The sequence below is a fragment of the Gordonia sp. NPDC003376 genome (genome assembly GCF_053589235.1).
This window is the reverse complement of sequence record NZ_JBSFRM010000036.1, coordinates 1-47,953: the sequence shown is the minus strand read 5'-3', so window position 1 is coordinate 47,953 and position 47,953 is coordinate 1. Positions and strand designations below refer to the sequence as shown.

The following is a 47,953-nucleotide window of genomic DNA, read 5'->3' as shown; positions in this document are numbered from 1 at the left end:
AACGCACGAGCCTTGACCTCGGGATCAATGTTCTTCGGCATGTGCTCATCCTTCCTGACTCAAAAGGAAGCGGCACGAAACCCCGGGGGATTCACGGCCACCCCAACCCATCAACACTCACGGCCACCCCAACCCATCAACACTGAAGGCCACCCCAACCCATCACCGGTGAGGAGCTCCCCACCCGACCATCAACCACCGATGGCTGAGCCGACGAAAGCACGCCGACGAGACGAGTCGACCCCCCGCCGAGACTTCGACACGGGTCCACGCGATGCGCGGTCCCGGTTCGATCAGCACAGTCCGTGGTTGAGGTGTCACGGGTGTGATGGACGATCATGTTCTGTGCGGAACCGTGATCGGCACGGCGCACGCTAGCCTGGGACCGTGGTGAATGTCCTGGCCGTCGCGGATGAGGTGGTGGACTCGCTCACGCTCGGGCGTGGGCCGGCCGGACGCCCCGACCTCGTCCTGGGCGCCGGTGACCTGCCGTTCGACTACCTCGAGACCCTGTCCACCGTGTTCGATGCACCCTGTGTCTTCGTGCCCGGCAACCACGACCGGGACCTGAGCGGATACCGCCGCGGTCGGACCGGTTGGACGCGAGCCGGGATGCCCGCCACCTCCCCCGGCCCAGCCGGTGCGGTCAATGCCGATGGCCGGACCGTGTCGGTGGCGGGATTGCGGATCAGTGGACTCGGGGGCTGCCCGCGATACAGCGACGGCCCCAATCAGTACACCGAGCCACGACAACGGATGCGGTCCTGGGGGTTGCGGCTGCGCCGGCGCACCGGACATCCGCACATCCTGCTGACCCATGCCCCGGCCCGAGGAGTGGGCGACGCCGACGACCGGCCGCACCGCGGGTTCGCCTGCTATCACGGCCTCGTCGACCATCTGCGGCCGACGCTGCTGATCCACGGTCACGTCCACCCGTACGGCGCGCATCCCGCCGATCGGACCATCGGCCCCGGCACGGTGTCGATGAACGTCGTCGGATACTGCCAGTTCGAGATCGACCCCACCACCGGTGACGTCGAGGTGATGAGGCGCAGACATGGTGCGTGACACCGGCTTTCCCGACGCAGATGCCGAGAACGACTTCCAGCGCATGCGGCGGCATGCAGAACTCGCCCGCCTCACACAGTGGTTCACCCGCCAGCCCGCCGACGTCAACACCATCCTGCCCTTCGACGAGGTGGTGGCCGCGCTCGGCCGCACCGGCGAGACCGCCCTGGGGCTACAACCGGTCGAGGTGAACTCGATTGTCGGAAGCGTCGACCGCACAAAAGATTTCGACCGCTATTTCCGACCGACCTCGTCCCGTATCCGTGAGCGATGGCAACGTCTGGCCGCGGCCCAGCGGCGAGGTGAGTCCATGCCGCCGGTGCGGCTCTACCGGATCGGGACCATGCACTTCGTGATCGACGGGCACCACCGGATCTCGATCGCCATCGCGCGGCATCTGCACACCATCGACGCCTACGTCACCGAGATCCACACGCGTATCTCACCGGAGGGCATCCATGTCGCCGGCGACCTGATCCTCAAGGATCACCGCCGACTGTTCCTCACCCGGGTGCCGTTGCCGGCCGCGCAGGCGGAGGTGATCCGGTTCCGCGATCCGTTCGACTACGCCGAACTCGCCGAATGCGTGGAGGCCTGGGGGTTCCGCGCCGCCCAGGAGATCGGTGAGTTCATCAGCCGCACCGACGTGGCCCGCCGCTGGTTCGGCGAGGAGTTCCTCCCGGTGGTGCGCATGGCCCGTCGCGCGAACGTCCGCCCCGACGTCACCAGCGACGCCGAGCTGTACCTGTGGTTGGCCTGCGAACGCTATCGACTGGTGCGCAAACACATCTGGGACGACGACATCATCGACGAACTGCGCGACCATCCGCCCCGGCGACGCTGAGTGCTGCGGCACCGGGGCCGACGCTCACCGCAGACTCAGGCCCGACTCCTGGTCGAAGACCGCGACCTTGGCCGGATCGAACCACAGTTCGGCCCGCGTCCCCCGTCGCACCTGCGATTCCGGTGACAGTCGCGCGATCATCTGTCCCCCACCGAGATCGGCACCCGACTCCGCCGACAGCTCGGCCAGCGCATCGTTCGCCGAGCGGGCCGACCCGATCGTGAAATAGGCGTAGTTGTCCGAACCCATCGACTCGAGGACCTCGATATCGGCGTCGAAGGTCTCTCCACGCGAAACGGTGTCGGCGTCGAGGAGCGCCGCATCCTCGAGATGTTCGGGACGGATGCCGATCAGTACGTGGCCACTGCTGCGCACCGCCGACGCCTTCCCGGTCACCATCTGGTGGTCATGCAACGGGATGGTGCCGATCGGGGTCGAGATCCCCTGCGCCCCCAACGTTCCGGGCAGGAAGTTCATTGCCGGCGAGCCGATGAACCCCGCCACGAAGACATTCGCCGGCTGGTTGTAGAGCTCCTGCGGCGTCCCGATCTGCTGCACGTACCCCGAACGCATCACCACGACCCGATCACCCAAGGTCATCGCCTCGGTCTGGTCGTGGGTGACATACACCGTCGTGGTACCGAGACGTGCCTGTAGGCGCGCGATCTCGGAGCGCATCTGTACACGGAGCTTGGCATCGAGGTTCGACAGCGGCTCGTCCATCAGGAATGCCTTGGGCGAGCGGACGATCGCCCGGCCCATCGCCACCCGCTGGCGCTGACCACCGGACAGGTTGGCGGGCTTGCGATCCAGATACGGCCCGAGGTCGAGGATGCGCGCGGCCTCGTCGACCTTGGCCCGGACCTCGTCCTTGGGCATCTTGGCGAGGGTGAGCGGAAAGGCGATGTTGTCGCGCACCGTCATGTGCGGGTAGAGGGCGTAGCTCTGGAACACCATCGCGATGTCACGATCCTTGGGAGCCCGCTCGTTGACCCGTTCCCCACCGATGCGCAGCTCGCCGTCGGTGATGTCCTCCAGACCCGCGATCATGTTGAGCGTGGTGGACTTTCCGCAACCGGAGGGTCCGACCAGGATGATGAACTCACCGTCGGCGATCTCGACGTTCACCCCGTGTACCGCGGTCGAACCGTCGGGGTACTGCTTGGTGACATTGTCCAGCACGATCTCTGCCATTGGGGTTATCCCTTCACCGCACCGGAGGTCAGGCCGGCGACGATTCGACGTTGGAAGAAGAGCACGAAGATGATGATCGGAATGGTGATGACGACGGCAGCCGCCGCGATCGACCCGGTCGGTTCCTCGAATTGGGTACTGCCGGTGAAGTTCGCGATCGCCACCGGGGCGGTGATGGCCCGCTCGGTCGACGTCAGGGACAAGGCGAGCAGCAGGTCGTTCCAGGCGAAGATGAACACCAGGATCGCCGCGGTCACCACACCCGGTGCCGCGAGTGGCGCGATCACCTTGCGGAACGCCTGCCACGGCGTGGCCCCGTCCATCTTCGCGGCTTTCTCCAGCTCCCACGGGATCTCGCGGAAGAACGCCGACAGTGTGTAGATCGCCAGCGGCAACGCGAACGTGATGTACGGCAGGATCAGACCGGCCCACGTGTCGAACAACCCGATCCGGCGCTCGATGTTGAACAGCGGGGTGACCAGGGAGATCTGCGGGAACATCGCGATCAACAGGGCCGCGCCGATCAGCAGCCGCTTGCCCGGGAAGTTCAGGCGCGCAACCGCGTAGGCGGCCATGGTGCCGAGGATCACCGCGATCACGGTGGTGATCAACCCGATGCCGATCGAATTGATCAAGGCGCTGGTGAAGGCACTCGTGGAGAAGATGCCGGAGTAGTTCTCCAGGGTCCAGTCACGCGGGAAGAAGCTGCCGTCGGTGACGCTCGACGCCGGCTTGAACGACAGACTGAGGATCCACAGGAGCGGGATGATCGCGTACAGGACGACCAGGATGTTGGCTATCGCCCACCAGAACTTGGACTTCGCGCTGTGTGTCACCGGGCCCTACCTCCCCTCGGAATCGGAACCCGGCGCGGCGGTGCCGAATACCTTGATGAAGATGAACGCGATGATCGCGACGCAGATGAAGATCAGGATCGAGATCGCCGATCCCACACCGAGATTGAACGCCTTGAACAGGTTGTCGTAGCCGAGCATCGAGACCGAATACGTGTTGTTGGAGCCTCGGGTCAGCACGTAGATGTTGTCGAACACGCGGAACGCATCAAGGGTGCGGAACAACAGTGCCACCAGGATCGCCGGCTTCATCAGCGGGAGGATGATCCGCCACAGGCGGGTCCACGCCCCGGCACCGTCGACCTGTGCGGCCTTGAGCAGATCGTCGGGCACCAGTGCCAGGCCCGCCAGCAACAGCAGCGCCATGAACGGGGTGGTCTTCCACACCTCGGCCAGCACGATGATCGCCAGAGACGGCCACTGATGTGTGAGCGGCGCGCTGCCGTCGGGCAGCAGGTTCGCCAGATATCCGGTGCCGGGGGTCCAGGCGTAGTACCAGGAGAACGCCGCGGCGACGGTCACGATGCCGTACGGGATCAGCACCACGGTGCGGATCGTGCCGCGGCCGAACAGGGTTCGGTGCATGACGAGTGCGATCGCCATGCCCAGGACGAACTCGATGATCACCGATACCACCGTGATACCCACGGTGACAGCGAACGCCGTCCACCAGTAGCCGTCGCTCAGCACGGTGCCGTAGTTGGAGAACCAGACGAATTCGCGTTCGCCGGGCGCCGACAGGCTCGCCTTGTTCAGCGACAGCCACACCGCGTAGACGATCGGGTAGCCGGTCACCAGCGCCATCATCAGCACGGCCGGCAGGACCAGCCAGAAGGCCAGTCGCCGTTCGGCTTTCTTGCCCTCGCTCAGCCTCGCCGGCTTCGCCTTCGGCTCGGGCCGCGTGGCGACCACGGTGGCGGCTCCCGCGGGAACCCGTGCTACCGCGCGCGGATCACCCCCGCCCGGATCGCCCACCGGGACGATCGGCGCGGGCCGGGTCACCTTTCCCAGATCCGCCATGGGATCCCCTGTGCCCCGATCTGTCGAGCCCGAATCCCCGGCGTCATCGGGGTCCTTCCAGACCTCCGAGTGAACGGTGGGCCCGAAGGTGTGCGGTTGGGTCACGTCCAGACCGTGGTCGTCCGACGGCCGGCGCCCGGTCCCGGCGTCGGGCATGGAATGCCGTCCGCGGCGCGGGTTGTCGTCGGCCGTGGAATTGTCGCCGGCCGTGGAATTGTCGCCGGTCGTGGGATTGTCACCGGTCATGGGATGAGCCCCTCCCCATTGATCGCCTTGCGGACGGCGTCGGCCAGTTGATCGACGAGCACCTCGGGATCCCAGGCGCCGACAGGCGACAGCTTCGCCTGCACCAGCGTCGAGATCGCCTGGTAGTCGGGTGACTTCGGGCGCGACACCGCGTGGCCGGCCTCCAGTTGCTGCTTGATCAGGTCGCTCATCGGATAGGTCGCCCTGAACTCCTGGTCGTCGTAGAGCGCCCGGTTGACCGGTGGTGTTCCGGCGTTGATCGCGTAGTACTTCTGCGCGGTCTGGCTGGTGATGCACGCCGCCGCCTCGAATGCGAGGTCACGCTGCTTGGATGTGCCGGCCACCGCGATGTTCAGACCGCCGATCGTGCTGCGGGCCTGCATCGTCGGGCTCACCCCGGGATATGCGGCGAAGTCGAACCTCTCCCGGATCTTGGCGTTGATCGGGGCGAGTTGCCGCAGCTGATCAGCGGTCGGCGGGTTGTCCAGACCCGACAGGAAGTCCTGGTACTGACCGAGATCGGTCAGGAAGGGCACGCTGCCCGCGGCGCCGTTCTCGCGGATACCGCTGAACACGAACGGCCAGTTGACCTCATAGATCGCCTTGCCGCTCTCCATGCCGAGTCGCGCCGCTCCCTCGTCGGAGTTGGTGAGCGACGGATCGGCGCCGGGTGCGGTGGCGACCTGCTTCATCACCGTGAGCGCCTTGACCGTCGCGGCGCGGTGTTCGGGAGTGTCGTTGAGCGTCACCTTGTTCGGGTCCCGGGGATCGACGACCTGGCCGCCGGCGCTGGCCAGCACCGAGTTGAACCACACCATCAGACCCTCGTACTGGCGGCCCTGCACCATGATCCAGGTCGGTCCGCCCTTGGCGCCGCTCTTCGCGGCGTCGACCAGCATGCCGTCCCAGGTGGATGCCGGCGCCCGCTGTCCGAGGTCACGCACGATGTCCTTGCGGTACCAGAGCAACTGGGTGTTTGTCCAGATCGGGATCGCATACAGCCGTTGGTGATCGTCGGAGGGCGTGCGCCACAGCGCGGTGTCGAGGGGACCGCCCAGGGTGGACCGGGTGACCTCGGCGGCGCGATCCTCGGGGACCGGCACCAGCCAGCCCGCATCGGCGAACTCGGCGGTCCACACCACGTCCATGCCCATCAGATCCAGACTCTGGTCGTTGCCCGCCAACCGTCGCGCGAGCTGCAGGCGCTGATCGTCGGCACCCTTGGGCAGGGACGTGGTGACGATCCGGTACTCGCCGTTGGACTCGGCGGAACACTTGTCGGCCTGCGCCGCGATCGAATCCGCCCCGTCTGCAGGCGGATACAGATGCAGGACCCCCGCCTCGTAGCCCGAACCACAGGCCGAGACCACCGGAATCGCCACCGCCAGCGCCGCTGCGGCGACGAGTGCCTTTCTCTTCAGCCCCCGAACCGGTTGCCGACTCCGACCAGCAATGCCCGTCCTTCGCCGCACGCAGCCTCCTCGATGTCGTGGACCTCGGGGGCCTGCGTCGAACACACGCCCCCGCGATCGTCTGGAGGTTACGCTAGCCCTACGCGCGTGTGACGATCAACACAATCGGGATGGTCGTGCCATTTCCGACTCCGATCGTGACGTGTCCGTGTTGTTGCATTCGGGGTCGTCGTATCGGGTCGTCGCATCGGGTCGTCGTATCGGGTCGTCGTATCGGGTCGTCGCCGGTCGTGGTGCGGCGGTGGCGTTCTGATCGGGTTCGGGTGTGATCCGGGACCCGCGTCTTCCGGGACCGTTTCCGGCCCCGGTGATCTACGCCCCGGACCTCCCGCGGTCGGGGCTGTCGGGGATGTCGCTGTCAGGGATTGAGACGGGCGAGCATGTCGCGGGCCTTCTCCGCGCTCTTCGGGTCACAGAGCACGTCATAGCGTCCGGCGACGAGCTGCATGGTGGACGCGAAGTCACGCTGACCGCGGGTCGCCGCGTACGGGATGGTGGCCGAGATCAGCCCGAACACGATGCCGCCGACCAGGCCGAAGAGGATGGGCACCAACGGGTTTCCGGTGACGACGAGCGAGACCAGCAGGCCGAAGAACAACCCCAGCCAGGCACCCGAGACGATGCCGCCACCGACCACCTTGCCCCAGGTGAGACGGCCGATCACACGCTCCACCTGCATCAGGTCGACGCCGACGATGGTGACATCCTCGACGGTGAAGTGCTCGTCGGACAGATAGTCCACTGCACGTTGGGCCTCGGCGTAGGTCGTGTACGAACCGATCGGCCAACCCTTCGGTGGGGTCGGCAGACCAGGCGTCTGACGCGACGGCTGCATCGGGTTGCTCACTGTTCGGTCCTCCCGGTCACTACCCTTGCTCTCATGTCTGCGGTGAGCAAGGTGTTCGTGGCCAGGTTAGTCGGATTGGCCGTCCTTGGTCCCGACGGTGAGTCGATCGGTCGTGTCCGCGATGCGGTGATCGCCGTGCGCATGCCCGGCCAGCAACCCCGTGCACTGGGCCTGGCCGTCGAGATGACCACCCGGCGACGCATCTTCGTACCGATGCTGCGGGTCACCTCCATCGAGCCGAGCGCGGTCACGCTCAACACCGGCACGGTCAGTCTGCGCCGTCTACACCTGCGGCCGGGGGAAGCGCTGGCGATCGGTCAGCTGCTCGACACCCGGGTCCGGATCGACGATCCCGACCTCGCCGACCTGGGGAACGTCGACGTGACCGTGGTGGACCTCGGGCTCGAACGCACCCGCACCCGTGACTGGGTGGTGTCGCGTGTCGCCATCCGCCCGGTCCGGCGCGGATTGCGGCGCGGTGAGACGCACGTCGTGGACTGGCGACATGTCCACGGCCTCAACCAGGCTGCGCTCGATCTCCCCGGACAGGGTGTGGCGCTGGCGTTGCTGCAGTTCGAGGGGATGCGTGCCGCCGATGTCGCGAACGCGCTGCGGGAACTGCCCACCAAGAGACGCGACGAGATCGCCGCGGCCCTCGACGACGAACGCCTGGCCGACATCCTGCAGGAGCTGCCGCCCGACGACCAGACCGATCTGCTCGCCCACCTCCACATCGATCGGGCCGTCGACATCCTCGAGGCGATGGACCCCGACGACGCCGCCGACCTCCTCGGCGAACTGCCCGACACCGAGGCCGAGTCGTTCCTGAGCCGGATGGACCCCGAGGAATCCGAGCCGGTGCGTCGGCTGCTGACCCACTCCCCCGACACCGCGGGTGGTCTGATGACCTCCGAGCCGATCATCGTCGACCCGTCGACGACGGTCGCCGAGGCCCTGGCCCGGGTGCGCGACCCCGACATGACCCCGGCCGCGGCCAGCCTGGTGTTCGTCGTGCGGCCGCCGACGTCCACCCCGACCGGCAAGTACCTCGGTTGTGTGCACATGCAGGCGTTGCTACGGGAACCCCCCGCCAACATCGTCGGCGGCATCCTCGACACCGACCTCGCCCATCTGAGCCCGGAGGACTCCCTGGAGACGGTGACCCGCTACTTCGCCACCTACAACCTCGTGTGTGGCCCGGTGGTCGATGACCAGCGACATCTGCTCGGCGCGGTCAGTGTCGACGACCTCCTCGACGAACTGCTGCCGCGTGACTGGCGCGAGACCGAACCCACCGACGAGGTGACACCGTGACCGAATCACGAGGCCGCCGTCTCGACACCCCCCGCGAATCGCGACGACCACGGTTCAACCTCGACTCCGACATCGTCGGCGTCTACAGCGAGCGGATCGCCCGATTCCTGGGCACCGGACGGTATCTGGCCATCCAGACGGTGATCGTGATCGTCTGGATCGCGCTGAACCTGTGGGCGATCGCGATCCGCTGGGACCCGTACCCGTTCATCCTGCTCAACCTGGCGTTCTCCACCCAGGCCGCCTACGCCGCCCCGCTGATCCTGCTGGCCCAGAACCGGCAGGAGAACCGCGACAAGGTGTCGCTGGAGGAAGACCGCATGCGTGCCGCCCAGACCAAGGCCGACACCGAGTTCCTGGCCCGCGAGCTGGCCGCGGTACGACTGGCCGTCGGCGACACCGTGACCCGCGACTATCTGCGCAAAGAGCTCGACGACCTGCTCGACGAGCTGACCGATCGGCTCGCCGCCCGCGCCGAGGGCCTCGATCGACCCGCCGACGGGCACCACCACCACGGTGATGACCGGGAGGGCCGGGCCGATCGGGACCGGACCGAGCGGGGCAGCCGAACCGACCGGGGCAGCCAGATCGAGCAGGGCAGCCAGATCGAGCAGGGCAGCCAGATCGAGCAGGGCAGCGGCGCGCAGCCCAGTACCGGCCAGCGAGATGCAGATGGTGAATCCGGGGTTCCGATCCGCGACAATCGGAGCTGATTGTATGGTGGTCCCCATCGGCCGAGGGTGAGTTGCGCCACGTCGCACCGACCCGCTCGGACCGAGATCGCTCTCACCGGGGGCGGGGGAATCGTGCGATGAAACGTGATGGGGTGTGACGACGTGACAGGGCTGTCTGCAGCGCGAGGGGATGTTGCGGCGCGTGAAGGTCTTGCCGCGCCGGAAGTGTCGGTATCCGGGAATCGGGCCGCCCGATGAGGGCGCCGCGTCTGTTCCGTCGTTCCCGAGGTCCACGCCGCACCGGCCCGGTGTCGCGGCGTGTGGTCACCGTCGGCGCCGGTGGTGCGCTGGTCGCCGCGATGCTGCTCGGGGCCGCCACCTCCAGCGCCCACGAGGCCGTGGTCCCGCTCGCGACCGACGACGCCCCGCGTGCGGTGGCCGATGCCGCCGCCGCCGCCCCGGTCGCCCTACTCGGCTTCGCCCCGCCGGCCGCGCGGCCCGCGCCCGCCACCGCCACGCCACAGCTGCGGCTGGCCGCCGACCTGCCCACGGGCCCGCTCGGCATCCCGGGCGTGGTCCTGCAGGCCTACAAGCTGGCCGCGAACCGGGTGGCCGCCGAGTCACCGACCTGCAAACTCCCCTGGTTCCTGCTCGCCGGTATCGGCCGGATCGAGTCCAATCACGCGAGCAACGGGTCGGTGGACCAGTTCGGCACCACCATCAACCCGATCGCCGGGCCGGTCCTGGACGGGTCGCTGGCCGGCAACGAGGTGATCCACGACACCGACGGTGGCGCCGTCGACGGCGACCCGAAGCACGACCGCGCGATGGGGCCGATGCAGTTCATCCCCAGCACCTGGAAGGCGTGGGGCACCGACGCCAACGGGGACGGCAAGGCCGACCCGAACAACATCTTCGATGCCACCTACTCCGCGGGCCGGTACCTGTGTGCCGGGGTCTCCGACATCATGAGCGACGACCACAAGGTGTCCGCGGTGATGCGCTACAACCATTCACTCGAGTACGCGCGCAACGTGTTGTCGTGGGCGGCGGCCTATGCGACCGGAGTGATGCCGACCAACCCGATCCCCGAGCCGAAACATCCGTCGACGTCGACGTCGACGAGCCCGTCGCGGCCGTCGTCGCGGCCGAGCGGTCCGTCGTCGGCTCCGCCGGTGCCCGGTTCGTCGAGTCCGAGCACTCCGACCCAGCAGTGTTTCGGCCCGGTCTGTCTGCCGCCGGGGATCACCGTGCCGGGGCAGCCTGCGCCCGCGCCGGCACCGTCGCCCAAGCGGATCACACCCACCACCACACCGGCCCGGTGAGCGGGTGCACCGTCTCGCTGTCCGGTCCTGTGACCGCGGATCGGAGCCGTCGTGACCGGCGGCTAGGCTGGTGGGGATGACTACCGGAGTGACCCCCAGTGAATCCGCGGTCCGCGCAGCCCTGTCGAAGGTGTCGGACCCCGAGATCGGCAAGCCCATCACCGATCTGGGCATGGTGAAGTCGATCGACGTCAACGATGACGCCAGCGTCGACGTGACGGTGTACCTGACCACCTCCGGTTGTCCGATGCGGACCGAGATCAGCGGGCGGGTCGAGCGGGCCGTCGCCGACGTCCCCGGGGTCGGAGCCGTGCGCGTGACCCTCGACGTGATGGACGACGCCCAGCGATCCGAGCTCCGCAAGAAGCTGCGCGGCGATTCCGCCGAGCCGGTGATCCCGTTCGCCCAGCCCGGTTCGCTGACCCGCGTGTACGCCGTCGCCTCCGGCAAGGGCGGTGTGGGCAAGTCGTCGGTGACGGTGAACCTGGCGTGCGCCCTCGCCGAGCGCGGCCTGTCGGTGGGTGTGCTCGACGCCGACATCTACGGCCACTCGGTCCCGCGCATGCTGGGCAGCGACGCCAAGCCGACGCAGGTCGAGAAGATGATCATGCCGCCCATCTCGCACGAGGTGAAGTTCATCTCGATCGGCCAGTTCACCAGCGGGAACACACCGGTCACCTGGCGTGGTCCGATGCTGCACCGGGCGCTGCAACAGTTCCTCGCCGACGTCTACTGGGGCGATCTCGATGTGCTGCTGCTCGACCTGCCACCGGGTACCGGTGACGTCGCCATCTCGATCGCACAGCTGATCCCGGGCGCCGAGATCCTGGTGGTCACCACGCCACAGCAGGCGGCAGCCGAGGTGGCCGAGCGGGCCGGCGCGATCGCCCTGCAGACCCGACAGAAGATCCTCGGCGTGGTCGAGAACATGTCCTGGATGGAACTTCCCGACGGCACCCGGATGGAACCGTTCGGGTCCGGCGGCGGCGCGACCGTCGCCGACCGGCTCACCCGGATGGTCGGCGCGAACGTCGATCTCCTCGGCCAGATCCCACTCGAGACGGCGCTACGCGAGGGCGGTGATGCCGGGCAGCCGGTGGTGCTGTCGGCGCCGGAGTCCGCGTCGGGGTCGGCATTGCGGGCGATCGCCGAGAAGCTCGCCGTGCGGCGTCGCGGACTGGCCGGCATGAGCCTGGGCATCGACACCACACGCCACGCCTGATGCCGCGTGGCCGTACACCGTGGTGATTCCAGGACGGTGTTCGGTCACACGTCGATCAGATCAGCTCACCGACGACGGGCGACCGACCTCAGGTCGCGTCCCAGTCGGTGATGTGGTGACTCCCCTTCGCCGGGGTGTGCGCAGGATCGGCGACCGCCGGTGACGACACCGGCGGCACCACGTCGGTGCGCTTCGTGAGCGACGGTCCGGTGTCGGCGGCCGGCTCGGGCGGGGTCGGCACCGGGGATGACACGGGTTTGACCGGTGGGATCTCGGTGGCCGACCTCAGCGACGACGCGGCGTCGCTGAAGGTGTTGAGCACCGAGTCGTCACCGTTCAACAGATGTTTGGTGACCAGCGCCGTGGGGGTCATTCCGCGCAGTTCGTTGAGGTCCGACAGCGGCTTGCGAAGGTCGTCGAACTCCGGTCCCAGCTCGTTCTTGAGCTGGTCGCTCGCGCCGGTGGCGTAGTCACGGACCTTGCGGATCGACTGCATGGTCCAGCTGATCGCTCCGGGGAGTCGTTCGGGTCCCAGGATGATGAGACCGGCGGCGATCAGCACGACGATCTCGCCCCAGCCGATACTGCTGAACATTCCGCGTTTCCTGACTCAGTCGCTGGCCGGGGTGATCGAGCCGTCGAAGGTGCGACCGTCCCGCCAATAGGTGAACGTGACCGGCTCACCGATCTTCGCGGTCCGCACGGCCACCGTCAATTCGTCGGCGCTCTCGATGGACCGTCCGCCGAACGAGGTGATCACGTCGTTCTCGCGGAGCCCGGCCTTCGCCCCCGGACCGCCGTCGACGACGTTGCGGATCTGCGCGCCGAGCACGCGGTCGTTGCGGACCGAGCTGGCGTTGACGCCGATCTGCGGGTGGTTGACCTTCCCGTCCTTGATCAGTGCCTGTGCGATCGGGACGGCCTGGTCGATCGGGATGGCGAATCCGAGGCCGATCGATCCCCCGCCGGGCACCAGGCCTGCGGTGTTGATCCCGACCACCTTGGCATCGCTGTCGACCAGCGGCCCACCGGAGTTGCCCGGGTTGATCGCGGCGTCGGTCTGGATGGCGTCGATCACCGCGTCGGTGTCGGACTCGGAGTCGGGTCGCAGCGGCACCGCGCGATGCAGGGCGCTGACGATCCCGCTGGTGACGGTGCGGTCGAGGCCCAGCGGTGAGCCGAACGCGATGACCTCCTCACCGATCTGCAGGTCATCGGAGTTGCCGAGGTTCGCCACGGTGAGGTTGGCGACGTTGTCGACCTTGAGTACTGCGAGGTCGGTGCGCGGGTCACGGCCGGCGATGCGTGCGGTCACCCGGTTGCGGTCGAAGAAGACCACCTCGAGTTTGGCGTTGCGGTCGTTCGCGGCCATCGAGATGACGTGGTTGTTGGTCAGGATGTAGCCCTCGCGGTCGATCACGAAACCCGACCCGGTGGCGTAGGCACTGCTCGTGCGGACGTCGATCGCGACGACCGATCGTTCGACGGCCTGGGCGACACGCGCGACCGAGGAGCGTGCGGTGGTGTCGTCGTTCTTGCCCGGGGTCGACAGTTCGACGGTGTCGCTGTTGAGCGGCGCGGCCACCTCCGCGGTGAATCGACCCATCAGGCCGCCGACCACCCCGATCAGCAGGGCGATCACCACAAGGGTGGCCAGCGCGTGCCAGGCGATGCGATTGCCGAACAGGACGTCACGGATCCCCAGCTTGGGTCCGGGGGTGGTGGGTGCGACGGTCCCGGTCGACATCGCCGGCCTGGTCAGCGACGCCATGCTCTCCGGGTCGCGCCATGGGTCGGCGGGTGGTTCGGGCTCGTCGATCTCCCCGTAGGTCGCGAGCGGGTCACGCTGCAGCGTCTCGTCGCTGCCCTCGGGACGTCCGAAGGCCTCGGCGAGTACCGGATCGGGGGCCGCGATCTGCGGTTGCGGGGCGTCGGCGCCGCGGGCATCCGGTGCGAAGGAGCCGGAGACCCCGGTGGGCCGGCCGAAGACCTGGGCGGTGCCGGGCGACACCGGTGCGTGGCGCGCCGCGGGACCGGGAGCCGGGGTTGCCGGCGCAGTTGTGACCGGCGCAGTTGTGACCGGCGCAGTTGTGACCGGCGCAGTTGTGACCGGCGCAGTTGTGACCGGCGCAGTGGTCGCCGGAGCAGGGGCGGCCGGACCGGCCGGGACCGAATCCGCGGTGGGGACACCCGCCCGGGGGGTGCGGTGCTCGACGGTGGGCTGGTCCTGCACCGCATGCCCGGACGTCGTACGCCGACCGGGCGTGGCCGGGGTGGCCGGGTATTCTGCGGTCACGTCATCGACGCCGTCGGGCGCAGGGGTCGACGGAGTGGTCGGCGGCTGGGCCGTGCGATCGAAATCCACGTCTCAGCGGCCCCGCCACCGATTCATCCGCCCCCGGGTGACCGGCGGCGTGCCGGGCAGGTCCGTGGGGCCGTCGGCACGACGGCCCTCGCCCGCACGACCGCGGACGGCCTCGTCCGGGAGAGCGGGGTCACCGTGGGCGCCGGCCTGGCCACGAGCACGTGCGGCCTGATCGCGCATGTCTCGGGCGGCCTGCTCCCGCATGTCGAACTCGCGGGTCGGGATCTGGCTGAGCTGGCCGAGCAGACCGGTGGGGATCGACACCGTCCCCGACGACCGCAGACGCGCACGTGCGGCGGTCTGGGCGTCGACGGCGGCGACACACTCCGGACACAGCGCGAGATGGTGGGTGGCCCGCATGTGGGCCGTCATGCCGAGTTCGCCGTCGACGAAGGCCGCGACCGCCTCCGGGGCGAGGTGCTCGGTGGGGGCGAACCGACGATCGCCGGGACCGGCGGGTCGTCGGATCGGAGCGAAGGAGGATCGTGCGGGACTCCAGGAGGAGGTGTTCCACACCGATCGGCGGCGGCGCATGCTCTCCGCGGACTCCTGGTGGTCGGTCATGTCACCGGCATCGGGTTGCCGTCGTGGGCCGTCCATCATCGTTTCGCCTTCACCCCTTTCGACACATACCGATCCGCTGCGCGTGTGTGCCGTTCGGGCCTGGGCCCTGACAGCGGCATCGCTGCGACCACGGTACGCGTGTTCCGCGTCGTCGTGGTCGACGCTTCAGCCTATCCGACATCCTCAACGACCGGTGGCGCTGTGGGGTTCCCGTCTCCGGGACATCCCCGTATCCGATCGCATCCGGTATCGGGGTGGCCGCTGCCTCGGTCGCCCACAGACTCAGGGCCCGCCGACAGACTCAGCGCCCGACCGCGACCGAGCGCCGGTCGGTGTGACCGTTCGCCTGGAGATGGTCACGGATGGTCTGTCGCCCACGGTGGATGCGGCTCCGCACGGTGCCGAGCTTGACCCCGAGCGTGGTGGCGATCTCCTCGTAGGACAGGCCCTCGATGTCACACAAGACGACGGCGGCACGGAACTCCGGGCTGAGCGAGTCGAGTGCGGCCTGGAGATCGGCGTCGAGGTTCGCGTCGGCGTAGGCCTGCTCGGGATCGGGGGTGTCGCCGGGGACCCGGTCGTACTCCTCGGGCAACGCCTCCATGCGGATCTTGTTGCGACGACGGACCATGTCGAGGAACAGGTTGGTGGTGATGCGGTGCAGCCACCCCTCGAAGGTTCCGGGACGGTAGTTCGACAGCGAGCGGAACACGCGGATGAAGGTCTCCTGGGTGAGATCCTCGGCGTCGTGCTGATTGCCCGACAGGCGGTACGCGAGCCGGTACACACGATCGGCATGCTCACGAACCAGTTCATCCCAGGAGGGCATGAACATCTCGTTTCCGGTGGCGTCGAATCCCGCCGTCCCGGTGGGGACCGTCTCGGTGGACGCCTCGAGCTCTGTCATCGTCGGTGGCCGGTTCCTTCCTCGCAACCCGTCATCACGCTGGCTCGCGTTCAGTATGTCGAACCTCATCCGCGTCGTCGATATTCCGACAGTCGCGGACCTCGTCGGCGTTCACCTTTCCGTATCGCCGTGTGGTCGCCGTATGAGACACCTGAGCTTTGTCTGAGGAACCCGGCGCCGACTCACGGGCGTGCCGGTCACCGGCGCAGACGGGTGTCGGCATAACCTCAGTGGATGACCGACGAACGGCCGACAGATCCCGGCACGGCAGACCCCCGCACCGCACTGATCGACTACGCCGAGTCCGCCATCGTCGAGGACGACGCGCTGCTCACCGCCCGTGACCGGGCCGCCGAACTCGGCACCGACCCGGTCTCCCCCGCCGTCGGCGCGCTGCTGGCGCTGCTGGCCCGCTCGACCCGGGCGCGCGCGGTCGCCGAGATCGGCACCGGGACCGGGGTGAGTGGTCTGTGGCTGCTCGCCGGGATGGCCGCCGACGGCGTGCTCACCACGATCGACCCGGAACCCGAGCATCACCGTGCGGCCCGGATGTCGTTCTCCGGCGCCGACATCGCGCCCGGCCGCACCCGGCTGATCAACGGCACCCCGCACGAGGTTCTGCCACGGCTTTCCGACGAGTCCTACGACATCGTCTTCATCGACGGACCGCGGTTGGACATGCCCGCCTTCGTCGCCGAGGGCATCCGCATGTTGCGGGCCGGTGGGGTCCTGGTGATCCACCACGCGGCCGCGTCCGGCGCCGTCGCCGATCCGTCGCGTACCGACCCGATCACCGCGGCGGCCCGGGAGGCGGCGCTGCTGGTCGCCGACGACGACCGGCTGCTGCCGGTGGTGATCCCGCTGGGCACCGGGGTGCTCGCGGCCGCGAAGGCCCGCTGACCGGCACCCGACGGACATACGTGGGCGGCAACACCCGCGTACGGCACCTCGACCAATCCGCCCACCGACCGGTATCACCGGACCGTGGGCGGATGTCGGGCGGGCAGCCGGCGGCTTGCCGGAGAGCGGCCGCCGGAGAATGACCTCCGGAAAATGACCTCCGTCAGACGTCGGTGGAGAACCGCAGTCCACCGTCGGGGATCTGGACGCCGGGCCACACCCGCGCGCCGCGGAGCAGCTCGCAGCGGGCGCCCACCTCGGCACCGTCCCCGATGACCGTGTCGCGGATCAGGGCGCGCGGACCGATCCGGGCACCGGAACCGATGATGGACCGCTCCACCACAGCGCCTGCCTCGACCACCGCGCCGTCGAAGATCACCGCACCGTCCAGACGTGCCCGCGGACCGATCTCGGCGCCGCGACCGACGACGGTGCCGCCGATCAGCACCGCACCGGGCGCGACCCCGGCGCCCTCGTGCACCAGCGACTCGCCGTGCCGGTCACCGAGGGCCGGCGACGGCGCGATCCCGCGGACCAGGTCGGCCGAACCGCGGACGAAGTCCTCGGGGGTGCCCATGTCACGCCAGTACGCCTGGTCGACGTAGGCCTGCACGTGGCGGCCCTCGGCGAGCAGCCGCGGGAACACCTCACGCTCCACCGACACCTCGCGACCCGCCGGGATCTCCTCGATCACCGCGCGGTCGAACACATAGGTTCCGGCGTTGATCTGGTCCGTCGGCGGGTCCTGGGTCTTCTCCAGGAATGCGGTGACGCGACCGTTCTCGTCGGTGGGCACCGATCCGAACGCGCGCGGATCGCTGACCCGCACCAGATGCAGGGTGACGTCGGCGCCCGTCTCGCGGTGGGTGGCCACCACGTTGCGCACATCGGTCCCGCCGAGCACGTCACCGTTGAACACGACGATCGTCGAGGCGGTGAGCTCGTCGAGCACGTTGCGGATGCCGCCACCGGTCCCGAGCGGCTCCTCCTCGGTGACATAACGCAGGGTGAGGTCCAGCTTGGACCCGTCCCCGTAGTACTCGGAGAACACGTGCGCCTTGAACGAGGTTCCGAGCACCACGTCCTTGATGCCCGACGCCCCGATCCGGGACAGCAGGTGCGTCAGGAACGGCAGACCCGCGGTCGGCAGCATCGGCTTGGGTGCCGAGAGGGTGAGCGGGCGCAGCCGGGTGCCCTTACCACCCACCAGGACCACCGCTTGCACATCGGACATGTCGATGTCGGGAACATCGGCCGCGGGTTGGCCGTGGCCGCCCACCGAGAAGAACGTCATGGTGTCTCCTTATGGATGAGGTACTGGTCGAATTGTGGCCGGTTCAGGCGTCGGCCGCAGCGGAGCGTCGGGCGGCGCGCACCGCGAGGCGGCACCGGATGGCGAGACCGATCCGCAGGGCCAGCCGGATCGGGGCGCGCAGGACCCCGGGGTTGCGGTCGGCCTGGAATCGGTAGGCGCTCTGGTGATGCGCCGGGAGCATGGTCTCGGGCCGCTTGTCGGCGGTGTGCCCCTTGGCGTGGGTGACCTCGGCACCCGGGATGTAGACGTTGAGCCAGCCGGCGCGGCCGAGGCGGTCGCCGAGGTCGACGTCCTCCATGTACATGAAGTAGCGGTCGTCGAATCCGCCGATCGCGTCGAAGGCCTCGCGGCGCACGAGCAGGCACGAGCCGGACAACCAGCCGACCGGGCGTTCGCTGGGTGCGACGTCGTCGGCACGGTAGGCCGCCGACCACGGATTGGACTTCCACACCGTCCCGAGCAGGGCGTGTCCGGTACCGGACACGAGATCGGGGACACGGCGCGCCGACGGGTAGACCGAGCCGTCGGGTTCGCGGATCAGGGGGCCCAACGAGCCCGCGCGCGGCCAGCGGGAGGCCGCGGCGACGAGTTCGTCGATCGCGCCGGGCGACCACTCGACGTCGGGGTTGGCGATCACGATGAACTCCACGTCGTCGTCGAGTTCGCGGACCGCCCGGTTGATCGCGCCGCCGTAGCCGAGATTGCCGCCGGTGTGGACCAGCGTCACGTTGTCGTGCTCACGGTCGGCGGCCTCCGGGGCACCGTCGCCGGAGCCGTTGTCGGCGATGATCACCGGCGGTGGCGACGATGTGGCGTGCACCAGGCTGTCGAGGAAGGTGCGCAGGTGGTCACCGGACCAGTAGGTCACCGTCACCACGGCCAGCTTCGAAGTCACCGGGTCAGCCTAGCCAATCGGACACCGGCCACCGTCGGCTCGTCATTGCGCGTCGCCGGAGACGAGGGTGTCCTCGATCACGGACGTGTCGTCGGTCACCGGCAACCCCGATACCGCGGCGTGCAGGGCCACCCGCCAGTCCCGCAGTGGCGTGAGGCCGGCCGCCGCCCAGGATGCCGGGGACAGCACCGAGTACGCCGGTCGCGGGGCCGGCCGTGGGAACTCGTCGGTGGTGCAGGGCCGCACGCGGGTCGGATCGGCGCCGAGCTCGGCGAACACCGCCCGCGACACCTCGCACCAGGTGACCGCGCCGGCGTTGGTGGCGTGCAGGATCTCCCCCGCACCCGTATCCGCCCGCGGGCCCCGGCGGGCCAACTCCCACAGCCCGTCGGCCAGGTCGACCGCATAGGTCGGCGATCCCGTCTGGTCGTCGACGACGGTGATGGTGTCGCGGGCGGCCTCCAGCCGACGCATGGTGCCCACGAAGTCGGGGCTGTCGGGGCCGCCGGTGTACACCCATGCGGTGCGCACCACTGTGGTCGACACCGCGGCGAGGATGGCGGCCCGCTCGCCGGCGAGTTTGGTGGCGCCGTAGACGGTCGGCGAGGTGGCCACGGACTCGCTGTCGGCGGGTTCGTAGGGGGTCGTCCGGGGCGGGGCACCGGTCCCGCCGGATCCGGCGGCGGGGCCGTCGAAGACGTAGTCGGTGGAGACGTGGATCAGCCACGCCCCGGCGGCGTCGGCGGTGGCGGCGAGGTGGGCGGGTCCGTCGGTGTTGACCGCAGCGGCCCGCCCGGGTTCTTCCTCGGCCTTGTCGACAGCGGTGTAGGCAGAGGCATTGATCACGACGTCACCGGCGGCGAGTCCGGCGAGGGCTGCACGCACCGAGGCGACATCGGTGACGTCGACATCGGCCGATGTCAGGGTGCGCACGGCGATCCCGTCCGGGGCCCGGCGGGCCAGTGCGGCGCCGAGCTGGCCGGCGGCGCCGACGATCCAGACCGTGCCCATGTCGCGGGCCACCGAATCACCCGATGCCACCGAATCGCCCGGGGCCGCCGCATCGCCCGGGGCCGCCGCATCACCTGACGTCACCGAATCACCTGATGTCGTGTCCCTGTGTGCCATGGCGCCATCGTGCCCCACGCGAGGGTCGTCTGCCATGTCGGTCGTCACGGACAGATCGCCCACCGCAGACCATCCGCGAACGGGTCGCGGCAACCGGTTCGTGACGGATGACTCGGCCCGCCCCCGGCGTTGCGCCCCCGAGTTCACCATCAGATTCAGTAACCTTGCGACTGCAAACCACATCAGGCACGTCCAGCACTCGAGTCACAGAGGCCCCAGTACAGCGGTCCCGGACGGACGCCGCCGAGAGACGACGGAGAAGGAAGACCACACGTGGAGTCCCGCCCCGACGGCGCGCGCCGACGGCCGACCCGGCCGAGTGGTGACGTGGAACCCCGCCCCGACGGCGCCCGACGAGGGCCGAGCGGCGACGACACCCGGTCGCGTCGGGTTCGCCCGGAGGCCCCGGATGCGCGGGATCCGCGTCCGCGCCACGCCGACGACTCGCACGGGCAGGCACGTGCCGAGACCCGACCGGACGGCCCCCGACCGGACGGCCAGAGCCCTCGGCGGCGCGCCCGTCCCGAGTCGGTACCACCCCGCCACGATGCGCCGCGTCGGCGGCCGGCTCCCGGCACCGACGGCACCGGCCGTGACGAGGCGCCCCGACCGGGACCGCGGCAACGCTCCTCCGGCGAGATCCACACCCGTGACGCCGAGGCGTCGGCCGAGCCACGCGCGCCCCGCAGGCGTCCCTCGGGTGAGCGTCCGGCGGGCGAGCGGCCCGCACGGCGTCGCCCGGCCGAGCAGACGTCCGACGGCCCGCGGGCAGGCCGGAAGCGCCCCACCGCCGACACCGCGGCGCGCAAACGCACCCCGGACCGGCCCACCGAAGCCCGACCCACCGAAGCCCGACCCACCGAAGCCCGACCCACCGAAGACCGGCGTACCGAAGACCGGCGTACCGAAGACGCGGACCGGGCGGGACAGCGCCCGGCACGAGGACGTCCATCGTCCCGACGGCGCCCCGCAGGAGACGCCACCGCCGGGGATGTCACCGCCGGGAAGCGGCGCGCCCCGCGCCCCGACACACCCGCGGAGAAGACACGCCCGGAGACCGCCCCGGGGCCGGCCGCCGCACCCGGCACCGCCGACACCGAATCCACCACCGATTCCCCGCCACCACGGCGACGGGGCCGGATGGCCGGGCTCTCCGGCGGTCGGCTCGGTCGCGGACTCGTCGCCCTGGTCTCGGTCGCCGTACTGCTGGGCACCGGCTACGTGTGGCGTTCGGTCGACAATCTCGACTCCGACATCACCCGCCTGGCCGGACTCGGCCTCGGTAACGGCAGCGACGGTGCCGTCGACATCCTGCTCGTCGGCACCGATTCCCGCGCCGACGCCAAGGGCAACCCGCTGACCCCGCAGGAGCTGCGGATGCTCAAGGCGGGCGACGAGGTCGCCACCAACACCGACACCATCCTGCTGATCCGCGTGCCGAACGACGGGTCGTCGGCGACGGCCATCTCGATCCCCCGCGACTCCTACGTCGACGTACCGGGGATCGGCAGGACCAAGATCAACGCCGCCTATGGCGCCACCCGGGAATCGGTGCGGCGCAAGGCCGTCGAGTCGGGTACCGACGAGGCCGACGCAGAGCGGGAGGGCACCGGGGCCGGACGCAAGGCCCTGATCGACACCGTCGCCGGACTGACCGGCGTCGAGGTCGATCACTACGCCGAGGTCGGCCTGCTCGGTTTCGTCCTGCTCACCAACGCCGTCGGCGGCGTGGACGTCTGCCTGAAGAATCCGGTGAACGAGCCGATGTCGGGGGCCAGGTTCAAGGCCGGACGTCAGACCCTGAACGGTTCGCAGGCCCTGAGCTTCGTCCGTCAGCGTCACGAGCTACCGCGTGGCGACCTCGACCGCATCACGCGCCAGCAGGTGTACATGGCCTCGTTGACCCAGAAGATCCTGTCGGCGGGCACGCTCACCGACCCGGGCAAGCTGAACGAACTGCAGAACGCGGTGTCCCGCTCGGTCATCATCGACGACGACTGGGATGTGCTCACCTTCGTCGAACAGCTCAAGGACCTCAGCGGCGGACGGGTCAAGTTCGCCACCATCCCGGTGCTCGACGACCACGGGTGGAGCGAAGACGGCCAGCAGAGTGTGGTGACCGTCGACCCGACGCAGGTGAAGGCCTTCACATCCAACCTGCTCGACCCGTCCCGGAACACCGGGCGCGGCGAGTACACCGTCGACGTGGTGAACGCCGGCACCGTGGACGGCCTGGCGGCCAACGTATCCGGCCTCCTGACCGCGAAGGGCTACCAGGCGGGCGCAACCTCGTCGACGCCCACCAACGACCGTGATTCGGTGGTCTATGCCCGAGAAGCCGACGACCCGGGTGCCCGGCTGCTCGCGAAGGATCTCGGCGGGCTGACCGTGCGGGCCGACCCGTCGATGCCGGAGAACCGGATCCGTGCCGTGCTGACCAACACCTACGATGGGACCGGCTCGGTGTCGGACGTGGGTGCGAACTCCCCCGACACCTCGGACCAGGCCAGTACCCCGGCCGCCGCCAACCGGGCGGCGATCACCGCCAACTCCGACGGTCCGACCTGTGTGAACTGATGACGACTTCCGAGAAGACCCTCACCGCCGCGGTGTTCGACGCCGTGGACGACCACTCCCGCCCGGCCCTCACGTTCTACGACGACGCCACCGGCGAACGCACCGAACTCAGTTGGGCCACCCTCGGCAACTGGGCCGCCAAGACCGCCAATTTCCTTGTCACCGAGCTGGGTTCGGCGCCCGGTGACGACGTGGTGGTGGATCTGCCGGAACACTGGCAGACCGCGGGCATCCTGCTCGGGGCGTGGTGGGCCGGCGCCCACGTGCATGTGCCGGGCGACGGGGAACTCCCGGACATGCCGATCGCGGTGTTCACCTCCGCCGAGCGTGTCGACGCCCACCCCGATGCCGAGGAACTGCTGGTGGCCCCGCTCGATCCCTTTGCGTTGCCGGTCAAGGGACTTCCGCCCGGGGTGTCCGACTTCGGGTCCCGGGTGCGGGTGCACGGCGATCAGATGCGTGGTCCACGCTACGACGGACCGGCACTCGGCGGTGTCGCGGGAGCCGCCGTTCTGACGCAGGCACGGTCGGCGGCCGACGCCGCCGGGATCGAGTCCGGTGGCCGGGTGCTGTCGACACGGGAGTGGCGGTCGGCCGCCGGGATCATCGCCAATCTGCTCGGGCCCCTGTCGACGGGCACCGGACTCGTGTGGGTCGCCCACCCGGCGGGTGCCCAGGATCGCCGGGCCGAGACCGAACGCGCAGTCCTGCTGCCCGACTGACGTTCTCGCCGACGAGGCGCGACGTCCGGCGGGATCGGGCAGAGTAGGGGCCATGCAACTGCCTGCCGCGCTCGCCAGGTCGAACAAGTACGCCGTCAACCGCGTCCAAGGACTGTGGGCCCCGTACCTCACGCCCTGGGCCGTCGTCGAACACACCGGCCGCCGGTCCGGGACGTCGTACCACTGCCCGGTGCTCGCGTGGGCCGACGACGACCGGCTCGGGATCGTTCTCGCCTACGGTCGTGACACCGACTGGGTGCGCAACGTGCTGGCCGCGGGTGGCTGCGGGATCAGGCGTCGAGGACACCATCGGCACCTGGTGAGGCCGCGGATCATCCCCGCCGACTCCCCCGATCTCCCCTTCGGCGCCCGGCTGGCCGGCCGCCCTTTCGAATGGGCGCTGATGGGTACCCTCGACGAGGCGCGGCCCGGCACACATGCCGGGGAGACGCACGCATGAGCGACGACCGTCTCGACGACTTCACCGCCGAGGACGCCACCCATCTGGGCGTCACCCGCCGGGTGTATCGCAAGGGTGCGGGGCCCGCGGTGATCGTGATCGCCGAGATGCCCGGGATCACCCCGGCGGTCGCCGATTTCGCGCGCCGCGTCGCCGATCTCGGTGCCACCGCGGTGATGCCGTCACTGTTCGGCACCGACGGCAAGGACGTCTACGGCGGCAACCCGGTGGGCGCCGCGGTGTCGACGGCGGCCACGATCGCGCGGGCGTGCGTCAGCCGTGAGTTCTCGATCCTGGCGCTCGGCAGGTCGTCGCCGGTCACCCGATGGTTGCGGGCGCTTGCCGCCACCGAGCACGAGCGGTGTGGCGGACCGGGTGTCGGCGCGGTCGGCATGTGCTTCACCGGCGGCTTCGCCCTGGCCATGGCCGCCGACGACCGACTCCTGGCACCGGTGCTGGCGCAGCCGTCCCTGCCGTTCGCCGTCACCGGCCGGCACCGACGGTCGATCGACATCGGTGCCGACGACCTCGCCGCGGTGCAGGCCCGCTGCGCCAGGGGACTTCAGGTGATGGGCCTGCGTTTCGAGGGCGACCTCATGTCGCCGGCGTCGCGGTTCCGCGCGCTCGAGGAACTGCTCGGCGACGCCTTCATCGGCATCGAGTTGCCCGACGCCACGGCCAACCCGGATTCGCCACTGCCCAAGCCACATTCGACGCTCACCGTCGACCTCGTGGACGAACCCGGCCAGCCCACCCGGGAGGCCCTCGACCAGGTACTCGACTTCCTGCGACGACGCCTCGAGATCAGTACGCCGCACCCCTGACCGACCCGCACACCACCCGACCGACACCGCGGATCCCGCCGACAGGCCGCGCGCCCTAGTCGCCCAACAGCTTCTGGCGCAGGGCGGCGTCCTTCTCGAGCACCATCTGCTCGAGGCCACGCTGGAAGCTCAGCATGCGGGCCCGCAGTGCGGGATCGGCGGCTCCCAGGATCCGGACCGCCAGCAGGCCGGCGTTGCGGGCCCCGCCGACCGACACGGTCGCGACCGGGACACCGGCAGGCATCTGCACGATCGACAGCAGCGAGTCGAGTCCGTCGAGGTGACGCAGCGGCACCGGCACACCGATCACCGGCAGCGGGGTGGCTGCGGCGACCATGCCCGGTAGGTGGGCGGCGCCACCGGCACCGGCGATGATCACCTCGATACCGTTGTCGGCGGCGGCGGTGGCGTAGTCGAGCATCCGCTGGGGGGTGCGGTGCGCCGACACCACTCCCACCTCGAACGGGATGTCGAACTCGGCGAGCGCCTCGGCGGCCAGTTGCATCGTGGGCCAGTCGGAATCGCTGCCCATGATCAGGCCGACCCGGGCCTTCAACACGTGCTCGGTCGCCTTCTCCGCCGCGTCGGCGCCGGCCGGCCGGCTCGTGGTGTCTGCCCCGTCCGCGGTGTCCGCCCCGGCCGTGTTGCTCGCGCTGTCAGTGATCCCGGGCATCAGTGCCCCTCCCATCCATCCGTCCACACCGCCGTGGACATCCAGTGCGCGGCGCGTTCGGCACGTTCGCGCACCGAGGCGAGGTCTTCGCCACCGGCTCCGACGATATTGACATGCCCGATCTTGCGGTCCGGCCGCTCCCCCTTCCCGTACAGGTGCACCTTCGCATCCGGGATGCGAGCCATCAGGTGATGCAGGCGCTCGTCCATCGACATCTGCGGTGCGGTGTCGGCACCGAGGACGTTCGCCATCACAGTCACCGCCGACCGCGGCGCGGTGTCCCCGAGGGGATAGTCGAGCACCGCCCGCAGATGCTGTTCGAACTGCGAGGTGACCGCACCGTCCATGGTCCAGTGCCCACTGTTGTGCGGGCGCATCGCGAGCTCGTTGACGAGCAGTTCGCCGTCGACCGTCTCGAACAGTTCCATCGCCATCACACCCACGACGCCGAGTTCGTCGGCCAGCCGCAGTGCCATCTGCTGGGCCTGGGCGGCCAGCTCCGGGTCGAGTTCGGGGGCCGGGGCGAGCACCACCGCGCACTGACCCTTGCGCTGGACGGTCTCCACCACCGGCCACGCGGCGCCCTGACCGAACGGCGAGCGGGCGATCATCGCCGACAGCTCGCGGCGCATCGTCACCTTCTGTTCGGCGATCAGGTCCACTCCGGTGTCGAACTGCGCGTCGAAGACGGCCACCGCGGCGTCGCGATCGTCGACGATCCACACGCCACGTCCGTCGTAGCCGCCACGGATCGCCTTGAGCACGATCGACCAGTCGTGCCGGTCACCGAACTCGATCAGCCGTCCGCGGGCCAGTCCCAGGTCCCCGGAGAGGTCGGCGTAGTCGGGCACCGGCAGTCCCAGCTCCGACAGCCGCAACCGCATGGCGCGCTTGTCCTGGGCGTACTGCAGGGCCTTCGACGGCGGCAGCACCGAGACGCCCTCGGCCTCCAAGGTCTGCAGATGCGACAACGGCACACCCTCGTGATCGAAGGTCAGGGCCACCGATCCCCGGGCCGCGGCGCGCAGGTCGTCGATGTCGTCGTGTGAACCGAGCACGACGTCGGCGCTCACCCGGGCGGCCGGGTCATCCGCGCTGCCGGCGAGCACCCGAAGACACTGGCCGAGTGCGATCGCGGCCTGATGCGTCATCCGGGCGAGCTGGCCGCCACCGATCATGGTGACGGTCGGCATGGCCGCACCACCGGACCGGTCGTGCGGGGGTGCGGGGATGCGGGGTTCGGCGCCGGGCGCGCCGTCAGGCGAAGTCACGCGATCCATCGTGGCATGCCCGGCATGTCGGGCGCATGACCGACCGCGGTGGAGTTACCGGCCGGTCGGGGTCCTACACTCGTGTCTTGTGCCATTCATCGATGAGACCGTAGCCCGGCTGCCGGAGCCGGTCCGAGGGCTGGTGATGAAGCACCACGAGCTGATCAAGTTCGCCTTGGTGGGCGGCACCACGTTCATCTTCGACATGGTGATCTTCTACTCGCTGACGTTCACCGTGCTCGAGACCAAACCCGTCGTCGCGAAGATCATCTCGGGTGTGCTCGCCACCATCCTGAGCTACATCCTCAACCGCGAGTGGGCGTTCAAGAACCGCGGGGGCCGCGAGCGTGCGCACGAGGCCTTCCTGTTCTTCGGGATCAGCGGTATCGGCGTGCTGTTGCAGGCCGCACCGCTCTGGGTCGCCAACAATGTCTTCGACCTGCGTTCCAACCTCGGGTCGCTGGAACTCGCCGTCGTCGACTTCATCCTCGGATTCGTGATCGGCAACCTGCTGCAGATGGCGTTCCGGTTCTGGGCGTTGCGCAAGTTCGCCTTCCCCGAGGAGAACCTGCGCGGTGGCGACGCCGGGTCGACGGATCTCTACCCGAGTGTCGAGGAACTCAACGATGAGGAACTCGGTCACGCCTGACCTGCGATCGCGGCGAGCCCGATCCGGGCGCCCCCGATCCCGTGGCTGACGCCGAGGGCACCACCACCGAGAAGATCGGCGGCCGGCGGCGGCTCAGTTCCAGGCGACCACCGTCGGCCTCGACCAGCGCACGCGCCAGCGACAATCCGACACCGTTGCCCGCACCCGCGGAGAACCCACGCCGGAAGATGTCCTGCACCAGGTCGTCGGGCACACCCGTGCCGTCGTCGGCGACGGTGATCCGCACCATGTCGCCGGCCAGTGCCCCCACACCGATCCGGCAGTCACCGGCACCGTGCTGCAGGGCGTTGTCGACCAGCACGCTGACCGCCTCCCGCAATCTGCCGGGGTGCGCCGACAGTGCCACGGGCCGCCCCGTGTAGGTGGTGCGCAGCCGTCGGCCGTGTGCGTCGAAGGCGTTCTCGAAGTCCCCGACCAGCGTGGTGATCAGTTCGGTGACGTCCAGTCGTACCGGCTCGGCGGGGTCGTTGCGGGACGCGGCGACCATCTCGTCGAGTTCGTTGGCGAGCCGTTCGACCTGCGCGAGCCCGGCCTCGGCCTCGTGGACGACGGCGGGGTCCTCGTGTAACGACAGTTCGTCGAGACGCAACTGGATGGCGGTGAGCCGGCTGCGCAGCTGATGCGAGACGTCACCGACGATCTCGCCCTCACGTTCCAGTCGCAGCGCGATCTCGGTGTTCGCGTCGCCGAGCGCCCGCGACACCCGGTCGAGTTCGGTGATGCCGTAGGTCTTCCACTCCGACCGGAAGTCACCGCGCGCCATCGCCGCGGCACGGTCGGCGAGGTCGATCAGCGGGTCCGCGATCCGTCCGGCGGTGACGGCAGCGGCGACCGTACCCGCGGCCAGCGACGACGCGACCACCAGCAGCACGATGCCGACGGCGGCGAGCTGGTCGTTGCGGACGTCGTCGAGCGGGATCTCCAGGACCAGCGATCCGGCGTCGCCGAGGCCGATGCTGTCGGTCATCGCACGTCCGACGATGACGGCGCCGACGGTGCGACTCAACGACCGGCCGCTGTCCTCGGTGTAGGTGAGGATCAGCCGACCACCGTCGGGGACCAGCGCGCGCACCGATGCGGTGTCCAGGCGGTTCGGGTCGAGCGCGGCGTCATGGCCGTCGTCGGTGCGGATGAGCTGATCGGAGATCGATTTGAGGCGGCCGTCGAGCGTCTGGTGCGCGTTGTCCCCGACCCACCACCAGGCGATCACCGACAACGGGATACCCAGCAGGGCGCCGACCGCCACCAGCATGGCGATCATGGTGTACAGGATGCGGCGACGCATGGGCGGAACCGGTCAGTGGCCGCGGGTCACGGATCGAACCGGAACCCGACGCCGCGCACGGTCACGATGTGGCGGGGCCGATCGTGCCGGTCGTCGCCGATCTTCCGACGCAGCCACGAGATGTGCATGTCCAGGGTCTTCGACGACCGCAGGTCGGCCGATCCCCACACCTCGGTGAGGATCTCGTCCCGGCCGACCACCTCACCGGCACGTTCCATCAGGAACCGCAGGAGGTCGAACTCACGGTTGGCCAGGACCAGGTCCTGGCCGTCGACGAGCACCCGACGTCCACGGGCATCGAGGCGGATGTCACCACCCTCGAGGACCACGTCGTCGGCGGTCTGCCGGCGACGCAGCAGAGCACGCACCCGGGCCAGCAGTTCGGCCAGCCGGAACGGTTTGCCGACGTAGTCGTCGGCGCCGGCGTCGAGGCCGACGACGAAGTCCACCTCGTCGGTGCGGGCGGTGAGCATCAGAACGGCCAGCTCCGGCCGGCGGGCACGCACCCGCCGACACACTTCCAGACCGTCCATCTCGGGCAGCCCGAGATCGAGGATCACCAGTTCGAAGCCGCCGTCGACGGCACGTTCGAGGGCCTCGGTGCCGGTGCCGACGACCTCACAGCCGTATCCCTCCCGGGACAGGGCACGGGCCAACGGTTCGGCGATCGCGGTGTCGTCCTCGGCGAGCAGCACATCGGTCACGGGGCAATCCTCTCCCGGCGGGTCATCGGCGGGCCCGGCGGCCGCGGGCGTTGTCGGAATCCGGGTCGGCGTCGTGGTCGCGCCGGCGATCATCCCACCGGTCGTCCCGGTGGCCGTCGTCCCTGCCGGAGTCGCCCCTCCCGGAGTCGCCCCTGCCGGAGTCGCCCCTTCCGGAGTCGCCCCTGCCCACGATGTCGAGCACCTCGTGGTAGAGCAGCGCGTGCACCTTCTCGACCTGGGGGATGTCGTTGAACTCGAGCGGGTCGTCGGAGGCGGACTCGATCATCAGGGTGCCGGTCCGCAGCATCCGGTCGATGGGTCCGTGGCGGAACTCGACGGTGTTGATCCGGCCGATCGGGATGTCGATACCCGACCGGGTGAGGATGCCGTTGCGGAAGATGACACGCCGGTCGGTGAGCACGAAGTGCGTGGTCTTCCACGACACCAGTGGCCGCACGAAGAACCAGATCGCCGCTGCCGCCCACAACACGCCGATCGCGATGTCGGCGACCATCGCAGACGTCGAGGTGAGTCCGGTCGAGGAGACCACACCGAGCAGCAGGCCCGCGACGGCGCTGATGAGCACGAAGAGCAGGAACGGCCCCAACAGGCATTTCCAGTGCGGATGTCGGTGCAGCACGATCCGTTCACCGGGCGCCAGGTTCTCCCGTGGATATGCCATGGGGTCAGCATAGGCGCGGAGCGTCGGAAGGACGGGTCACCGTCGGTAGACTGACGACCGATATTCCGTTCGACGAGGTTCAGGAGACGCTCATGACCTATCGCGACCCCCGGGATCCGCGCACGTCGAAGTATGAGCCCGGGTACGCACCGGACTCCCGTGCGTACAGCCGCCAGGACCCCGTCTATCAGGACCCCGCATATCAGGACCCCGCATATCAGGACCCCGCATATCAGGACCCCGCGAATGCCTACGGGCAGAACTCGTACGCGCAGAACGCCTACGGACAGACTCCCGGACGCCGGGATGCCCACGCACAGCAGTCGCGGCCACGCAAGCATGTCGGCCCCGACATCAACGTCGGCATGTTCGTCGGCGGCATCGTGATGACCGGAGTGGTCACCGGATTGGCCGCATGGCTGGTGGCGTGGATCATCCGCAGCATCGTGGACCAGGTCAACGCCAGTGGCCGGTTCGGTATCTGGAACCCGGTCGCCAACGACGAGATCTGGTTCGCGCTCACCGGTTTCCTGTGCGCCATCGCCGCGGGAGCGCTGTGGTACGTGCTGCAGATCATCACCCCGACCCCCGACGCGTTCTTCCGCTGGATCGTCGGCCTGCTGATCGCGGCGTCGGTGATCATCCCGATCGTCGCCTACGCCTCCGGCCAGATCTCGGTGGGGATCGGCACCGCCGTCATGCACCTCGTGATCGGGTTGCCGATCTTCTCCCTGGTGCCGGCGATGGGACACAAGAGCATCAACACCGGACGCTGACCCACCCCGGCGGGAGCCCGGCCACGCCGGCGCCGGTCCTCAGTCCTCCTCGGGCCGCAGGTGTACGACGTCGGCGGCGGTGGCGCTGACCTGTTCCCCACTTTCGGTGCGGACCACGATCCGCCCGTCGGGGTCGACGTCGACGGCGGTACCGACCCGCACGTCGTCGCCCGGCAGGATCAGCCGCACGCGACGGCCGAGGGTGTCGCAGCGGTCACGGTAACGGCGGGTGATGGTCGCGAGATCCTCCGGCCACCCCAGCCCACCAAGCGCCAGCAGGTAGTCGACGGCCAGTGCGGCGGCATCGACCGGTTCACCCAGTTCGATCCGCAGGCTCGTCGCCGTCGGCACCGGCAGTTGCTCGGCGGTCATGTCGGTGTTGAAACCGGTTCCGACCACCGCGATCCCGCCGGGAACCGAGTCGGTCGCGGCCACGTACTCGGCGAGGATCCCCGACACCTTCTTGTCACCGATGAGCACGTCGTTGGGCCACTTCAGCATCGCCCGCAGCCCGGTCGTCGCCTCGATCGCGGTGGCCACGGCGAGCCCGGTGGCCAGCGACAGCCATCCCAGCGTGTCGGTGTGGCCGCGGACCGGCAGCACCGCCGACACCGCCAGCTGCGCACCGGCCGGCGCCTCCCATACCCGCGAGTGCCTGCCACGACCGGCGGTCTGGTCGGTGGTGAGGCGGACGGTCCCGACGATGTCGGCCTCCGATGCCCGCGCCACGAGGTCGGCGTTGGTCGACCCGGTCGAGTCCACCACCTCCACCCGCTGCCAGATCGTGCCCGCCAATCGGTGGCCGAGCCGGTCGATGCCGGCACGCAGATCCGTGGGGTTGCCAGGGGTGAGATCGGTCATGACCTGTCACCCTACGGGGCGCTGACCTGCTTCGGACGCGGTATCCCTGTTCCCCGACCGATCGCTCGGGAACATGAGTGAAATCTCACGTTGGGGCGGGTTGACGGGGGTCACACTCCTCTGGCTAGCATCGGATTCCATGACCACTGCTTCGTCCGACTCCGGCGCCGCGCCGAACATCCACACGACGGCCGGAAAACTCGCCGATCTGCGCCAGCGACTCGAGGAAGTCAAACACCCGGTCGGCGAGGCCGCGGTGGAGAAGGTCCACGCCAAGGGCAAGATGACCGCCCGCGAGCGCATCGAGAACCTGCTCGACGAGGGCTCGTTCGTCGAGCTCGACGCCCTCGCCCGCCACCGCAGCATCAACTTCGGTCTCGCCGACCGCCGGCCGCTCGGCGACGGCGTGGTCACCGGCTACGGCACCATCGACGGCCGCGAGGTGTGTGTCTTCTCGCAGGACGTCACCGTCTTCGGCGGCAGCCTCGGCGAGGTCTACGGCGAGAAGATCGTCAAGGTCATGGACCTGGCGATCAAGACCGGCCGCCCGCTGATCGGGATCAACGAGGGTGCCGGTGCCCGTATCCAGGAGGGTGTGGTCTCCCTCGGCCTCTACGCCGACATCTTCTACCGCAACGTCCGTGCATCCGGAGTGATCCCGCAGATCTCCCTGATCATGGGTCCCGCCGCCGGCGGCCACGTGTACTCCCCCGCGCTGACCGACTTCGTGGTGATGGTCGACAAGACCAGCCAGATGTTCGTCACCGGCCCCGACGTCATCAAGACCGTCACCGGTGAAGACGTCACCATGGAGGATCTGGGCGGCGCCCAGACCCACATGACCAAGTCGGGTGTGGCGCACTACGTCGGCGCCGACGAGCAGGACGCCCTCGACTACGTCAAGGAGCTGCTGGGCTACCTGCCGAGCAACAACCGCGCCGAGCCGCCGCGTCTGCCGGTCGCGAGTCCGGCCGCCGGGTCGATCGAGGAGACCCTCACCGACGAGGACCTCGAGCTCGACACCCTGATCCCGGATTCGGCCAACCAGCCGTACGACATGCACGAGGTCATCCGCCGCATCGTCGACGACGAGGAGTTCCTCGAGGTCCAGGCCGAGCGTGCGAGGAACATCATCGTCGGCTTCGGCCGGGTGGACGGTCGCAGCGTGGGTATCGTCGCCAACCAGCCGACCCAGTTCGCCGGCTGCCTCGACATCGACGCCGCGGAGAAGGCCGCACGCTTCGTGCGCACCTGCGACGCGTTCAACGTGCCGATCGTGACCCTGGTGGACGTCCCGGGCTTCCTGCCCGGCACCGACCAGGAGTACAACGGCATCATCCGCCGCGGCGCCAAGCTGCTCTACGCCTACGGCGAGGCCACCGTCGGCAAGATCACCGTCATCACCCGCAAGGCCTACGGCGGCGCGTACGACGTGATGGGCTCCAAGCACATGGGTGCCGACGTCAACCTGGCCTGGCCGACCGCACAGATCGCGGTGATGGGCGCCTCGGGTGCGGTGGGCTTCGTCTATCGCGGCCGCCTCAAGGAGGCCGAGGCCAACGGTGAGGACGTCGACGCACTGCGTCTGGAACTGCAGCAGGAGTACGAGGACACCCTGGTCAACCCGTACGTCGCCGCCGAACGTGGCTACGTCGACGCGGTGATCCCGCCGAGCCACACCCGCGGGCAGATCGCCACCGCGCTGCGGCTGCTGGAGCGCAAGATGGTCACCATGCCCCCGAAGAAGCATGGGAACATCCCCCTGTGAGCACCGACGAGACCGTGAGCACCGGCGTGACCGCCGGGGAGAGTACCGCCGCGACCGCCCCCTTCCTGCGTGTGGTGAGTGGCAACCCGACCGACGAGGACGTCGCCGTGCTGGTGTCCGTGGTCGCCGCGGCCGCCGGATCGGGCGCGGCCCCGGCCGACTCCGAACCCCGTAACGACTGGGGACGTCCGGTGGACCGGCTGCGCCCGCAGTGGGGTTCGCCGCTGAGTTTCACCAACCAGGGCTACTGACGCCGGTGACCACCGCCGGACGCACACCGCGCTATGAGGTGATCCTGGGGTCGGCGTCGCCGGCGCGGCTGTCGGTGTTGCGCCGGTCGGGGCTCGACCCCCGGGTCGTGGTCTCCGACGTCGACGAGGACTCCGTCCTGGAGGGACTTCTCGGCGCCCCACCCGAGGATGTGGTGGCCCGGCTGGCGATGGCCAAGGCCGATGCGGTGGTCGCCCGGCTGGTCGCCGAACGCTCCGACGCCGACACAGACCCCGACGCAGGCGACGACCGTACGGTGGTGATCGCCTGCGACTCGATGCTGTTGTTCCGCGGGGCACTGACCGGCAAGCCACACACCCCCGACGTGGCGATCGCCCAGTGGAAGCGTGTGCGCGGCCATTCGGCGCAGCTGCTGACCGGCCATCACGTGAGCGTGCTGTCGGGACTGGACGTGGTGGTCTCGGCCAACGACACCTGCACCACCACCATCGAGTTCGCCGATGCGACCGACTCCGAGATCGAGTCGTACGTGGCCACCGGCGAACCGCTGCAGGTGGCCGGTGGGTTCACCCTCGACGGTCTCGGGGCGTGGTTCGTCGACGGCATCGACGGCGATCCGTCGTCGGTGATCGGCATCGGCCTGCCCACGGTGCGCCGGCTCCTGCGGCGGGTCGGGATCGCCGTCGCCGATCTCTGGCAACCCCCGTCCTGATCACCGCGCCGCGATGACCCGCCCGATCTGAACCGCCGACACCGACTCACCGGTGTCGGCGGTAACGCGCTCCCTGCGGCCCAGCAAAGCCTGCGCCGCCCCGCAATCCCGGCGCCGCCCCGCAATCCCGGCGCCGCCCCGCAATCCCGGCGCCGCCCCGCAATCCCGGCGCCGCCCCGCAATCCCGGCGCCGCCCCGTAATCCCGGCGCCGCCCCGTGCCGCCGACCGGTCAGCCGAAGACCTCCGGCCAGTATTTGGTGAAGCAGTTCACCGGCTGTCCCTGCTTGAGCGACGGCCCGAAGAACCCGAGCGAGATCGCGCCGATCCGCTGCGTGGCGGTGCCGTGCCCCTGACCGGGCGCGGGGTCGCCGATCTTCTGCAGCAGTGCGACGGCCTGGGTGATGTCGGCGATGGACAGCTGGTGACGTTTGAGCACGGTGGCCGCCCAGTTGCCGGCCAGGCAGTCGGCGATCAGCTCGGCGTTCTCTCCGCGCGGTTCCGACCGCGGACCGAGGCCACCGGCCTGCACGATGCGATCGACGACGGCGTGCCCGTACTCGTGGGCCACCACCGTCGCCGCGGTGAACTCGCCCTGGAATCCGCCGATCTGATCGAGCGGCCCCTGGACCAGGAATGTGCCGGTCCAGATCCCGACGAAGGTCTCCACCGGCAGGATCACCGACCCGGTGACCCGCTGCCCCGAACCGGTGGCGGCCGCGTCCAGCGGGCAGAAGAAGGCATTGGGGGTGTCGGACTCCACCACCGTGTCGCGGTCGTCCTCGTCGGTGCAGGACGAGCGGAAGGTCTCGCCCGACTCGACCAGCACGCGACCGGGATCGGGGTTGCCCCAACCCAGTTCGTCGAACCACGGGCCCCAGGTGCCGTCGAGGTCGTCGAGCACCGAGGCCAGGTAGGCCGGGACCTGCTTCTGCGCGTTGTCGGCGGTGATGTCGCCCTGCATCAACGACGACGTCGGCACCGGCAGCGCGGGGCAGGTCCCGGCGGTGCAATCACCGGGGACCGAGCCGGTCGGCGCCGACGACGACCGTGTGGTGCTGCTGCGCGGGGTACTCGAGGCCGTCGACGACCCGGATGCCGTGGTCGCGGTGGTGGTGCCCGGAGACCGGGGCTGGGCGGCTTCGTCGCCACCGCCGTTCGAGCACGCGGCGAGCCCGATCGCCGTGACCGCGATCGCGACGACGAATCGGAGACGGGCCGAACCTGGACGGATCATGTGAGGAATCTAGCAACGCTTCGGGGCCTGGCCGAGTGGTCTGTCACCAGTTGAATGACCGGCAGCAGATCGCGGCGAATCGCCGCACCGACCCGGTTGGCCGCCCACCGCACCCCGCGACTCGGTAGGCTCTCCTGCGGGACCGCGCAGCCCGCCGATCCATGACCCACCGTGGGAGAGGTTGTTCAGTTGAGCGTTGAGACCGACCAGAATCCGGCCTTCGCCGATTACGCGCACCCCGAGCGACTCGTCACGACGCAGTGGCTCTCGGCGCATCTGGGCACCAAGGGACTCAAGATCATCGAGAGCGACGAGGATGTGTTACTCTACGACATCGGACACATCCCGACCGCACAGAAGGTCGACTGGCACCTCCATCTCAACGATCCGGTCACCCGCGACTACATCAACGGTGAACAGTTCGCAGAACTGATGCGCAGCAAGGGAATCGAGCGCGACGACACCATCGTCATCTACGGCGACAAGTCCAACTGGTGGGCCGCGTACGCACTGTGGGTGTTCACCCTCTTCGGTCACGAGGACGTGCGGTTGCTCGACGGCGGCCGTGACGCGTGGATGGCCGAGGACCGCGACACCTCCTTCGACGTCCCCGAGTACCCCCGCTCGGACTATCCCGTCGTCGAGCGTGACGACTCCGCGATCCGTGCGTTCGCCGCACAGGTCCGTGAGTCGCTGGGCATCGAGCCGCTCATCGACGTCCGCTCCCCGCAGGAGTACACCGGCGAGCGCACCCACATGCCCGACTACCCGGAGGAGGGTGCACTGCGCGGCGGTCACATCCCCACCGCGGTGTCGATCCCGTGGGCCAAGGCGGCCGCACCCGACAGCCGCTTCCGCAGCCGCGCCGAACTCGACGAGATCTACGGCGGACTCGACCCGCAGACCCCGACCATCGCCTACTGCCGGATCGGTGAGCGCTCGAGCCACACGTGGTTCGTGCTGACCCATCTGCTCGGATTCGGCAACGTCCGCAACTACGACGGTTCGTGGACGGAGTGGGGTAACGCCGTGCGTGCACCGATCGTCGTCGGCGACGAGCCGGGCACCGCACCCAGCTCGTCATGAGTCTGCCCCCAGCTCTCGCAGAGATCGTCGACGACTTTGCGGCCGTGGGAGATTCGGACCGGGTCACCATGCTGCTGGAATTCGCCGGCGAGCTGCCCGACCTTCCCGAGGACCTGCGCACCGAGGCGATGGAACCGGTACCGGAGTGCCAGTCCCCGGTGTTCTTGTCGGTCGACGCCGCCGACCCGGAGCGGGTGCACCTGTTCTTCAGCGCACCCCGGGAGGCACCCACCACCCGCGGGTTCGCCTCGATCCTGCATCAGGGTCTCGACGGTGCGTCGGCGGCGGAGATCCTCGCCGTGCCGGGCGATTTCTACCATGATCTCGGGCTGGCCGCAGCGGTCAGCCCGCTGCGTCTGCGCGGGATGGCCGGGATGCTCGGCCGGATCAAGTCACAGGTGCGCACGCAGACCGGAGCGGGCCCCGCCGGTACCGATTCCGCGTCCGCTCCCCCGACCCCGCCGACGTAGGGCCGTGAAGTTCATCCAGATCCTCGAGGAGCCGATCGCACCGGGCGGGCTCGTCGAGTGGACCCCGTTCACCCCGGGCGGCCTGGGTACCTGGAGCCCGGACCCGCGGTTGACCTCCCACAACCACGAACAGCATCTGCGGGCCGCGTTCGAGTATCGTGCGCGCACCCATCGGGAGGGCGGCCGCGAGTCGTGGCTGGGCGTGTCCGTCGACTTCGACGAACCGCTGTCGATCCCGGCGTTGCGCGCGACACTGCGCTTCTGGATCGACCGGCACGAGGTGTTGCGCAGTCACGTCGTGATCACCCGCGACGGGTTGCGGCGGCTGACCACCGCACCGGGCACCGTCCGGCTGAACATGGGTCGGATCGGCTGGTACACCGATCCCGGGCCGCTCGTCGAGCAGCTGGCCGGCTCCTTCGACCGCGCCACCGCCCCGATGCACTGGCCCGCCTACCTGTTCGCGACGATCGGCCGGGAGTCGTCGTTCACGCTGATCTTCGCCGCCGACCACTCGCTGGTCGACGGGTACTCGCTGATCATGGCCCAGCACGAGCTGACCACGATCTACCGTGCGATGCGCGACCACCAGCCGGTGGAGCTGCCCGAGGTGGGCAGTTACGTCGACTTCAGCGCCGCCGAGCGACGACAGGCCGATCAGGACGGCGCCGACCACCCGGCGGTGAGCACCTGGAGCCGGTTCCTGAAGGCCGGGAGCGGCGACATGCCCGCCCTGCTGTCGGACGCACCCGACGCCACCGGAGCCGAGCACCCGACCGCGCCGATCACCTCATCGACCACCGCGGCCGCACCGGAACCGACCGCGGGCTGCGAACCGGCCCTGACCGGTGAACTTCCCCAGGAATCGAGGTCGGGGGTGATCGTCGACGACGACACCGCCAACCAGTTCGCCGCGGTCTGCGCCGAGGCCGGCGGGTCGCTCACCGCGGGGATCCTCGCCGCCTTCGCGATGGTCCACCACGACATCACCGGCGACCCCGAGTTCCGTTGCGTCCTGCCCCGGCACACGCGTGACGACACGCGATGGCTGGCCGCGCTCGGCTGGTTCGTCGCGGTTGCCCCGTTCGCTCTGGACATGTCGGACTCGCCCACCTTCGATCAGACCGTGGCGCGCTCGACCGCCGAGTTGAAGCACTCCCGGCAAGGTGCGTCGCTGCCGTATCTGCGGGTCGCCGAGCTGATCGGACGCAGCGGACATCCGCGGTTCGTGATCTCGTTCATCGACACCCGGTACGCGCCGCGGGCGGCCGAGGCCGACGCCGGCCGGGCGACGGTGTTGCGCAGTCACTCGTACTCCCCCGACGAGGTCTACATCTGGATCAACCGCACCCCGTCGGGCCTGCGGTATTCCACCCGTTTCCCGCACCGGACCGGGACGGACCTGGTGCCCGGGTTCCTCGACGCCTTCGCCACCTGCGTGCGGGCCGTCGCCGATGGCAGCACATTCAACTCGCGGATGTGACCCACACCTCCACCGATCGTTTGCTCGGTGGGTTAGGGTGAATGCCGGTGTGTGCGCCGCCTAGACTCCAGGGGGTGCGCCACGCCGGTCGCGGACACCCTGTTGTGACCGGTGCCCAGATCCCGATTTCGGCGCCCCAACCGGACGCCGTGCCGAACCGCCCCGTGGCGCGCACGCGACGCGGTGCCCCCGAAGTAAGGCCCAGGAGAACAAGTGCCCAGTCCCTCTGCCATCAGCAAGGTCCTCATCGCCAACCGTGGCGAGATCGCCGTCCGTGTGATCCGTGCCGCCCGTGACGCGGGGATCGCCAGTGTCGCGGTGTACGCCGAGCCCGACGCGAACGCGCAGTTCGTCAAGCTCGCCGACGAGGCCTTTGCGCTCGGTGGTCAGACCTCGGCCGAGTCGTACCTGGTCTTCGACAAGATCCTCGACGCCGCCCGGAAGTCGGGCGCCGACGCCATCCACCCCGGTTACGGCTTCCTCTCGGAGAACGCCGACTTCGCCCAGGCCGTGATCGACGCCGGCATCACCTGGATCGGTCCGTCACCGCAGTCCATCCGCGATCTCGGCGACAAGGTCACCGCCCGCCACATCGCACTCAAGGCAGAGGCCCCGATGGCACCGGGCACCAAGGATCCGGTCAAGGACGCCGACGAGGTCGTCGCCTTCGCCAAGGAGTACGGCGTGCCGGTCGCGATCAAGGCCGCCTTCGGTGGCGGCGGCCGCGGCATGAAGGTCGCCTACACCGTCGAGGAGATCCCCGAGCTGTTCGAGTCGGCCACCCGTGAGGCCATCTCGGCCTTCGGCCGCGGCGAGTGCTTCGTGGAGCGCTACCTGGACAAGGCCCGCCACGTCGAGGCCCAGGTGATCGCCGACCAGCACGGCAACGTCATCGTCGCCGGCACCCGCGATTGCTCGCTGCAGCGCCGCTTCCAGAAGCTGGTCGAGGAGGCCCCCGCGCCGTTCCTGACCACCGAGCAGCGTGAGCGCATCCATTCCTCGGCCAAGGCCATCTGCCGTGAGGCCGGGTACTACGGCGCCGGCACCGTCGAGTTCCTGGTCGGCAACGACGGCCTGGTCTCGTTCCTCGAGGTCAACACCCGCCTGCAGGTCGAGCACCCGGTCACCGAGGAGACCTCCGGCATCGACCTCGTGCGCCAGCAGTTCCGCATCGCGCAGGGCGAGAAGCTCGAGATCTCCGAGGATCCGACGCCGCGCGGACACTCCTTCGAGTTCCGGATCAACGGCGAGGACGCCGGACGCAACTTCCTGCCGGCCCCCGGCCCCATCACCGTCTACCGTGAGCCGTCCGGCCCGGGCGTGCGCGTCGACTCCGGCGTGGTGGCCGGCGACGTCATCGGCGGCCAGTTCGACTCCATGCTGGCCAAGCTGATCGTCACCGGTGAGACCCGCGAGCAGGCACTCGAGCGTGCCCGCCGCGCACTCGCCGAGTTCGAGGTCGAGGGTCTCGCGACCGTGCTGCCGTTCCACCGCCACATCGTGTCCAACCCCGCGTTCATCGGTCACACCGACGAGAACGGCGTCGAGTCGTTCGACGTCTACACCAAGTGGATCGAGACCGACTGGGTCAACCCGATCGAGCCCTACACCGGTGGCGAGGCCATCGAGGACGACGACATCGCACCGCGGCAGAACATCGTCGTCGAGGTCGGCGGCCGGCGCGTCGAGGTGTCGCTGCCGGGCGATCTGGCACTCGGTGGCGGGGGCGCCGCCGGTGGCGCGATCCGCACCAAGCCCAAGGCCCGCACCCGCAAGAAGGCCGCGGGCGCCGCGGCGTCGGGCGACGCCGTCACCGCTCCGATGCAGGGCACCGTGGTGAAGGTCGCCGTGGAGGAGGGCCAGACCGTGGCCGCCGGTGACCTGGTGGTGGTGCTGGAGGCCATGAAGATGGAGAACCCGGTGACCGCGCACAAGGACGGCGTCGTGACCGGCCTGGCGGTCGAGGCCGGTGCCGCGATCACCCAGGGCACCGTGCTGCTGGAACTGAAGTGACGTTCGCCTGATCGGGTTGCCTCAATGGAACCCATCGAGATCAACGCCGGGACGTGGTATCTGCGGGCGCTTCGCGCCGACGAACGGATCACCGACGTCCCGGCGTTGTCGACTCTCGGGATAGATCAGCCTGCCACGTATGTCGCTGCGGCCGAACATGATTGGCACACCGAGACCCGATTCACCTGGGCGGTGTGCATCCCCACCACCGGCGAGCTCGTCGCCGTGATCGGGGTCGACGCCGACCGCGGCCTGTGGGGTCGTTGCCGTGACGGCCACGACGAGGCACTCACCACGGCGATCGGCCCGGTCACACGGTTCGCCGACGGCGCGCTCGGACTCGGTGCCGTGGGGCCCCTCACCGACGGGCTCTGAGATCCCGATCGCCGGATCCCGCTCGCCGAATGTCCGGGGTCAGTCCGCCACGTCGTGATCGACCCCGGTCGCGAGATCGCCGCATTCCACCACCGTGACGTCGTCACGGCCGCGCAGATAGGTCTGTGCACCGACGTCACCGGCCAGAACCGCCCGGACGCCACCCAGATGGCCCGCGCCCAGATACACCGGATGACCGGGCCGACCGCCGTAGACGGCGCGGACGAGCGCGTCCCGCCGACCACCCGCGGTGGCCACGATCCGCGCCACCACGTCGGACCCCACGTCCGGCGTGTCAACAACATGTAAAACAACCCCGTCCATCTCGGGCCGATCGGCGACGTGATCGAGTACCGCACGCACACTCGCCGAGACTCCCACAGCCCAGTCCGGGACCGTCACCGCGTGCGACTCCGACGGCGGATCGACGAGTGCCGCTCCCATCGCGACCAGCACCTCGGCGCACCCGCCACGTCGCAGTGCATCGACCGCGATGTCGAGCCACTCTCCTTGCTGGGCAAGGATTTTCGGGATACCAAATCTTCTGCCCCCGCCGGCCGCGAGAACCGCACCGACATACATGGTCGATCCCCTTTCCGACGGTGACGAAGACCCGGGTCCACCACGTCCACGGTAGTGCCGCCCGACGGCAGCAGACCACCGAACGAGGCGTGGTTACACCACCGCAATATACGATCACGCGGTCGCGAGAACCGTTGCGCGGGTCCACTATTTAGCTGCTGATGCGGCGGTGTTCCTCATCCATCGCCGCATCGAACCATGTTCATCCGTCGCAGGGAGATGGCGATGTCCACCGACTCGGCCCCAGCCGCATCCGTACCAGCCAAGCGCAAGCGGGTTCATCCCGTCGACCAGGTGCCGCCCCCCGGCAGACTGGTCGCGCTCGGTGCCCAGCATGTCGTCGCCTTCTACGCCGGCGCGGTCCTCGTCCCGCTGCTGATCGCGCGGGCGATCGGCCTCGACAACGAGGCCCTCACCATGCTGATCACCGCCGATCTGTTCACCTGTGGCATCGCCTCGCTGCTCCAGTCGGTCGGCATCTGGAAGATCGGCGTGCGCCTCCCACTGCTGCAGGGCATCACGTTCGCGACCCTCGCCCCGGTGATCCAGATCGCCAATCAGCACGGCGGCGGCCGCGTCGGGCTCCAGACGGTGTACGGCGCGGTGATCGCGGCCGGTGTCTTCACCTTCCTGATGGCCCCGTTCTTCGCCAAACTGATCCGCTTCCTTCCGCCGGTGGTGACGGGAACGCTGATCACCATCATCGGTGTCTGTCTGATCCCGGTGGGTGCCGGCGATGCGGTGACCGATCCCAACCAGCACCTCAAGGATCCGGGCAACTGGAAGTGGGTGTGCTACGCCCTGGGCACCATCCTGCTGATCGTCCTGATGCAGCGGTTCTTCCGCGGCTTCATGGCCACCATCGCCATCCTGCTCGGTCTGGTGGTGGGCACCTTCGTGGCCTGGCTGTGCGGTGACGCGCACTTCTCGTCGGTCGGTGAGGCCAACTGGCTGGGCTTCACTCCGCCGTTCGCGTTCGGCTGGCCGCAGTGGGACGTCGTCGCCATCGTGTCGATGATCGTGGTGTTGCTGGTGGTCGCGGTGGAGTCGACCGGGTCGATCTTCGCGACCGGTGAAATCGTCGGCAAGCGGATCAAGGCCGACGACGTGGCCGCGGCGGTCCGCGCCGACGGTGTCGCCACCGTCATCGGCGGCTCGTTCAACTCGTTCCCGTACACCGCGTTCTCCGAGAACGTCGGCCTGGTGCGCCTGACCGGCGTCAAGAGCCGCTGGGTGGTGGCATGCGCCGGTGTCATCATGATCATCCTGGGTCTGCTGCCCAAGCTGGCCAAGGTGGTCGAGTCGATCCCCGCCCCGGTACTCGGCGGTGCGGCCCTGATCATGTTCGCGACCGTCGCGATCGTCGGTATCCAGACCCTGACCTCGGTGGACTTCACCGATCACCGCAATCTGATCATCTCCGCCACCTCGCTCGCGGTGGCACTCTACGTGCAGTTCTCGCAGTCGTCGGCACCGACCACCGTGATCGAGAAGGGCGCCCACGTCGACGTCCCGGCTCTGCCCGGCGTCGACCAGGCCATGCCCAACCTGATCCTGCAGATCCCGTTCTCGACCGGCATCACGATGGGTGCGATCACCGCAATCCTGTTGAACCTCCTGTTCTTCCACATCGGGAACAAGGGTCCGGCGGTGGCCGGCGGCGGAGCCATCACCCTCGACGAGGTCAACGAGATGAGCGTCGAGCAGTTCCGGGAGACCTTCGGCGACGTGGTGCAGGGTGTCGACTGGGTACTCGACCGGGCCTTCGACCAGCGTCCGTTCGAGGATGCCCACGACCTGCGCAGCGCCTTCCAGGAGGCCATGCTCACCGGCAGCGACACCGAACAGCTCGACCTGATCCGCGCCTTCCCCGATCTGGGCGCCGAGGACGAGGAGACCGGCGAACTGCAGGCCGTCGATCACAAGGGGCTCTCGCACCTCGAGGAGACCGAGCACGAGAACGTGGTGAACCTCGCCGCGGCGTATCGGGATCACTTCGGCTTCCCGCTGGTGATCTGTGCGCGCGAGACCGAACGCTACGACCGGGTGCTGCGCAACGGCTGGGCGCGCATGGACAATTCGTCGACGTCGGAGAAGTCGTTCGCGCTGATCGAGATCGCGAAGATCGCGAACTACCGGTTCGACGACCTCGTGGCCGATGCGAACCCGATCACCTCTGCCCGGTTCTCACGTCAGCCCGAACTCTCCTAGGCTGGTCTGCGTGCGAAGAGTCGATTGGCGAGGTTTGTCCAGTTTCAACGAGCTCAGTGAACGGCAGGCCATCAGTACCCTCTACGAATGCTGCAGTTCGTCGATCTGGGCGCTCCGCGTCGCCCGGGCCCGCCCGTTCTCCGACGACGACGCACTGCTCGACTATGCGGACCTGATCCTCGCCGAACTCACCGAGACCGACCTGGACGAGGCGTTGTCGGGGCATCCCCGAATCGGTGACCGTCCCGACAACCCCTCCTCCCATCGCGAGCAGTCGGGGGTTGCCGGGGCGGACGCCGCGGTGCTGGCCGAGTTGAAGGAACTCAACGCGGCCTACGAGAACCGCTTCGGGCACGTCTATCTGGTGTTCGCGAACGGTCGGCCGGCCGCGGAACTGCTGGGCATCCTCAAGGAACGCATACGCAACGACCCGGAGACCGAGCGCCGGGTGATGCGCATGGAACTGGGCAAGATCAATCGCAGCCGCCTTGCCCGGATGCTGACGCCCGCGGTCGAGTATGTTGACGACTGATCCGAGCTGAGGAGCAACGACGCGATGTCCGGTTTGTCCACCCATGTCCTGGATGCCACATCCGGTGCCCCTGCCGTCGGGATGTCGGTGATCCTGCAGGACGCCGCCGGCGGCGAGCTGGCGTCGGGGGTCACCGACGCCGATGGCCGCATCGGCCAGGTGACCACCGACGCCTTGGTCCCGGGTATCTACCACCTCGTGTTCGAGACCGGTGAATGGTTCTCCGACAACGATATCGAGGCGTTCTACCCCGAGATCGACATCTGCTTCACGGTCGACGACGCCGATCGGCACCACCACGTGCCGGTGTTGCTGAGCCCGTTCGCCTACTCGACGTATCGGGGCAGCTGATGCCACACGCCGGCTGAGCTGGACGTCCTCGCCCAGCTCAGCCGACCGGCCGTCGACACCCCGGCACGCTGCGCCCGACGCCAACCACCCCACACGATGGTTGAGCAGGACGTCCTCGCCCAGCGAAGCCGACCGACCGTCGACACCCCGGCACGCTGCGCCCGACGCCAACCACCCCACACGATGGTTGAGCAGGACGTCCTCGCCCAGCGAGGCCGACCGACCGTCGAAACCTCTGCAGGTTGCGCTGGGAGCCAACCACCGTCGCGCGGGCCCGCGACGACACAGTCGGCGCAGACAACAGAGCACTGTGCCGTGTTCCGGTATGGCTGTCCTATGATGGGCGGCGCAGTTGGTTCGCCGACCGGGATGTCATGGAGCCCCTACACCCGATCGTCGGCGTCGAGTCCGTGTGATGTCTGACGACGTCGGACGGGTGAGAGGGAATCCGGTGTGAATCCGGAACTGTCCCGCAGCGGTATGTCGAAACGACCGCCGTCACGTGCACTGGGCCCATGCCCGGGAAGCGACGGCCAGTAGGTTCCGCGGAGCGATCCGCGCCTGTCGACGAGTCCGAAGACCTGCCTCCTGTACCGGCCGCGCCGCGGTCGGTGGCTCGTCGCCTCGTGGACAGGGCGCAGGTCGGACATGCTGACTTCGAGGTCGCCTTCTCGCGTACCTCCCTGGGGCTGCCCGCCGTGCCCGCAATGGCGACGACCGTCGGAAACCATTGCAGGAGTGAATGTCTCATGTCCGAGAGGACCAACTCACCCTTTACCGCGACCGTGCTCGGCGCTCCCCGGATCGGTCCGCGTCGTGAACTCAAGCGCGCGATCGAGGCCTACTGGGCGGGGCGTCTCGACGCCGTCGAGCTCGAGGCCACTGCCGCCGGTCTGCGCGCCGACACTGTCGCACAGCTGTCGGCCGCGGGGCTCGATTCGATCCCGGTGAACACCTTCTCCTACTACGACCAGGTCCTCGACACCGCGGTGATGCTGGGCGCACTACCCGAGCGGGTTTCCGCGATCGCCGATCCACTGGACCGGTACTTCGCGGCCGCGCGTGGTACCGCCGACGTCGCCCCACTGGAGATGACCAAGTGGTTCGACACCAACTATCACTACCTGGTGCCGGAGATCGGCGCCGACACCAGCTTCACGCTGAACCCGGAGAAGGTGCTGGCCGAGGTCGCCGAGGCCCGCGACGCCGGGGTCAACGCACGCCCGGTGGTGATCGGTCCGATCACCTTCCTGGCGCTGTCGAAGCCGATCGGTGCGGGTTCGCCGCTCGACCGGATCAACGAGCTACTCCCCTGCTACCTGGAGCTGCTGCGTGTGCTGGCCGAGGCGGGTGTCGAGTGGGTGCAGATCGACGAGCCCGCCCTGGTCACCGATATCGCCTCGGGCCTTCCGTCGCTGTCCGGTTCGGTGTACTCGGCGCTGGCACAGGCGACGACGCGTCCGAAGATCTTGGTCGCCACCTACTTCGGTGATGCCGGGGAGGCACTGCCGGCGCTGGCCCGTTCGGGTGTCGACGGTGTGGCGGTGGATCTGATCGAGGGCCGCCTGGAGAGCGTCGTCGACGTCCCGGAGCTGTCGCGTCTGCATGTGGTCGCCGGTGTGGTCGACGGCCGAAACATCTGGCGCACCGATCTGGAGAAGGCTCTCGCCACCCTCGGCACCCTGCTGGGTTCCACCGGTTCGCTGGCGGTGTCGACGTCGTGCTCGACGCTGCATGTCCCCTACTCTCTGGAGCCGGAGACCGGGGTCGACGACAACCTGCGGGGCTGGCTGGCGTTCGGTGCCGAGAAGTACGTCGAGGTCGCCACCCTGTCGCGGGCGCTGACCGGCGGACGCGAGGCAGAGGCCGCCGCGTTCGACGCCTGTGCGGCTGCGTTGGCCACCCGCGCCACCGATCCGCGAGTGCACGTCGATGCCATACGTGAGCGTCTGGCTGCGGTGAGTGATGCCGACGTCACCCGTGGCGAGGCCGCCGAGCGGCTGGCCGCACAGAACGACCGGCTGGACCTGCCGCCGCTGCCGACGACGACGATCGGCTCGTACCCGCAGACCTCGGCGATCCGTCTCGCGCGTGCGGCACTGCGCAAGGGTGAGATCGATCAGGCCGGCTACGAGCAGAAGATGCGCGAAGAGATCAAGTCCGTGGTCGACCTGCAGGAGCAGATCGGCCTGGACGTCCTGGTTCATGGTGAGCCGGAGCGCAACGACATGGTGCAGTATTTCGCCGAGCAGCTCGACGGGTTCTTCACGACGGTCAACGGTTGGGTGCAGTCCTATGGCACACGTTGCGTGCGCCCGCCGATCCTGTTCGGCGACGTGGAGCGTCCGCACCCGATGACGGTCGACTGGATCACCTACGCCCAGAGCCTGACCACGAAACCGGTGAAGGGCATGCTGACCGGCCCGGTCACCATTCTGGCGTGGTCGTTCGTCCGTGATGATCAGCCGCTGTCGGAGTCGGCCGATCAGATCGCCCTGGCGATCCGCGACGAGACGGTGGATCTGGAGAACGCCGGTGTCGGCATCATCCAGGTCGACGAGCCTGCCCTGCGTGAGCTGCTTCCGCTGCGAAACGCCGACAAACAGGCGTATCTCGGGTGGGGGGTACGGGCATTCCGGCTCTCGACGTCGGGTGTCGCCGATGCGACCCAGATCCATACGCACCTGTGCTATTCGGAGTTCGGCGAGGTCATCGGTGCGATCGCCGAACTCGACGCCGACGTCACCTCGATCGAGGCGGCACGGTCGCACATGGAGGTGCTCGACGACCTCAACAGCGTCGGGTTCGCCAACGCCGTCGGCCCGGGTGTCTACGACATCCATTCGCCACGTGTTCCCGACACTTCGGAGATCGAGACCTCGCTGGCCGAGGCGCTCAGCGCCGTCGGCCCGCAGCGTCTGTGGGTCAACCCGGACTGTGGTCTCAAGACCCGCACCACCGATGAGGTCACCGCGGCCCTGACCAACATGGTCGCCGCCGCGAAGGCGGTGCGCGCCGGAGCCTGACGCCAGTCATCATGCCCGGCTCGACCAGCCTTTCGCGGTGCGTGGTCGAGCCGGGACCGAGCATCGTGAGACTCGAACATCATCTGCCGCAGACCCATTCGGTGGTTGAGCCGGGACCGAGCAGCGCGAGGACCCGTGTCGAAACCTCGGTAGCCCACCCTGGGTCCTACGGACGCGGGGGTTTCGGCTCAACCACTGTGTGGTGGTTGATGTTCGGTG

44 protein-coding genes, 1 pseudogene and 1 riboswitch are annotated in these 47,953 nt (G+C 69.0%); of the genes and pseudogenes, 25 read left to right on the top strand and 20 right to left on the bottom strand.

Annotation, left to right across the window (positions count from 1 at the left end; genetic code table 11):
* Window positions 1-387 precede the first annotated feature (387 nt).
* Window positions 388-1,068 carry a metallophosphoesterase family protein gene (locus tag ACWDUA_RS23385; RefSeq protein WP_449753408.1) on the top strand — a complete coding sequence of 227 codons (681 nt, stop codon included), beginning with the start codon at window positions 388-390 and terminating at the stop codon, window positions 1,066-1,068.
* Window positions 1,058-1,912 carry a chromosome partitioning protein ParB gene (locus tag ACWDUA_RS23380; RefSeq protein ID WP_449753407.1) on the top strand — a complete coding sequence of 285 codons (855 nt, stop codon included), beginning with the start codon at window positions 1,058-1,060 and terminating at the stop codon, window positions 1,910-1,912. Before ACWDUA_RS23385 ends, ACWDUA_RS23380 begins: the two co-directional genes overlap by 11 nt.
* A gap of 24 nt (window positions 1,913-1,936) precedes the next feature.
* Here ACWDUA_RS23380 and ACWDUA_RS23375 read toward each other — a convergent pair whose 3' ends face one another.
* The 5 genes from ACWDUA_RS23375 to ACWDUA_RS23355 all read right to left on the bottom strand — a co-directional run bounded on the left by ACWDUA_RS23375 (window position 1,937) and on the right by ACWDUA_RS23355 (window position 7,545).
* Window positions 1,937-3,106: an ABC transporter ATP-binding protein gene (locus ACWDUA_RS23375; protein WP_449753406.1), complete on the bottom strand. Its 1,170-nt coding sequence runs from the start codon at window positions 3,104-3,106 to the stop codon at window positions 1,937-1,939.
* Between the two features lie 5 nt (window positions 3,107-3,111).
* A complete protein-coding gene (locus ACWDUA_RS23370) occupies window positions 3,112-3,942 on the bottom strand; it encodes a carbohydrate ABC transporter permease (RefSeq protein WP_449753405.1) in 831 nt (276 codons plus the stop codon).
* A 6-nt stretch (window positions 3,943-3,948) separates the two neighbouring features.
* Entirely contained in the window at window positions 3,949-5,226 is a 1,278-nt protein-coding gene (locus tag ACWDUA_RS23365; RefSeq protein ID WP_449753404.1) for a carbohydrate ABC transporter permease, read from the bottom strand.
* The gene (locus ACWDUA_RS23360; protein WP_449753412.1) at window positions 5,223-6,647 is read right to left on the bottom strand and encodes an extracellular solute-binding protein; all 1,425 of its coding nucleotides are present in this window, start codon (window positions 6,645-6,647) and stop codon (window positions 5,223-5,225) included. Before ACWDUA_RS23360 ends, ACWDUA_RS23365 begins: the two co-directional genes overlap by 4 nt.
* A 409-nt stretch (window positions 6,648-7,056) precedes the next feature.
* A complete protein-coding gene (locus ACWDUA_RS23355) occupies window positions 7,057-7,545 on the bottom strand; it encodes a general stress protein (RefSeq protein WP_449753403.1) in 489 nt (162 codons plus the stop codon).
* 33 nt (window positions 7,546-7,578) lie between these two features.
* Between ACWDUA_RS23355 and ACWDUA_RS23350 the strand changes: the two genes are divergently transcribed.
* From ACWDUA_RS23350 to ACWDUA_RS23335, 4 genes and pseudogenes are all read left to right on the top strand, one after another.
* On the top strand, window positions 7,579-8,859 hold the full coding sequence (locus ACWDUA_RS23350; protein WP_449753402.1) for a magnesium transporter MgtE N-terminal domain-containing protein: 1,281 nt from the start codon (window positions 7,579-7,581) through the stop codon (window positions 8,857-8,859).
* Window positions 8,856-9,362: pseudogene (locus ACWDUA_RS23345) on the top strand (DUF1003 domain-containing protein); the annotation flags it as partial. The gene ACWDUA_RS23350 and the pseudogene ACWDUA_RS23345, both read left to right, overlap by 4 nt.
* Window positions 9,363-9,787: 425 nt before the next feature.
* Window positions 9,788-10,858 (top strand): lytic transglycosylase domain-containing protein, encoded by a 1,071-nt coding sequence (locus tag ACWDUA_RS23340; RefSeq protein WP_449753401.1) that lies wholly within the window; start codon window positions 9,788-9,790, stop codon window positions 10,856-10,858.
* A gap of 76 nt (window positions 10,859-10,934) precedes the next feature.
* Window positions 10,935-12,080, top strand: a complete 1,146-nt coding sequence (locus ACWDUA_RS23335; protein WP_449753400.1) for an Mrp/NBP35 family ATP-binding protein — start codon at window positions 10,935-10,937, stop codon at window positions 12,078-12,080.
* Window positions 12,081-12,168: 88 nt separating this feature from the next.
* Here the strand turns inward: ACWDUA_RS23335 and tatB are convergent, their stop codons facing one another.
* The 4 genes from tatB to sigE form a co-directional block, all read right to left on the bottom strand.
* Window positions 12,169-12,675 (bottom strand): Sec-independent protein translocase protein TatB, encoded by a 507-nt coding sequence (tatB, locus tag ACWDUA_RS23330; RefSeq protein ID WP_449753399.1) that lies wholly within the window; start codon window positions 12,673-12,675, stop codon window positions 12,169-12,171.
* Between the two features lie 15 nt (window positions 12,676-12,690).
* Window positions 12,691-14,376 (bottom strand): S1C family serine protease, encoded by a 1,686-nt coding sequence (locus ACWDUA_RS23325; protein WP_449753398.1) that lies wholly within the window; start codon window positions 14,374-14,376, stop codon window positions 12,691-12,693.
* Between the two features lie 72 nt (window positions 14,377-14,448).
* Window positions 14,449-15,048, bottom strand: a complete 600-nt coding sequence (locus ACWDUA_RS23320; protein WP_449753397.1) for a hypothetical protein — start codon at window positions 15,046-15,048, stop codon at window positions 14,449-14,451.
* A 262-nt stretch (window positions 15,049-15,310) separates the two neighbouring features.
* Entirely contained in the window at window positions 15,311-15,916 is a 606-nt protein-coding gene (gene sigE, locus ACWDUA_RS23315; RefSeq protein WP_449753396.1) for an RNA polymerase sigma factor SigE, read from the bottom strand.
* A 234-nt stretch (window positions 15,917-16,150) separates the two neighbouring features.
* Here sigE and ACWDUA_RS23310 point away from each other — a divergent pair, with 234 nt between their 5' ends.
* Window positions 16,151-16,816: an O-methyltransferase gene (locus ACWDUA_RS23310; protein ID WP_449753395.1), complete on the top strand. Its 666-nt coding sequence runs from the start codon at window positions 16,151-16,153 to the stop codon at window positions 16,814-16,816.
* A gap of 163 nt (window positions 16,817-16,979) precedes the next feature.
* On the opposite strand, the gene ACWDUA_RS23305 is transcribed toward ACWDUA_RS23310, so the two are convergent.
* The 3 genes from ACWDUA_RS23305 to rfbD form a co-directional block, all read right to left on the bottom strand.
* Window positions 16,980-18,050: a sugar phosphate nucleotidyltransferase gene (locus tag ACWDUA_RS23305; protein ID WP_449753411.1), complete on the bottom strand. Its 1,071-nt coding sequence runs from the start codon at window positions 18,048-18,050 to the stop codon at window positions 16,980-16,982.
* Between the two features lie 103 nt (window positions 18,051-18,153).
* A complete protein-coding gene (locus ACWDUA_RS23300) occupies window positions 18,154-19,026 on the bottom strand; it encodes a glycosyltransferase family 2 protein (RefSeq protein ID WP_449753394.1) in 873 nt (290 codons plus the stop codon).
* A 42-nt stretch (window positions 19,027-19,068) separates the two neighbouring features.
* Window positions 19,069-20,037: a dTDP-4-dehydrorhamnose reductase gene (rfbD, locus tag ACWDUA_RS23295; RefSeq protein WP_449753410.1), complete on the bottom strand. Its 969-nt coding sequence runs from the start codon at window positions 20,035-20,037 to the stop codon at window positions 19,069-19,071.
* 390 nt (window positions 20,038-20,427) lie between these two features.
* On the opposite strand from rfbD, the gene ACWDUA_RS23290 reads away from it, so the two are divergent.
* From ACWDUA_RS23290 to ACWDUA_RS23275, 4 genes are read left to right on the top strand one after another with little or no spacing between them, the layout of a single operon-like run.
* Window positions 20,428-22,731, top strand: a complete 2,304-nt coding sequence (locus ACWDUA_RS23290; protein WP_449753393.1) for an LCP family glycopolymer transferase — start codon at window positions 20,428-20,430, stop codon at window positions 22,729-22,731.
* A complete protein-coding gene (locus ACWDUA_RS23285) occupies window positions 22,731-23,453 on the top strand; it encodes a TIGR03089 family protein (RefSeq protein ID WP_449753392.1) in 723 nt (240 codons plus the stop codon). The genes ACWDUA_RS23290 and ACWDUA_RS23285 overlap by 1 nt, the downstream gene beginning before the upstream one ends.
* Before the next feature lie 52 nt (window positions 23,454-23,505).
* On the top strand, window positions 23,506-23,913 hold the full coding sequence (locus ACWDUA_RS23280; RefSeq protein ID WP_449753391.1) for a nitroreductase family deazaflavin-dependent oxidoreductase: 408 nt from the start codon (window positions 23,506-23,508) through the stop codon (window positions 23,911-23,913).
* On the top strand, window positions 23,910-24,737 hold the full coding sequence (locus ACWDUA_RS23275; RefSeq protein WP_449753390.1) for a dienelactone hydrolase family protein: 828 nt from the start codon (window positions 23,910-23,912) through the stop codon (window positions 24,735-24,737). Before ACWDUA_RS23280 ends, ACWDUA_RS23275 begins: the two co-directional genes overlap by 4 nt.
* A gap of 55 nt (window positions 24,738-24,792) precedes the next feature.
* Here the strand turns inward: ACWDUA_RS23275 and purE are convergent, their stop codons facing one another.
* Entirely contained in the window at window positions 24,793-25,401 is a 609-nt protein-coding gene (gene purE, locus ACWDUA_RS23270; RefSeq protein ID WP_449753409.1) for a 5-(carboxyamino)imidazole ribonucleotide mutase, read from the bottom strand.
* A gap of 8 nt (window positions 25,402-25,409) precedes the next feature.
* Window positions 25,410-26,690 carry a 5-(carboxyamino)imidazole ribonucleotide synthase gene (locus ACWDUA_RS23265; protein WP_449753389.1) on the bottom strand — a complete coding sequence of 427 codons (1,281 nt, stop codon included), beginning with the start codon at window positions 26,688-26,690 and terminating at the stop codon, window positions 25,410-25,412.
* Window positions 26,691-26,769: 79 nt separating this feature from the next.
* Here ACWDUA_RS23265 and ACWDUA_RS23260 point away from each other — a divergent pair, with 79 nt between their 5' ends.
* Window positions 26,770-27,330, top strand: a complete 561-nt coding sequence (locus ACWDUA_RS23260) for a GtrA family protein (RefSeq protein ID WP_449753388.1) — start codon at window positions 26,770-26,772, stop codon at window positions 27,328-27,330.
* On the opposite strand, the gene ACWDUA_RS23255 is transcribed toward ACWDUA_RS23260, so the two are convergent.
* Genes ACWDUA_RS23255 through ACWDUA_RS23245 form a run of 3 tightly spaced genes read right to left on the bottom strand, consistent with a single transcriptional unit; the run spans window position 27,302 to window position 30,022 of the window.
* Complete coding sequence (locus tag ACWDUA_RS23255; RefSeq protein ID WP_449753387.1) at window positions 27,302-28,636, bottom strand: sensor histidine kinase; 1,335 nt, start codon at window positions 28,634-28,636, stop codon at window positions 27,302-27,304. The genes ACWDUA_RS23260 and ACWDUA_RS23255 overlap by 29 nt on opposite strands.
* A 26-nt stretch (window positions 28,637-28,662) precedes the next feature.
* The gene (locus tag ACWDUA_RS23250) at window positions 28,663-29,340 is read right to left on the bottom strand and encodes a response regulator transcription factor (RefSeq protein ID WP_449753386.1); all 678 of its coding nucleotides are present in this window, start codon (window positions 29,338-29,340) and stop codon (window positions 28,663-28,665) included.
* A 22-nt stretch (window positions 29,341-29,362) separates the two neighbouring features.
* Window positions 29,363-30,022 (bottom strand): PH domain-containing protein, encoded by a 660-nt coding sequence (locus ACWDUA_RS23245; protein WP_449753385.1) that lies wholly within the window; start codon window positions 30,020-30,022, stop codon window positions 29,363-29,365.
* A 92-nt stretch (window positions 30,023-30,114) separates the two neighbouring features.
* On the opposite strand from ACWDUA_RS23245, the gene ACWDUA_RS23240 reads away from it, so the two are divergent.
* On the top strand, window positions 30,115-30,798 hold the full coding sequence (locus tag ACWDUA_RS23240; RefSeq protein ID WP_449753384.1) for a hypothetical protein: 684 nt from the start codon (window positions 30,115-30,117) through the stop codon (window positions 30,796-30,798).
* Window positions 30,799-30,837: 39 nt separating this feature from the next.
* On the opposite strand, the gene ACWDUA_RS23235 is transcribed toward ACWDUA_RS23240, so the two are convergent.
* On the bottom strand, window positions 30,838-31,659 hold the full coding sequence (locus tag ACWDUA_RS23235) for a biotin--[acetyl-CoA-carboxylase] ligase (RefSeq protein WP_449753383.1): 822 nt from the start codon (window positions 31,657-31,659) through the stop codon (window positions 30,838-30,840).
* Window positions 31,660-31,798: 139 nt separating this feature from the next.
* Between ACWDUA_RS23235 and ACWDUA_RS23230 the strand changes: the two genes are divergently transcribed.
* The 3 genes from ACWDUA_RS23230 to ACWDUA_RS23220 are packed head-to-tail and all read left to right on the top strand — an operon-like array spanning window position 31,799 to window position 34,370.
* Window positions 31,799-33,427, top strand: a complete 1,629-nt coding sequence (locus tag ACWDUA_RS23230) for an acyl-CoA carboxylase subunit beta (RefSeq protein WP_449753382.1) — start codon at window positions 31,799-31,801, stop codon at window positions 33,425-33,427.
* The gene (locus ACWDUA_RS23225; protein WP_449753381.1) at window positions 33,424-33,678 is read left to right on the top strand and encodes an acyl-CoA carboxylase epsilon subunit; all 255 of its coding nucleotides are present in this window, start codon (window positions 33,424-33,426) and stop codon (window positions 33,676-33,678) included. The genes ACWDUA_RS23230 and ACWDUA_RS23225 overlap by 4 nt, the downstream gene beginning before the upstream one ends.
* 5 nt (window positions 33,679-33,683) lie before the next feature.
* Window positions 33,684-34,370 (top strand): Maf family protein, encoded by a 687-nt coding sequence (locus ACWDUA_RS23220; RefSeq protein ID WP_449753380.1) that lies wholly within the window; start codon window positions 33,684-33,686, stop codon window positions 34,368-34,370.
* 230 nt (window positions 34,371-34,600) lie between these two features.
* On the opposite strand, the gene ACWDUA_RS23215 is transcribed toward ACWDUA_RS23220, so the two are convergent.
* Window positions 34,601-35,605 carry a neutral zinc metallopeptidase gene (locus ACWDUA_RS23215; RefSeq protein ID WP_449753379.1) on the bottom strand — a complete coding sequence of 335 codons (1,005 nt, stop codon included), beginning with the start codon at window positions 35,603-35,605 and terminating at the stop codon, window positions 34,601-34,603.
* Window positions 35,606-35,794: 189 nt separating this feature from the next.
* Here ACWDUA_RS23215 and ACWDUA_RS23210 point away from each other — a divergent pair, with 189 nt between their 5' ends.
* The 5 genes from ACWDUA_RS23210 to ACWDUA_RS23190 all read left to right on the top strand — a co-directional run bounded on the left by ACWDUA_RS23210 (window position 35,795) and on the right by ACWDUA_RS23190 (window position 41,032).
* Complete coding sequence (locus tag ACWDUA_RS23210) at window positions 35,795-36,691, top strand: sulfurtransferase (protein WP_449753378.1); 897 nt, start codon at window positions 35,795-35,797, stop codon at window positions 36,689-36,691.
* On the top strand, window positions 36,688-37,161 hold the full coding sequence (locus ACWDUA_RS23205) for a SufE family protein (protein WP_449753377.1): 474 nt from the start codon (window positions 36,688-36,690) through the stop codon (window positions 37,159-37,161). Before ACWDUA_RS23210 ends, ACWDUA_RS23205 begins: the two co-directional genes overlap by 4 nt.
* A 4-nt stretch (window positions 37,162-37,165) precedes the next feature.
* A complete protein-coding gene (locus ACWDUA_RS23200; RefSeq protein WP_449753376.1) occupies window positions 37,166-38,644 on the top strand; it encodes a condensation domain-containing protein in 1,479 nt (492 codons plus the stop codon).
* Window positions 38,645-38,857: 213 nt separating this feature from the next.
* Complete coding sequence (locus ACWDUA_RS23195) at window positions 38,858-40,657, top strand: acetyl/propionyl/methylcrotonyl-CoA carboxylase subunit alpha (RefSeq protein ID WP_449753375.1); 1,800 nt, start codon at window positions 38,858-38,860, stop codon at window positions 40,655-40,657.
* Window positions 40,658-40,681: 24 nt separating this feature from the next.
* Entirely contained in the window at window positions 40,682-41,032 is a 351-nt protein-coding gene (locus tag ACWDUA_RS23190; RefSeq protein WP_449753374.1) for a hypothetical protein, read from the top strand.
* Between the two features lie 39 nt (window positions 41,033-41,071).
* Here the strand turns inward: ACWDUA_RS23190 and ACWDUA_RS23185 are convergent, their stop codons facing one another.
* Complete coding sequence (locus ACWDUA_RS23185) at window positions 41,072-41,614, bottom strand: nucleotidyltransferase family protein (RefSeq protein ID WP_449753373.1); 543 nt, start codon at window positions 41,612-41,614, stop codon at window positions 41,072-41,074.
* A gap of 225 nt (window positions 41,615-41,839) precedes the next feature.
* Here ACWDUA_RS23185 and uraD (ACWDUA_RS23180) point away from each other — a divergent pair, with 225 nt between their 5' ends.
* The 4 genes from uraD (ACWDUA_RS23180) to metE all read left to right on the top strand — a co-directional run bounded on the left by uraD (ACWDUA_RS23180) (window position 41,840) and on the right by metE (window position 47,734).
* Window positions 41,840-43,825: a 2-oxo-4-hydroxy-4-carboxy-5-ureidoimidazoline decarboxylase gene (uraD, locus tag ACWDUA_RS23180; protein ID WP_449753372.1), complete on the top strand. Its 1,986-nt coding sequence runs from the start codon at window positions 41,840-41,842 to the stop codon at window positions 43,823-43,825.
* Window positions 43,826-43,835: 10 nt separating this feature from the next.
* A complete protein-coding gene (gene uraD, locus ACWDUA_RS23175; protein ID WP_449753371.1) occupies window positions 43,836-44,357 on the top strand; it encodes a 2-oxo-4-hydroxy-4-carboxy-5-ureidoimidazoline decarboxylase in 522 nt (173 codons plus the stop codon).
* 24 nt (window positions 44,358-44,381) lie between these two features.
* Complete coding sequence (uraH, locus tag ACWDUA_RS23170) at window positions 44,382-44,708, top strand: hydroxyisourate hydrolase (RefSeq protein WP_449753370.1); 327 nt, start codon at window positions 44,382-44,384, stop codon at window positions 44,706-44,708.
* Between the two features lie 396 nt (window positions 44,709-45,104).
* Window positions 45,105-45,311: riboswitch (cobalamin riboswitch) on the top strand.
* 146 nt (window positions 45,312-45,457) lie between these two features.
* Window positions 45,458-47,734, top strand: coding sequence for a 5-methyltetrahydropteroyltriglutamate--homocysteine S-methyltransferase (metE, locus tag ACWDUA_RS23165; protein WP_449753369.1), 2,277 nt, complete (start codon window positions 45,458-45,460; stop codon window positions 47,732-47,734).
* Window positions 47,735-47,953: the final 219 nt, after the last annotated feature.

Bases quoted from the DNA above. Each gene is read 5' to 3' on its own strand.
- ACWDUA_RS23235 (WP_449753383.1), bottom strand. From the start codon at position 31,659: ATGACCGATCTCACCCCTGGCAACCCCACGGATCTGCGTGCCGGCATC.
- uraH (WP_449753370.1), top strand. From the start codon at position 44,382: ATGTCCGGTTTGTCCACCCATGTCCTGGATGCCACATCCGGTGCCCCT.
- ACWDUA_RS23275 (WP_449753390.1), top strand. From the start codon at position 23,910: ATGAGCGACGACCGTCTCGACGACTTCACCGCCGAGGACGCCACCCAT.
- ACWDUA_RS23285 (WP_449753392.1), top strand. From the start codon at position 22,731: ATGACGACTTCCGAGAAGACCCTCACCGCCGCGGTGTTCGACGCCGTG.
- ACWDUA_RS23305 (WP_449753411.1), bottom strand. From the start codon at position 18,050: ATGTCCGATGTGCAAGCGGTGGTCCTGGTGGGTGGTAAGGGCACCCGG.
- metE (WP_449753369.1), top strand. From the start codon at position 45,458: ATGTCCGAGAGGACCAACTCACCCTTTACCGCGACCGTGCTCGGCGCT.
- ACWDUA_RS23245 (WP_449753385.1), bottom strand. From the start codon at position 30,022: ATGGCATATCCACGGGAGAACCTGGCGCCCGGTGAACGGATCGTGCTG.
- ACWDUA_RS23240 (WP_449753384.1), top strand. From the start codon at position 30,115: ATGACCTATCGCGACCCCCGGGATCCGCGCACGTCGAAGTATGAGCCC.
- ACWDUA_RS23340 (WP_449753401.1), top strand. From the start codon at position 9,788: ATGAGGGCGCCGCGTCTGTTCCGTCGTTCCCGAGGTCCACGCCGCACC.
- ACWDUA_RS23215 (WP_449753379.1), bottom strand. From the start codon at position 35,605: ATGATCCGTCCAGGTTCGGCCCGTCTCCGATTCGTCGTCGCGATCGCG.
- tatB (WP_449753399.1), bottom strand. From the start codon at position 12,675: ATGTTCAGCAGTATCGGCTGGGGCGAGATCGTCGTGCTGATCGCCGCC.
- ACWDUA_RS23185 (WP_449753373.1), bottom strand. From the start codon at position 41,614: ATGTATGTCGGTGCGGTTCTCGCGGCCGGCGGGGGCAGAAGATTTGGT.
- ACWDUA_RS23320 (WP_449753397.1), bottom strand. From the start codon at position 15,048: ATGATGGACGGCCCACGACGGCAACCCGATGCCGGTGACATGACCGAC.
- ACWDUA_RS23230 (WP_449753382.1), top strand. From the start codon at position 31,799: ATGACCACTGCTTCGTCCGACTCCGGCGCCGCGCCGAACATCCACACG.
- ACWDUA_RS23335 (WP_449753400.1), top strand. From the start codon at position 10,935: ATGACTACCGGAGTGACCCCCAGTGAATCCGCGGTCCGCGCAGCCCTG.
- ACWDUA_RS23380 (WP_449753407.1), top strand. From the start codon at position 1,058: ATGGTGCGTGACACCGGCTTTCCCGACGCAGATGCCGAGAACGACTTC.
- ACWDUA_RS23205 (WP_449753377.1), top strand. From the start codon at position 36,688: ATGAGTCTGCCCCCAGCTCTCGCAGAGATCGTCGACGACTTTGCGGCC.
- ACWDUA_RS23365 (WP_449753404.1), bottom strand. From the start codon at position 5,226: ATGACCGGTGACAATCCCACGACCGGCGACAATTCCACGGCCGGCGAC.
- ACWDUA_RS23310 (WP_449753395.1), top strand. From the start codon at position 16,151: ATGACCGACGAACGGCCGACAGATCCCGGCACGGCAGACCCCCGCACC.
- ACWDUA_RS23255 (WP_449753387.1), bottom strand. From the start codon at position 28,636: ATGCGTCGCCGCATCCTGTACACCATGATCGCCATGCTGGTGGCGGTC.
- ACWDUA_RS23280 (WP_449753391.1), top strand. From the start codon at position 23,506: ATGCAACTGCCTGCCGCGCTCGCCAGGTCGAACAAGTACGCCGTCAAC.
- ACWDUA_RS23190 (WP_449753374.1), top strand. From the start codon at position 40,682: ATGGAACCCATCGAGATCAACGCCGGGACGTGGTATCTGCGGGCGCTT.
- ACWDUA_RS23350 (WP_449753402.1), top strand. From the start codon at position 7,579: ATGTCTGCGGTGAGCAAGGTGTTCGTGGCCAGGTTAGTCGGATTGGCC.
- uraD (WP_449753372.1), top strand. From the start codon at position 41,840: ATGTCCACCGACTCGGCCCCAGCCGCATCCGTACCAGCCAAGCGCAAG.
- ACWDUA_RS23375 (WP_449753406.1), bottom strand. From the start codon at position 3,106: ATGGCAGAGATCGTGCTGGACAATGTCACCAAGCAGTACCCCGACGGT.
- rfbD (WP_449753410.1), bottom strand. From the start codon at position 20,037: ATGGGCACGGTCTGGATCGTCGGCGCCGCCGGCCAGCTCGGCGCCGCA.
- ACWDUA_RS23265 (WP_449753389.1), bottom strand. From the start codon at position 26,690: ATGGATCGCGTGACTTCGCCTGACGGCGCGCCCGGCGCCGAACCCCGC.
- sigE (WP_449753396.1), bottom strand. From the start codon at position 15,916: ATGACAGAGCTCGAGGCGTCCACCGAGACGGTCCCCACCGGGACGGCG.